At 61.7% G+C, this 52,038-nt stretch carries 74 protein-coding genes and 1 tRNA gene (1 of these 75 only partly in view); 8 read left to right on the top strand and 67 right to left on the bottom strand.

Features of this window, described 5'->3' with window-relative positions; translation table 11 throughout:
• Positions 1-76: 76 nt before the first annotated feature.
• From ABWI03_RS25120 to ABWI03_RS25025, 20 genes are all read right to left on the bottom strand, one after another.
• Positions 77-370, bottom strand: a complete 294-nt coding sequence (locus tag ABWI03_RS25120; protein WP_391527257.1) for a glutaredoxin family protein — start codon at positions 368-370, stop codon at positions 77-79.
• Positions 367-822 (bottom strand): hypothetical protein, encoded by a 456-nt coding sequence (locus ABWI03_RS25115; protein WP_353798958.1) that lies wholly within the window; start codon positions 820-822, stop codon positions 367-369. Before ABWI03_RS25115 ends, ABWI03_RS25120 begins: the two co-directional genes overlap by 4 nt.
• Positions 819-1,133: a hypothetical protein gene (locus ABWI03_RS25110; RefSeq protein WP_351648496.1), complete on the bottom strand. Its 315-nt coding sequence runs from the start codon at positions 1,131-1,133 to the stop codon at positions 819-821. The genes ABWI03_RS25115 and ABWI03_RS25110 overlap by 4 nt, the downstream gene beginning before the upstream one ends.
• Complete coding sequence (locus ABWI03_RS25105; protein WP_351648498.1) at positions 1,130-1,597, bottom strand: hypothetical protein; 468 nt, start codon at positions 1,595-1,597, stop codon at positions 1,130-1,132. Before ABWI03_RS25105 ends, ABWI03_RS25110 begins: the two co-directional genes overlap by 4 nt.
• Positions 1,578-2,486 carry a zinc finger domain-containing protein gene (locus tag ABWI03_RS25100; RefSeq protein WP_353798957.1) on the bottom strand — a complete coding sequence of 303 codons (909 nt, stop codon included), beginning with the start codon at positions 2,484-2,486 and terminating at the stop codon, positions 1,578-1,580. Before ABWI03_RS25100 ends, ABWI03_RS25105 begins: the two co-directional genes overlap by 20 nt.
• Positions 2,473-3,522, bottom strand: a complete 1,050-nt coding sequence (locus tag ABWI03_RS25095) for a hypothetical protein (RefSeq protein ID WP_353798956.1) — start codon at positions 3,520-3,522, stop codon at positions 2,473-2,475. The genes ABWI03_RS25100 and ABWI03_RS25095 overlap by 14 nt, the downstream gene beginning before the upstream one ends.
• On the bottom strand, positions 3,512-3,751 hold the full coding sequence (locus ABWI03_RS25090) for a hypothetical protein (RefSeq protein WP_351648544.1): 240 nt from the start codon (positions 3,749-3,751) through the stop codon (positions 3,512-3,514). Before ABWI03_RS25090 ends, ABWI03_RS25095 begins: the two co-directional genes overlap by 11 nt.
• Before the next feature lie 130 nt (positions 3,752-3,881).
• Entirely contained in the window at positions 3,882-4,328 is a 447-nt protein-coding gene (locus ABWI03_RS25085; RefSeq protein ID WP_353798954.1) for a DUF7171 family protein, read from the bottom strand.
• Between the two features lie 67 nt (positions 4,329-4,395).
• Positions 4,396-5,196, bottom strand: coding sequence for a hypothetical protein (locus tag ABWI03_RS25080; RefSeq protein WP_353798953.1), 801 nt, complete (start codon positions 5,194-5,196; stop codon positions 4,396-4,398).
• On the bottom strand, positions 5,196-5,897 hold the full coding sequence (locus ABWI03_RS25075; protein WP_353798952.1) for a lambda exonuclease family protein: 702 nt from the start codon (positions 5,895-5,897) through the stop codon (positions 5,196-5,198). Before ABWI03_RS25075 ends, ABWI03_RS25080 begins: the two co-directional genes overlap by 1 nt.
• Complete coding sequence (locus ABWI03_RS25070; protein WP_353798951.1) at positions 5,894-6,610, bottom strand: exonuclease domain-containing protein; 717 nt, start codon at positions 6,608-6,610, stop codon at positions 5,894-5,896. The genes ABWI03_RS25075 and ABWI03_RS25070 overlap by 4 nt, the downstream gene beginning before the upstream one ends.
• Positions 6,611-6,707: 97 nt before the next feature.
• Positions 6,708-7,040, bottom strand: a complete 333-nt coding sequence (locus tag ABWI03_RS25065) for a hypothetical protein (RefSeq protein WP_296552580.1) — start codon at positions 7,038-7,040, stop codon at positions 6,708-6,710.
• The gene (locus ABWI03_RS25060) at positions 7,037-7,318 is read right to left on the bottom strand and encodes a hypothetical protein (RefSeq protein WP_054780947.1); all 282 of its coding nucleotides are present in this window, start codon (positions 7,316-7,318) and stop codon (positions 7,037-7,039) included. The genes ABWI03_RS25065 and ABWI03_RS25060 overlap by 4 nt, the downstream gene beginning before the upstream one ends.
• A complete protein-coding gene (locus ABWI03_RS25055; protein ID WP_353798950.1) occupies positions 7,318-7,506 on the bottom strand; it encodes a hypothetical protein in 189 nt (62 codons plus the stop codon). The genes ABWI03_RS25060 and ABWI03_RS25055 overlap by 1 nt, the downstream gene beginning before the upstream one ends.
• On the bottom strand, positions 7,503-7,772 hold the full coding sequence (locus ABWI03_RS25050) for a hypothetical protein (RefSeq protein ID WP_353798949.1): 270 nt from the start codon (positions 7,770-7,772) through the stop codon (positions 7,503-7,505). Before ABWI03_RS25050 ends, ABWI03_RS25055 begins: the two co-directional genes overlap by 4 nt.
• Positions 7,773-8,056: 284 nt before the next feature.
• The gene (locus tag ABWI03_RS25045) at positions 8,057-8,248 is read right to left on the bottom strand and encodes a hypothetical protein (protein WP_296552577.1); all 192 of its coding nucleotides are present in this window, start codon (positions 8,246-8,248) and stop codon (positions 8,057-8,059) included.
• Positions 8,245-8,655, bottom strand: coding sequence for a hypothetical protein (locus ABWI03_RS25040; protein WP_353798948.1), 411 nt, complete (start codon positions 8,653-8,655; stop codon positions 8,245-8,247). Before ABWI03_RS25040 ends, ABWI03_RS25045 begins: the two co-directional genes overlap by 4 nt.
• The gene (locus ABWI03_RS25035; RefSeq protein WP_353798947.1) at positions 8,652-9,932 is read right to left on the bottom strand and encodes an ATP-binding protein; all 1,281 of its coding nucleotides are present in this window, start codon (positions 9,930-9,932) and stop codon (positions 8,652-8,654) included. Before ABWI03_RS25035 ends, ABWI03_RS25040 begins: the two co-directional genes overlap by 4 nt.
• Positions 9,933-9,991: 59 nt before the next feature.
• Positions 9,992-10,171 (bottom strand): hypothetical protein, encoded by a 180-nt coding sequence (locus ABWI03_RS25030; protein ID WP_065899242.1) that lies wholly within the window; start codon positions 10,169-10,171, stop codon positions 9,992-9,994.
• A 57-nt stretch (positions 10,172-10,228) separates the two neighbouring features.
• On the bottom strand, positions 10,229-10,417 hold the full coding sequence (locus ABWI03_RS25025) for a helix-turn-helix domain-containing protein (protein ID WP_353798946.1): 189 nt from the start codon (positions 10,415-10,417) through the stop codon (positions 10,229-10,231).
• 401 nt (positions 10,418-10,818) lie between these two features.
• On the opposite strand from ABWI03_RS25025, the gene ABWI03_RS25020 reads away from it, so the two are divergent.
• The 3 genes from ABWI03_RS25020 to ABWI03_RS25010 are packed head-to-tail and all read left to right on the top strand — an operon-like array spanning position 10,819 to position 13,001.
• Complete coding sequence (locus tag ABWI03_RS25020; protein ID WP_353798945.1) at positions 10,819-11,403, top strand: hypothetical protein; 585 nt, start codon at positions 10,819-10,821, stop codon at positions 11,401-11,403.
• Positions 11,404-11,880, top strand: a complete 477-nt coding sequence (locus tag ABWI03_RS25015) for an ImmA/IrrE family metallo-endopeptidase (RefSeq protein WP_353798944.1) — start codon at positions 11,404-11,406, stop codon at positions 11,878-11,880.
• Positions 11,793-13,001 (top strand): site-specific integrase, encoded by a 1,209-nt coding sequence (locus tag ABWI03_RS25010; protein WP_353798943.1) that lies wholly within the window; start codon positions 11,793-11,795, stop codon positions 12,999-13,001. The genes ABWI03_RS25015 and ABWI03_RS25010 overlap by 88 nt, the downstream gene beginning before the upstream one ends.
• 531 nt (positions 13,002-13,532) lie before the next feature.
• On the opposite strand, the gene ABWI03_RS25005 is transcribed toward ABWI03_RS25010, so the two are convergent.
• The 38 genes from ABWI03_RS25005 to ABWI03_RS24820 form a co-directional block, all read right to left on the bottom strand.
• On the bottom strand, positions 13,533-14,606 hold the full coding sequence (locus ABWI03_RS25005; RefSeq protein WP_353798942.1) for a hypothetical protein: 1,074 nt from the start codon (positions 14,604-14,606) through the stop codon (positions 13,533-13,535).
• Between the two features lies 1 nt (position 14,607).
• Complete coding sequence (locus ABWI03_RS25000; RefSeq protein WP_353798941.1) at positions 14,608-16,200, bottom strand: hypothetical protein; 1,593 nt, start codon at positions 16,198-16,200, stop codon at positions 14,608-14,610.
• Positions 16,197-16,523 (bottom strand): LtfC-like domain-containing protein, encoded by a 327-nt coding sequence (locus ABWI03_RS24995; protein ID WP_351648283.1) that lies wholly within the window; start codon positions 16,521-16,523, stop codon positions 16,197-16,199. Before ABWI03_RS24995 ends, ABWI03_RS25000 begins: the two co-directional genes overlap by 4 nt.
• A complete protein-coding gene (locus ABWI03_RS24990) occupies positions 16,523-17,062 on the bottom strand; it encodes a translation initiation factor IF-2 N-terminal domain-containing protein (RefSeq protein WP_353798940.1) in 540 nt (179 codons plus the stop codon). The genes ABWI03_RS24995 and ABWI03_RS24990 overlap by 1 nt, the downstream gene beginning before the upstream one ends.
• Positions 17,059-17,829: a glycine-rich domain-containing protein gene (locus ABWI03_RS24985; protein WP_353798939.1), complete on the bottom strand. Its 771-nt coding sequence runs from the start codon at positions 17,827-17,829 to the stop codon at positions 17,059-17,061. The genes ABWI03_RS24990 and ABWI03_RS24985 overlap by 4 nt, the downstream gene beginning before the upstream one ends.
• Positions 17,826-18,878 (bottom strand): glycine-rich domain-containing protein, encoded by a 1,053-nt coding sequence (locus ABWI03_RS24980; RefSeq protein ID WP_353798938.1) that lies wholly within the window; start codon positions 18,876-18,878, stop codon positions 17,826-17,828. The genes ABWI03_RS24985 and ABWI03_RS24980 overlap by 4 nt, the downstream gene beginning before the upstream one ends.
• Complete coding sequence (locus ABWI03_RS24975; RefSeq protein ID WP_116103046.1) at positions 18,865-19,176, bottom strand: hypothetical protein; 312 nt, start codon at positions 19,174-19,176, stop codon at positions 18,865-18,867. The genes ABWI03_RS24980 and ABWI03_RS24975 overlap by 14 nt, the downstream gene beginning before the upstream one ends.
• The gene (locus ABWI03_RS24970; RefSeq protein ID WP_147307776.1) at positions 19,173-19,559 is read right to left on the bottom strand and encodes a hypothetical protein; all 387 of its coding nucleotides are present in this window, start codon (positions 19,557-19,559) and stop codon (positions 19,173-19,175) included. Before ABWI03_RS24970 ends, ABWI03_RS24975 begins: the two co-directional genes overlap by 4 nt.
• 5 nt (positions 19,560-19,564) lie before the next feature.
• Entirely contained in the window at positions 19,565-19,831 is a 267-nt protein-coding gene (locus ABWI03_RS24965) for a hypothetical protein (RefSeq protein WP_353798937.1), read from the bottom strand.
• Positions 19,831-20,898: an N-acetylmuramoyl-L-alanine amidase gene (locus tag ABWI03_RS24960; protein ID WP_353798936.1), complete on the bottom strand. Its 1,068-nt coding sequence runs from the start codon at positions 20,896-20,898 to the stop codon at positions 19,831-19,833. The genes ABWI03_RS24965 and ABWI03_RS24960 overlap by 1 nt, the downstream gene beginning before the upstream one ends.
• 9 nt (positions 20,899-20,907) lie before the next feature.
• A complete protein-coding gene (locus ABWI03_RS24955) occupies positions 20,908-21,540 on the bottom strand; it encodes a translation initiation factor IF-2 N-terminal domain-containing protein (protein ID WP_234551538.1) in 633 nt (210 codons plus the stop codon).
• A gap of 15 nt (positions 21,541-21,555) precedes the next feature.
• The gene (locus ABWI03_RS24950) at positions 21,556-22,110 is read right to left on the bottom strand and encodes a Gp37-like protein (protein WP_128636527.1); all 555 of its coding nucleotides are present in this window, start codon (positions 22,108-22,110) and stop codon (positions 21,556-21,558) included.
• A gap of 49 nt (positions 22,111-22,159) precedes the next feature.
• A complete protein-coding gene (locus tag ABWI03_RS24945; RefSeq protein ID WP_353798935.1) occupies positions 22,160-23,293 on the bottom strand; it encodes a Gp37-like protein in 1,134 nt (377 codons plus the stop codon).
• 16 nt (positions 23,294-23,309) lie between these two features.
• Positions 23,310-24,230 (bottom strand): phage tail protein, encoded by a 921-nt coding sequence (locus tag ABWI03_RS24940; protein ID WP_353798934.1) that lies wholly within the window; start codon positions 24,228-24,230, stop codon positions 23,310-23,312.
• Positions 24,231-29,048 carry a transglycosylase SLT domain-containing protein gene (locus tag ABWI03_RS24935; RefSeq protein ID WP_353798933.1) on the bottom strand — a complete coding sequence of 1,606 codons (4,818 nt, stop codon included), beginning with the start codon at positions 29,046-29,048 and terminating at the stop codon, positions 24,231-24,233.
• Positions 29,049-29,063: 15 nt separating this feature from the next.
• Positions 29,064-29,339 (bottom strand): hypothetical protein, encoded by a 276-nt coding sequence (locus ABWI03_RS24930; protein ID WP_147307775.1) that lies wholly within the window; start codon positions 29,337-29,339, stop codon positions 29,064-29,066.
• A gap of 173 nt (positions 29,340-29,512) precedes the next feature.
• A complete protein-coding gene (locus ABWI03_RS24925; protein ID WP_353798932.1) occupies positions 29,513-29,956 on the bottom strand; it encodes a hypothetical protein in 444 nt (147 codons plus the stop codon).
• Between the two features lie 24 nt (positions 29,957-29,980).
• Positions 29,981-30,232 carry a hypothetical protein gene (locus tag ABWI03_RS24920; protein WP_351646468.1) on the bottom strand — a complete coding sequence of 84 codons (252 nt, stop codon included), beginning with the start codon at positions 30,230-30,232 and terminating at the stop codon, positions 29,981-29,983.
• An 80-nt stretch (positions 30,233-30,312) separates the two neighbouring features.
• Entirely contained in the window at positions 30,313-30,960 is a 648-nt protein-coding gene (locus tag ABWI03_RS24915; protein ID WP_021343756.1) for a phage tail tube protein, read from the bottom strand.
• 75 nt (positions 30,961-31,035) lie between these two features.
• Complete coding sequence (locus ABWI03_RS24910) at positions 31,036-31,431, bottom strand: phage tail termination protein (RefSeq protein WP_353798931.1); 396 nt, start codon at positions 31,429-31,431, stop codon at positions 31,036-31,038.
• Entirely contained in the window at positions 31,428-31,742 is a 315-nt protein-coding gene (locus ABWI03_RS24905; RefSeq protein ID WP_234551531.1) for an HK97-gp10 family putative phage morphogenesis protein, read from the bottom strand. Before ABWI03_RS24905 ends, ABWI03_RS24910 begins: the two co-directional genes overlap by 4 nt.
• Positions 31,742-32,065 (bottom strand): hypothetical protein, encoded by a 324-nt coding sequence (locus tag ABWI03_RS24900; RefSeq protein ID WP_116103031.1) that lies wholly within the window; start codon positions 32,063-32,065, stop codon positions 31,742-31,744. The genes ABWI03_RS24905 and ABWI03_RS24900 overlap by 1 nt, the downstream gene beginning before the upstream one ends.
• Positions 32,065-32,487 carry a head-tail connector protein gene (locus ABWI03_RS24895; protein ID WP_287483953.1) on the bottom strand — a complete coding sequence of 141 codons (423 nt, stop codon included), beginning with the start codon at positions 32,485-32,487 and terminating at the stop codon, positions 32,065-32,067. The genes ABWI03_RS24900 and ABWI03_RS24895 overlap by 1 nt, the downstream gene beginning before the upstream one ends.
• 17 nt (positions 32,488-32,504) lie before the next feature.
• Complete coding sequence (locus ABWI03_RS24890; RefSeq protein WP_351646540.1) at positions 32,505-32,975, bottom strand: hypothetical protein; 471 nt, start codon at positions 32,973-32,975, stop codon at positions 32,505-32,507.
• 5 nt (positions 32,976-32,980) lie between these two features.
• Positions 32,981-33,904: a major capsid protein gene (locus ABWI03_RS24885; RefSeq protein ID WP_353798930.1), complete on the bottom strand. Its 924-nt coding sequence runs from the start codon at positions 33,902-33,904 to the stop codon at positions 32,981-32,983.
• A gap of 19 nt (positions 33,905-33,923) precedes the next feature.
• Positions 33,924-34,685 (bottom strand): hypothetical protein, encoded by a 762-nt coding sequence (locus ABWI03_RS24880; protein WP_116103027.1) that lies wholly within the window; start codon positions 34,683-34,685, stop codon positions 33,924-33,926.
• A gap of 146 nt (positions 34,686-34,831) precedes the next feature.
• Positions 34,832-34,903, bottom strand: a tRNA-Arg gene (locus tag ABWI03_RS24875).
• Between the two features lie 61 nt (positions 34,904-34,964).
• Entirely contained in the window at positions 34,965-35,189 is a 225-nt protein-coding gene (locus tag ABWI03_RS24870; protein WP_351645284.1) for a hypothetical protein, read from the bottom strand.
• Positions 35,186-37,021, bottom strand: coding sequence for a phage minor capsid protein (locus ABWI03_RS24865; RefSeq protein WP_353798929.1), 1,836 nt, complete (start codon positions 37,019-37,021; stop codon positions 35,186-35,188). The genes ABWI03_RS24870 and ABWI03_RS24865 overlap by 4 nt, the downstream gene beginning before the upstream one ends.
• 19 nt (positions 37,022-37,040) lie before the next feature.
• Positions 37,041-38,600 (bottom strand): phage portal protein, encoded by a 1,560-nt coding sequence (locus tag ABWI03_RS24860; protein WP_021343769.1) that lies wholly within the window; start codon positions 38,598-38,600, stop codon positions 37,041-37,043.
• Positions 38,587-39,870: a PBSX family phage terminase large subunit gene (locus ABWI03_RS24855; RefSeq protein WP_116103022.1), complete on the bottom strand. Its 1,284-nt coding sequence runs from the start codon at positions 39,868-39,870 to the stop codon at positions 38,587-38,589. The genes ABWI03_RS24860 and ABWI03_RS24855 overlap by 14 nt, the downstream gene beginning before the upstream one ends.
• Complete coding sequence (locus ABWI03_RS24850) at positions 39,854-40,492, bottom strand: helix-turn-helix domain-containing protein (protein ID WP_116103021.1); 639 nt, start codon at positions 40,490-40,492, stop codon at positions 39,854-39,856. Before ABWI03_RS24850 ends, ABWI03_RS24855 begins: the two co-directional genes overlap by 17 nt.
• Before the next feature lie 3 nt (positions 40,493-40,495).
• Positions 40,496-40,846, bottom strand: a complete 351-nt coding sequence (locus ABWI03_RS24845; protein ID WP_353798928.1) for a P27 family phage terminase small subunit — start codon at positions 40,844-40,846, stop codon at positions 40,496-40,498.
• Between the two features lie 100 nt (positions 40,847-40,946).
• On the bottom strand, positions 40,947-41,069 hold the full coding sequence (locus ABWI03_RS24840; protein ID WP_283841896.1) for a hypothetical protein: 123 nt from the start codon (positions 41,067-41,069) through the stop codon (positions 40,947-40,949).
• 129 nt (positions 41,070-41,198) lie between these two features.
• Complete coding sequence (locus ABWI03_RS24835; protein ID WP_021343775.1) at positions 41,199-41,579, bottom strand: hypothetical protein; 381 nt, start codon at positions 41,577-41,579, stop codon at positions 41,199-41,201.
• A complete protein-coding gene (locus tag ABWI03_RS24830; protein ID WP_021343776.1) occupies positions 41,566-42,333 on the bottom strand; it encodes an adenine nucleotide alpha hydrolase family protein in 768 nt (255 codons plus the stop codon). The genes ABWI03_RS24835 and ABWI03_RS24830 overlap by 14 nt, the downstream gene beginning before the upstream one ends.
• Positions 42,330-42,644, bottom strand: coding sequence for a hypothetical protein (locus ABWI03_RS24825; RefSeq protein ID WP_353798927.1), 315 nt, complete (start codon positions 42,642-42,644; stop codon positions 42,330-42,332). Before ABWI03_RS24825 ends, ABWI03_RS24830 begins: the two co-directional genes overlap by 4 nt.
• Complete coding sequence (locus ABWI03_RS24820) at positions 42,641-42,832, bottom strand: hypothetical protein (RefSeq protein WP_351643151.1); 192 nt, start codon at positions 42,830-42,832, stop codon at positions 42,641-42,643. Before ABWI03_RS24820 ends, ABWI03_RS24825 begins: the two co-directional genes overlap by 4 nt.
• Positions 42,833-43,555: 723 nt before the next feature.
• On the opposite strand from ABWI03_RS24820, the gene ABWI03_RS24815 reads away from it, so the two are divergent.
• From ABWI03_RS24815 to ABWI03_RS24795, 5 genes are all read left to right on the top strand, one after another.
• Positions 43,556-44,077 carry a hypothetical protein gene (locus ABWI03_RS24815; protein WP_116103012.1) on the top strand — a complete coding sequence of 174 codons (522 nt, stop codon included), beginning with the start codon at positions 43,556-43,558 and terminating at the stop codon, positions 44,075-44,077.
• Positions 44,078-44,200: 123 nt separating this feature from the next.
• Complete coding sequence (locus tag ABWI03_RS24810; RefSeq protein WP_021343780.1) at positions 44,201-44,953, top strand: DUF2786 domain-containing protein; 753 nt, start codon at positions 44,201-44,203, stop codon at positions 44,951-44,953.
• A 296-nt stretch (positions 44,954-45,249) separates the two neighbouring features.
• Positions 45,250-45,531 carry a hypothetical protein gene (locus ABWI03_RS24805; RefSeq protein WP_021343781.1) on the top strand — a complete coding sequence of 94 codons (282 nt, stop codon included), beginning with the start codon at positions 45,250-45,252 and terminating at the stop codon, positions 45,529-45,531.
• Between the two features lie 59 nt (positions 45,532-45,590).
• The gene (locus tag ABWI03_RS24800; RefSeq protein ID WP_351646090.1) at positions 45,591-45,908 is read left to right on the top strand and encodes a hypothetical protein; all 318 of its coding nucleotides are present in this window, start codon (positions 45,591-45,593) and stop codon (positions 45,906-45,908) included.
• A gap of 34 nt (positions 45,909-45,942) precedes the next feature.
• Positions 45,943-46,479: a hypothetical protein gene (locus ABWI03_RS24795; protein WP_351646093.1), complete on the top strand. Its 537-nt coding sequence runs from the start codon at positions 45,943-45,945 to the stop codon at positions 46,477-46,479.
• 3 nt (positions 46,480-46,482) lie between these two features.
• On the opposite strand, the gene ABWI03_RS24790 is transcribed toward ABWI03_RS24795, so the two are convergent.
• From ABWI03_RS24790 to ABWI03_RS24750, 9 genes are all read right to left on the bottom strand, one after another.
• Positions 46,483-46,710: a hypothetical protein gene (locus ABWI03_RS24790; RefSeq protein ID WP_353798926.1), complete on the bottom strand. Its 228-nt coding sequence runs from the start codon at positions 46,708-46,710 to the stop codon at positions 46,483-46,485.
• Between the two features lie 793 nt (positions 46,711-47,503).
• On the bottom strand, positions 47,504-47,977 hold the full coding sequence (locus tag ABWI03_RS24785) for a hypothetical protein (RefSeq protein WP_351648252.1): 474 nt from the start codon (positions 47,975-47,977) through the stop codon (positions 47,504-47,506).
• A 50-nt stretch (positions 47,978-48,027) separates the two neighbouring features.
• On the bottom strand, positions 48,028-49,383 hold the full coding sequence (locus tag ABWI03_RS24780; RefSeq protein ID WP_353798925.1) for a PIN domain-containing protein: 1,356 nt from the start codon (positions 49,381-49,383) through the stop codon (positions 48,028-48,030).
• Between the two features lie 102 nt (positions 49,384-49,485).
• Positions 49,486-49,728 carry a hypothetical protein gene (locus ABWI03_RS24775; RefSeq protein ID WP_128636530.1) on the bottom strand — a complete coding sequence of 81 codons (243 nt, stop codon included), beginning with the start codon at positions 49,726-49,728 and terminating at the stop codon, positions 49,486-49,488.
• Positions 49,729-50,215: 487 nt separating this feature from the next.
• The gene (locus tag ABWI03_RS24770; RefSeq protein ID WP_353798924.1) at positions 50,216-50,752 is read right to left on the bottom strand and encodes a pyrophosphohydrolase domain-containing protein; all 537 of its coding nucleotides are present in this window, start codon (positions 50,750-50,752) and stop codon (positions 50,216-50,218) included.
• Complete coding sequence (locus tag ABWI03_RS24765) at positions 50,749-51,342, bottom strand: metallophosphoesterase (RefSeq protein WP_351647139.1); 594 nt, start codon at positions 51,340-51,342, stop codon at positions 50,749-50,751. Before ABWI03_RS24765 ends, ABWI03_RS24770 begins: the two co-directional genes overlap by 4 nt.
• Before the next feature lie 148 nt (positions 51,343-51,490).
• On the bottom strand, positions 51,491-51,670 hold the full coding sequence (locus tag ABWI03_RS24760) for a hypothetical protein (protein ID WP_021343792.1): 180 nt from the start codon (positions 51,668-51,670) through the stop codon (positions 51,491-51,493).
• Positions 51,667-51,927, bottom strand: a complete 261-nt coding sequence (locus ABWI03_RS24755; protein WP_021343793.1) for a hypothetical protein — start codon at positions 51,925-51,927, stop codon at positions 51,667-51,669. Before ABWI03_RS24755 ends, ABWI03_RS24760 begins: the two co-directional genes overlap by 4 nt.
• On the bottom strand, positions 51,924-52,038 hold the 3' end of the coding sequence (locus ABWI03_RS24750) for a TetR family transcriptional regulator (protein ID WP_353798923.1). It continues 485 nt past the right edge of the window; only the last 115 of its 600 coding nucleotides appear in the window; its start codon lies beyond the right edge, outside the window; its stop codon occupies positions 51,924-51,926. Before ABWI03_RS24750 ends, ABWI03_RS24755 begins: the two co-directional genes overlap by 4 nt.

Raw genomic sequence — 52,038 nt, 5'->3', positions numbered from 1 at the left:
TCTTCGGTCATGGCGAGGATGAGGGCGAAGAACCAGACGGGTGGGATGCGCGACCGGTTGTCGGGTTCGGGCGTGGTCATGCGGACTGCTCGAGGTATTCGCCGGCGGCCTGCTCGTCGTCTGGTTCTGCGGCAGCGAGGTTGTCTGCGAGCTGTTTGCATTTGTCGGGGCTGTAGCCCTGCCAGTGCATGTCACCGCACTCGACAACAGGAGCACCGAGGTAGCCGAGCGCCTTCAACCGTGCGACGGCCTCCGGTGACTCGGTGACGTCGATGGCGGTGTATCGGACGCCGAGTTTGTCGAGTTTGCGTTTGGTTGCGTTGCAGGGCTCGCACTTCGGCTTCGTGAACACGGTAACGATGATGGTCATGCGGTCGCCTGTCCTGTGCCGGAGCAACCTCGGCATGCGTATGGGGTTCCGGCTTCGTTGCGTGTCCCGTTGCAAAGTTCACAAAACTCTTCAACGGGTTCTTCGACTGACGGCGGCCAGTTCCAGTGTCCGGGTGTGGGTTCCTCCGCATAGGGCAACTGGGTGTTGAAGAACATTCCCGTCGGGTTCAGGACGCACAGACCAACCCTGTACGTCATCGGGATCACCCCGCCGTCGATCCGTCGCGGGACAGCGCCCCCACGGCCGTTGTCCCACCACTGAACTGCGCGGTCCATCGCCTCGCCACTCGGGTACATTCCCGTCAGCTTTTCGGAGTCGTGGACGTATTCGACTTCAGTGACGATCGCTGCGCGCGGCTCCGGCAGATACTCACCACCCGGGGTGCCGTACGACTGGTAGTGGACGACGTCGCCGACGCTCGGTTGCCTCATGCTGCACCGCCAGACACGGCTTCGTATGTGGCTGCGAAGATGTCAGGCTTGCAGGGGTAGAACTCACCCTGAACGCCTCGAATGATCCAGTCGTTCGGGCTCGCGGTGATCGAACCTTCGAGAGTGTTGATGTGGATCCGTTCGTCGTAGCGGTTGTTGAACCGGCTAGCCGAGACGGGGATTCGGTCGTAAGCAGCGGTGCCGCCTTGCGACATGATCCACTCGATGATTGGTTTCGCTAATTCGGCGGTGCCGTCCCACTTCACTGCCTGGATCTCGACGGGCTTCTTCCGAAACTTCTGTGCTGTCATGAATTCTCCTGTGGGTTGGTGGTTTCTTCACCGGAACTGATGCCGGCCTTCCCGAACAATGCTTCGATCTCCGAGTCGATCGCCGTACGCGTGACGACGGTGACTTCGGACTTCGTCGACGCCTGCAAGCCCTGCAGTTTCGCGAGGCTGTCCAGCACACCGCGGGCCGATGCGACGAGCTGCGATTTGCCGACCAACTGGCCTTTCGCTTCCGCCGCGTTGATCGCTTCCCACGACTTCGCCCAGAGCGCCTCGTAGCGGGCTGCGATGACTTCGCGGTAGTCGTCGGCGGTTTCGCCTTCGACGCGCTCGAGGACACGTCTCACGGCGCGGCAGGCGGTGCTCTTGTCCTGGTAGCCCCATGCCTCCGCAACTTCGGCCCAGGTCTTGCCGTCGCGGCGATCTTTCATGGCTCCGAGGGCTCGAACGCGGTCGCTGATGCCGTCAGGTTTGGTGCTCGCCATGTGCCCTCTCCGTGGGTTTGTGTGCCGTCTTTGGGTGTGCCGTTACGTGGGGCACTGTTGAGTGTATCCACCGGTTGTCGGGCCACACGATTTTGGTGAGTGCGAGTTTGTGGCGTTCGAGGACGAGGTAGGGCATGGGGTGTTTGAGGTGTTGGGCGGCGATGGTGGCGAAGCAGAGTGCGTCGGCTTGGTCGTCACCTCGGATGGTGGTGTTGGGCCAGAGTTTGGTGATGGCCATGGCGACGTCGGCTTTGCCTGCGTTGCCTTTGTCGGTGGCCCATTTTGCGCGGGTGGTGGGTGGGCATACGGCGGTGGGGATTCTGAGTGCCGTGAGGGCTTGGTAGAGCATCCACCAGTAGCCGGCGCGGTCGTGGATTCCGGTGCCTTGGGCGGCGTATGCGGGGCCTTCGATGACGCATAGTTCGGTGTTGCGTGGGATGAGTCCCATGGTGGTGTTGCGGAGTTCGGTGAGTCGGTGGGCGCGTTGTTGCCAGGTGTCGTCTCGTTTGCCGCGGCTGGCGATTGTGTGGAGTTGGGGTGTGTTGTTGGTGATGATGGCGAGGCCGGTGCCTGTGAGGCTGGGGTCTATACCTACGACTGGGCCGTGGTTGCTGGGGCTGTGTGCGTCGGTGGCGGCCGGGAGTGTGTCGGTGCTGGGGTCGGTTTGGGTTTGTGGCATTTCGGTGCTCCTGGTGCGTTCTGCGATGAGTCGTTGGATTCGTTGTGCGCGGGTGATTCGTCCGAGGTGTGCGGGGAAGTTGATGAGTTCGTGCGTGCCGCTGTTGTCGGTGGTGGTGCACGGCTTGCCGGTTGGCGCTTGGCAGTAGCGGCAGGAGACGGTGAGCGCGAGTTCGCGGTCTTCGAGTTGCTGGAGGTCAGGGTTTCTCATCGGTCGTCGCCTCGTCTATCGGTTTGCCCGCAAGTACCGCTCGGGCGAGTGCTGCTCCGCGCCGGTTGATTTCGATTCGATCGGGGTTGTGTTCGCAGACAGTTGTCCCGAAGTAGCCGTGTTCGTCGCAGATGTTGCATTCGTCGATTGCTTCAGCGAGGAGTTCGGCTCGCTGTCGCGCTCTGGTCGAGATTGCAAGTTTCGCTTCGTCGGCTTGGTTGCGGTCCCAGGCTTGCCGGTTTCGGCGTGCGTCGCCGCAGGCGTGGCAGTTCGGCGGGTTCGGATCGTCGGTGTGCTGAGGACATTTGGAGGGTGGTGGTTCGTTCGGGTCGCGCTGGTGACCTTCCGTACTTACGTAACCACCTTTGTTGCTTGTTGCATGTTGCTTGTTGCTGTTGCTGGGAATCGGGACCGAATTCGATTGGTAATCCGATTGGTAATCGGGGCTGGTACCCGGATTACCAATCCCATTGGTATTCCCATTGGTAATCCGATTGGTAATCGGGACCTGATCAGGATTGGTAATCGGGACCGCAATCGCATTGGTGTAACCAACCGATGCCAGGTCCGGATACGACAGCAGTTTCGTCAACGATTCACGCGTGTCCTTGTGCTCCCATGACGAGTAAGTGGGGTGCTCGATGCGGTCTCGTTTGAGCTCCGAGATGACGGCCGCTTGAAGGGTTCTAGATGCGATCTCGCGGTATGCCTTGACGACAGACGCTGCCATCTTCGGGTTACGCATCAACTCGTCGGACCGGATGAAGGACCGCACGAGAGCCTCTTCGGTTTCCGGATCAAACAGCACGTAGCGTCGCTCTTCGAGTTCGGCCGCCGCGGAAATCAGCCGGTCCAGTGTCAGATCCTTCGCTTTTCGCGTGAGACGATTCGGTCGCCAGTCGACGACGCCGCTGTATCGGAGACTGGGGTCCGGGATGAGGATCCGAAGGTAGACGAATTGCGCGTCAACGGAGAGGCTTTCGAAGTCTCGGTCGTCGGCGATGTCGATTCGTGTGCGGGCGTACTCACGCGCCACAACGTTCCTCCTGGCTTGCGGGGTCGCCGACTCGTTTGATCATCATCCGAACGGCCGCTTCGGTGATTCCGAGTGCGGCACCGATCGCTTGGTTTGATAGTCCGATCGCGCGTGCGTGGCGAATGCTGGAGATTCGGGCTTTTCGGTCTTCCTCTTGACGTTGGCGAAGCTGTGCAAGGTTGGCGAGGACCGCTTCGGGTGTGTCGAGAGCTGTTGTGGGCTGGTCCACGGTCGTCCCTTCGTTGTGTTCGTGGAAGGCGGGCCGGTCCGGTGATGCGGCTTGGACCGAACCCGCCTTCGATGATGTCACGTTATTCGGTACACACAGTCAACTGTTGGTACCGATATTCTGCTGACGGCTATTCGGCGGAGAAGAGTTTCGGTCCGCCGATGTCGTGGACGTTGTCTGCCTCGTCGGCGCCGGCATCGTTGTCGTCAGGCTCGCCCCCGGTTTCGGCGCCGTCATCTGCAGAGTCGGCGACGGGTTCAGTGTCGGCGGTGCCGTAGTCGCCGTACTCGTTGCTCTCCCCCGACTCGAAGTCAAGGGTCGGCTCGTCGGCGTCGGCGCGCTTTGCCATGGTTCCGATACCTGCGTCGACGACCTTCCATCGAGCGATTGCCCGGTCTCCGTCTTTCACCTGATCGGTACCGGAGAGTGTGCACTCGACCGTGACACTCATGACGCGCTGCTCCCCGACCTTCGGTGTGTGCTCGTACAGCGACGTAGGTGATCCCGAGAAGCTGTACTTGACCATCGAATCCGACTGTCCGTCAGGGGTTCCGTTGAAGTTGTGAACTTTGCTCATGTTGTATTCCTTCTCTTGGTGGGTGTTGCGATGGCTTACTCGGCCTCGGCGAGGCCTGAATCGGCCGCTACTGGTGGGCTTGGTTTTGGGCACCCTCGAGGAACTCGGTGATCTCAAGCGCCTCGGCGTCCGTGAGATCATCGAGAGTCGTGATCGGGCGCTTGAACTCACCCGACAGATACCCCACCTGTTCGGGCTCGTCGGCCTTGCCTTCACTGACCAGTGCCGCGACGAGACGATCCCGAAGAGTCGGGGCCGTGCCCTGATCAGGTTCCGGTTTTGCGTCCAGGTTTGGGGCGGATTCCAGCTCGGACAGTCGCGACTTCCACAGCCCTTGTAGGCGTCCACGATGGTCGGCCAGGTCGAAGGCCTTGAGCTGCGCGCCGATCGCATTGAGCTCCGCGCGGTCGGCTGCCTTTTCGATGGCTGCTGCGATCTCGCCGGCCTCCTCGGCGGAGATGATCTGCAGGCCGCTGGGTAGCGGCTCGACCCGGAAAAGCTCCTTCTTGCCGCGAGTCTTGGTGAGCGGGATCGCCTTCGCTTTGTCGAGGTCCGTCATGTGACTGATTCGGATCCCGCCAACCTTGCTGGGCCCGAACGTAATTTCCGGGTCTCGGTACAGCTTGAGTCTCCGACCGACGTACGTTCCAGACTTCGGCCCCCACACCTCTAGCAGGACGCGGGTCATGCTCTTGCCTGGTCGATACGGACGATCTGGGCCGAACTCAGCGGTGACGATCTCGACGGGCTGCTCGCTGTTGCCCTTACGCACCTCAGTGATGGTGACGATCTGCGGGCCGGCAATGAGGTCGTCGGCGTTGATCTGGTCGGATCGCGGAGCTGCTGCCGCAATCAAATCGACGTCCATTAGTCGAACTCCATTTCTGTGAATACTCGCTCGGTCATCGGGAATCCGACGACCGACTGTTCGTAGAGGCGAATCATCTCGGCGGCGCTCTTCTCGAATCCTTGAACCGCCGCTTCGATGGCGTCGAACCAACGTTGATCCGGGAACACGCGGGTCACCCACAGGTGCATGCCGCCTGAGTAGCTGATGTAGTCGATCCATTCGCGGCCGGAGACGAATAGGCCGCATTGGAGTTGGGCCATGTTCTCGGCCGGCGGTTCGCCGGAAAGAACGGTTTCGACCTGCTTCTTCTGCAGGCGCGACTTGACCTCGATCAACCCGTCGTCGCCGACCAGGCCATCGGGTGAATAGCCGAGCTTGACGCCGCGGGTCTCGCGGATCATGAAACCTACTTGGCGCACTGGCACGTTGTAGTGCTCGGCGTATTTGTCGCGTGCTCTTGGCTCGTCCGCCATGCCGCGCAGCATGTCGTCGCTGATGTAGGTCGGGTCGGTCCAGCCGGTGATGCGTTCAGCCACGAGATGCGCAGTTAAGCTACGTGATTCCGGATTTGCTGCAGCCTTGAGGGTCTTCGATGTGATCAGCTTGCCGACGACAGATGCCGTGATGATTCCTCGACGCTGGTCGTGCCACTCGTCAGTGCCCTGCTCAAGGTCCGGAAGTTCGATCAGGATTGAACCAGTGTCGGTTGGTGCGGTCATGCCGCACCTCGGATGGGCCAGTCCGGGTTGATGTCAGAGACGTCCTGGCCTTTGCTCGCGAAGTGCTCAGCCAGGCTCTCCTGCTGCTCACGCCTCCAGAACTTTTGCATCTCCATCAGTTCATCCACGGTGAGTGTCGCGAGTCCTGTGCCACGTCGCTCGTCAGGGAGATCCGGGTTGCTGTTGCCGAGCACCCACGCGAGCCGGGCTGCCGCGAGGGCATCTGCATCAGCGCTGTGTGCGTTCTCCAGTTTGACTCGGTAGTGCTGGCACATCTGCGTCAGCTGTCGTTTGCCGGGACGCCACTTGTCCACAGCCTTATCCACAACGTAGGGATCAAAAATGGGGCCGTACACCAGCTTCGGATATCCGAGACGCTGTCCCTCCTGATCGATCATCGTGAAATCGAAACTGCCGTTGAACGCTGCGATGATCCGACCCTCGGCCCATACCCGCTCGAGCTCGTCGCGGATCTGCTTGTATCCATCGGCGTACGGTGCGCCCTCTGCCCGCGCCCTCTCAGTGCTGACGCCGTGAATGTTCGTGGCACCTTCAGGGATTTCGATCTCGGGATCGACCAGCCAGTTCTGCGCAGTGACCGACTTGCCGTCGATGCGTGCAAGGCACGCGGTGACGATGCGGTCCTTCGTCGGATTCGGCCCGGTAGTTTCGAGATCGAAGGCGGCCAATGGCAGTTCAGTCCAGCTGGTCACAGGAACACTCCTACGAGTACGGCGCCGATGACGATGGCGCAGGACAGAATGAGGAAGCGCGCGAAACTCAATTGCGCGCCTTGGGGGTATCGAGGGGTCATGCTCTTCTCGCTCTCGATCGGGCCGCCGCGTTACGGCGGTAGGTGTCAACAGTTGATTTGTGGCGGGCCTTGCGGCGGAACTCATCCGCCATCGGGCACGCCGCGAAATGAGAGACATAAGTCGGGAGGCCGGCGGCACGCATGCCCGCGGCCTGCCCGGGACGAATCACCACCGCTTCGGGTAACCCCTCCGACTTCGGGGTGACAGCGAGGTTGCCGTTCGGGTTCGGCTCGAACTCGACAGGCATCCGCTCCGAATTCGATGTGCGGCAGAAGAAGATCGCCGCTCCGCACGCCATGCACTTCGTCGCCTTCGGAGTGAACGTCACACCCTCACTCCCCTGGCGCGCATCACGTGCTCGGCTTTCACTTCCGCGATTCGCTCAACCCGATCCAGCCGGGCCGTGATTCGCTCGTCAGGATTCACCCAGGCCGCCAGCGCCATCAATGCTTGAGCCATCTGCCCGGGCCGTCGAGCGCACTCCACCGTCAATCGGTCATGCAGTGCGCGAGTGTCCGATTCGCGGATGTCCTCGCACACTTGGTGTGCGAAGGTCGCGACATCGTCGACGTCGGACCACAGCCCGGCTTTCTTCGTCGCCGCCATCACGACTCCTCCGGTTCGAGCAGGCCGAGCATTGACAGCAGTAGGCGGGCGTCGTCGGCGTCGTGGGAGTTCGCCGCGACGGTGCGTGCAGCCTTCGCTGACAAGGCCGCATCGGTCGGCGGCACAAACCCGAGATCAGCGTCCGAGTTGTAGTCGAACTGCCGCTCGCTGGTTCCGTTGATCTTCACAGGTCGACTCCAATCTGGTGATCTTTGACTTCGTCGTATGCGCGGTCGACTGCGCCGTCGTCGGGGTCGGACTCGATGGGGTAGGCAACCAGGTATGTCATCGATGCGTCTCGCCCGTTCGCGGAGGTGATCTCGAAATATGCTGTCGCCCAACCGCGGCTGTTCGCGCCGTTGTATCGGTCGTAGTCGACTTCTGTCCACACTCCGAATCCGTCCAACTCGTCGAGGTTCTCGACCAGGACGCCGGCCAATTCGTCAGCGTCCACGTCCGATCACCTCCACTGGCATCTCCAGATCCGACACTGCACACGGCGTCGAACCAAGCCACAGCCGACCAGGCCGGGTCTTGTCCACAACGAATACCCGGCCGCCCTTCCCGACTTCACGAATCTTTGTGCCAGCGGCGAGATGCCATATCATCCGATCGTCGTACACAACAACAGGTTCCATCAGTTCGCCCCATTCGGGATGCTGTAGTAGACGGCGACCGTGACGATCGCCGCGCACGCGTACAAGCTCAGGTATCCGAGCACTGTCATCGCTCGGCGCTTCATCGGATGGACCGCCGGAAGTCCTGCGATGCGATCTCGTCCATGAACGTCAACGACTCGAGCGAATACGTGGTGTGCGCGAATGTCGGAGCCCGAACTACTTCTCCCGCGATTTCGATCGTGATCCGCACGCGCCCATCAGGTTCGACAGTGTGAATCAACTTCACGTCGCCATCTGCGAGCATCATCATGGCCCGGTCACCTCAGCCTGCGTCTTCGGTGCAGCGTCATAAGCTGTCCCGAAATCGCAGAGATTCTCGACCATCTCGCGGAGATCTTTCACTGTGTTCGAGGCATCGAACAACGCGTCGGCGGCTTCCGCTGTCAATCCGAGTTCGCGACGCGCGAATTCAGATACATGGAACAACTCACCCGACGCCGAGCGAACAACACTGCCCGCGAACCACATCTCTCCATCGATCGGGCCGACCTGGGTCTGATCGAGGCTGTCCGCGATCCACTCAGCGCCAGCAAGATCGGCTGTCCAACCCGCGAAGCAGCGAGTAGTCCCGCACCGCCACGTCGACATATCCAGCAGGTTCGGCCACAACTCGATGTGCCCCATTACCGACCGCAACATTTCCTCGTTGACGCTCATGCTTTGACCTCGCCGTCTTCGATGACGACCCCGACCGCGCCGGACTCGTCGACCCGCTCGATCCACACCTGGAAACCGTTGGCGCCTGCCATCTCCTCGATGAGCGCCAGATTCTCCGAGTCAAGCAGCGACCCGTCAGTGATGCGGATGATCCGAACCTTCGGATTCAGTGCCATCGCCATCGCCACCGACACCCGCAGCTGCTCCGCCGCCGACGCCTGCGCGAACGGCACACCATCGAGAGTCACACCGTCTTCATCGAAACCCAGCCCAGGAACCGGGAACTCAGCCGCAGCGAGACCGGCCTCCCGCGTGTTGTCGAGATCGGCGATCCGCGTAGTGAGCGCGTCCTGCTTCTCCCGCCAATCTTCCAGCTGGTCGAGGACTTGCTGCCGCTCTTGCTTCCGACGAACACCGACATTGATCGTCTCCGCGTTGTCGATCCGCGAGCGGATGGGCTCGAGGTCTATGCGATCAGGAAGAGCAGCCAGGCGAGCCTTGGTCTCCTCGAGCTTTGCCAGCCAACGGTTCTCCTTATCGCGGAGCTCGGATATTGCGCGGTCAGTCTCGGCCAAGATGTTCCTCGCGGTGGCAATCTCATCGTTTGCGACCTCGATAGATACCTCCAGTTCACGAGCTGTATCCAGCTCGGCGACCAGCGCGGCGACAGATACCAGCTCGTCAGGCACGTCGTCACCGATCTCAGGGAACCCGTCGAGCTGACCTTTGAGCTGCTTCACCGTCCGGCCGACATCGGTGCGCTCATCGAAGGCTGACTTCCGCTGCCCTGCAAGGACAGCCGGATCGAACGGCAACTCCACCAGACCGAGCAACTCCGACTGCTGATCCTTCGCCGGCAACGAAGCAAACGCCAACGGATCGAACGACAACCGGCCGACCATCTCATCCAACATCCGCTGGGGTGAGCTGTACTTGGCGCCGTCCTTCGACTCCACCTTCAACGCGGTCTTCTCCCCCGACCACGTACGCGTCACCACAATGTCACCGAGATCCACAGTGACCCGCGCCGAGTTCTCCCCATCACGAATCGGGCGAGTCGTCGACGTACCCTTCGCCGCCGCGGCACCCGACAACGCAGCCCAGATCGCATCGATCACTGAACTCTTACCCTGCGCATTGCGGCCAGCGATCGTCACCGTTGACGAGTTCGGATCCGGGGTGATCTCCACGGCGCGAATGCGTTTGAATCGCTCGACTTCCAGCTTCACGACACGCAACCCTGTGTCGGTCCTGGTCGGTGCAGTATTCTCAGACATGTTCATTCCTTTGGGTAGGTGAATGGAGGCCGTCACGGTTGCCCCCGTGGCGGCTTCGCTTACTTCTGGTTGTCGATCCGGCGGAGACCGGGGCCGAGGATCCGAGCCAAACGCTTTAAGCCCTGCTCTGACGGCAGTCCGTACTTGACGCCGGCAGCCTCATCAAGTTCGCGGCGGGCCTCAACGCGCTCCGCAAGCGACATCGAATCCCGATTGTCAGCAAGCTCCCGCTCAGTCATCAGATTCCTTAGGGTTCTGGCCTGCTGCCGAGTCGTTCGGCATGGCCTGGCGAATCTTCATGCGGTGGGCGCAAACTGCTCGTGTTCCTCGATGTAGCGCGAGATTTCGGCATCAGAGACCTTGCGACCGCGCCCGATGTGCACGCACTTAAGCTCGCCTTCGCGCCACATCTGTCGGACTGTGGTCTCATCAACTCCGAGCAGTTCACCTGCTTGAACAGCAGTGAGTAGACGTGTCGGCTTCATGCCGGCACCTGCTGACGAAGTGTCGGACCCGTAAGCGAGGATGGCTCATCCCAGATCAGGATCTTGCTGCTCCGAGCGCCGAGTGCACCGAGTGCGTCCAGGACCTGGGGCGTCGGCCGACGCGACTTGAAGGCCGTCCTCCATGTCCGCTCAGATACGTGTGTCCGCTCCTCCATAGCGACGAAGCTTCGGAGTGCGTGAACACGCTTCACCCGCTCCATCTCATCCAGACTCAGTAGAAACATTCCGGTTTCCTCCGCTGTTTGTAAGTTACATGGAAGATATTTACCGGTTTAGTGAACGAAGTCAACAAGAATTACCGTCGATGGCGACCAAATTGACCGTAACTGCACGTCAAACTAGGGTTGACCGGAAGAAAGTTACCGGTTAGCCTCAGGATCATGAGCGAGCAGAAGACAGTTCTCGAACACTTGGCGGGCAGGCGTCTGACAGCGGTCGAGATCGGCGAGATACTCGACGTAACCGAGAAAACTGCACGTAAGCGTCTGGCCGACGGTCTCAACGCCAGCGACGTCATCTCGATTTGCCGTGCGGTAGAGGTCAACCCTGTTGACGCACTAGTTGAGCTGGGGTTCGTAACAGTCGAGGAGACAATGAATTTCGTTGACTCCGACGGGCAACTGCTCGCGACCGCCGATCAAGAAGCCCTCATCCTCGAGCTAGTCGATCGTTCACTGACGACACCACAACTCGCAGATCTTCTCGCTGCGCGATCACGACGCCCCAACGTGACAATCAGTCTCACCGAAGGAATGTCTCGAGCCGAGGTCGAAAAGCAACTCGCAAAAGCCCAAGCTCTCGGACTAATTCCCGAAGCCGACAACGTCTATCCGTTGACTTCGCTAGGTCAAGCCCACAGGGTTGCCGATGTCGATGTGCAGGCCCTGATCGAAAGCGACGAACCCTACGCTGCAAACACCAGTTCCGAGCCCCTTCCGGAAGATGACCACGGTTGGGACGCGTAATTGAAAGAACTCGAAGACCTGGCAGGCGCTAACGGCATCGCGATAGTTGAAGGCAACCTGCCAGGCAAGGAACGTGGCCGCTGGTATGCGGAACCGCGAATCATCGTCCTGCAAGCAGGAATGCCGCTCGACTACACACGCACCACCCTTGGGCATGAACTCGGACATGCGACACATAACCACGACATGTCGACACCCGACGCCCGGATTCACTACTTCCAAGAACGCCAAGCTGACGAGTACGCGGCACGACTTCTCATCTCCGAGGAGTCCTACCGGAAAGCAGAACGAATGCACGGTGCGCACTTTGCCGGCATCGCACACGAACTGAAAGTGACCGTGGAACTCATCCACGTGTGGCGAGACCTCTGGCACAGAAAGGACAAAAAATGGCACGACAACAACTGCCTCCGCAGATCAAAAAGATCGAACTCGCGAAAAAAGAACGCGGCAAGAACGCAATCAGATACCAGCTGACGGTCGACACCGGGGTCGATCCGATCACCGGCCGCCGAAAACAGTTAAGAAAGAGATTCGCCACCGAAGCTGACGCGCGTGACGAACTCGCAAGAATTCAAAACGAAGTGCAGCGTGGAACATTCGTTCACTCAATCGATCTCACAGTCGAGCAAGCCTGCGCGAACTGGCTCCTATCGCGACATGGAATTAAGCCGACGACGAAGGTCGGATACGAAGACGTCCTAAAGCCGGTCCGATCAGAACTAGGCGACGTCTCCGTTCAGAAGCTGACCCGCCTAGACATCGACAAACTCATCAAAGAACTGAGAGAGGGAAAGCTCACCCGATCGACAGGACACTCCAGAAAGAAATGGGGCCCACGAACGTGCAACCTCATGGTTGGCACCTTGTCTCAAGTTCTTGAGCAGCTCGTGAAGGAAGGCCAACTCGTCCGAAACGTAGCCGCGCTCGTCGACCACGTTCCGCAGACACGAAAACAACTCCAGACGCTGACCGCCGACGAAGTTCAAGTCGTTCTCGGCGCGATCAAGAACGATCGCCTGCGGCACGTGTGGCACCTCGCGCTATCAGGGCTTAGACGCGGCGAACTCGGAGGACTGAGATGGGCCGATGTGGACCTGGAGAATAGAACGCTCAGGATCGGACCCACTCGAGTGTCGGCCGGTGGCGAAGCCATCGACCAAGAGGACGCCAAGTCAACCGCATCGGGCCGAACCTTGCCTCTGCCTCAACCACTCGCCGACGAACTCAAAGCCGCGAAACGACAACAAGCGGCCGAAAAGCTAGCCTTCGGAGAAGGGTACGGCGACGGCGGATATGTCGCCTGCAACGAAGCCGGACAACCTCTGCACCCCGACACCCTCACCAAGCGATGGAAAGCGATCCTCGCAGATCTGGACGTCGCTCAGGTTCGGCTCCACGACGCCCGACACACTTGCGGAACCCTCATGCACCTCCAGGGAGTCCCGATCGCGGTCATCGCAGCGTGGCTTGGTCACGCCGATAGTTCGTTCACAATGCGCACCTACACGCACTCTCAGACCGACGCTCTCGCTGCGGCTGCGACGAGTTTGGGATCGCTTGTGACAATCCGTGACAACGAACCGAAATCTTCCTAGAAACGAAAAAATCCCCGACCCGCATTTCTGCAGATCAGGGACTCTTTCCAACGCTCCCCCGGCTGGACTCGAACCAGCAACCGTCCGTTAAGAAGTCGTTTTGACATAGCCGCAGGTAGATGCGTTGTCAAAACGTCACTCGGCCTGCCGTGTCTAATTCTTCGCTAGACACTAGATGACCGTCACGAGACTTCAATTCGGGGGGTAAACGGGGGTTTGGGGGGCTTTCGCGGCGCGGTTCGCCCACCGGTCGGTCTGGGGTTCAGAGCCGCTACAGGGTGGCGTCCGGATCGTTGCCCCACACTCTCGACAGTAGTGCGTCCGATGCCCGCCGTTGTGGGCAGTAACGCAACCGCAGACTTCCCAGCCGACGAGCGTTCGGTTCGGTGCGAGCAGGTGACCATTGGGACACTGCCGCGGCGCTCGCTCAATCTTCGACATATCGCAAGATTCGCACACATGTTCGAAGAATGGTAGCGTCGGTCAGGCGGGGTCGGGAGGGTAAGGGAAGACCAGCTCGGCCCCGCGTTCCTAGATCGGTGTGATCTGCAAGTACGACGTCGGTTGCATCTTCGACGATCCACCCGCATTGGCGGTATTCGTTGTCACGGACAGCACCTGGCCGTTCTTGACGTAGAAGTTCAATCCGGCCGGGAGGGTCGCGGAGTAGCTACCGAAGTCCACGCGCGTGATCTCCACCCCGTCGAGCTTGAAAATCGCAGTACCGGCACCGCTCCAGTACTCGCGGTCGATCTTGGCGGTCAGATTCACCGGACCGTCTCCCCTGACGACGAGACCGGCCGACGACGCCGTGCTGTTCGCGTCCCGGGGGGTCCACCCGACCAGGTCGGTATCTACAGTGGGGACGTTCTGCTGCGAGGCTGTCAGAGTGACCTGCTGGAGAGCTGCGATCGTGCGCCCCATTTTCGGCACCACTTCCAGCGACATCGATGCATAGCGAGACGTCGGATTGATCGTGTGGTTGTATAGCGGCTCCAGCTCCGGAATCGGGACGTTCTTGTATGCCATGGCCAGGGTCGTGAAAAAGCTCGTGTTGGAGTGCACTTCGGGCATGGGGGTCATGTCGACGCCGTAGGTCGGCGACGGCGTCAACGGCGTACCGCTGGTTCGGTACAGCGACATCATGCGGAAGAACAGCGAGCCCGGCATCGTCACACTAAGGGTGGGGGTCGGGATGAGGCTCACCGACGACGTCGAGAAGGTGCTCGACTGGTTGACGATCTTGTCGGCGCCAGGGATGACCAGGACGCGCGCGGCGATCGCGCAAGCCGAGTTAGCTGGACCCCAGGTGACCGTTGCCGCCTCGGTGCCATCCTTGACGCGTTGGTAGACATAGATGCTCGCGCGGTTGGTCGTGAATGCCGAATTGCTTGCGACCAGTTCCCAACCCGCCGGGACGCCGCTCCAGTAGTAGAGGTTCGTCTCCACGACCATGACCATGAGGTCGCCATTGGCAGCCTGTGACGAGCCCGGCACGGTGACTGCCAGCGTTGTCGCGGAGGCACCGTTAAGGTACGAGTCGACATAAGTGGACACTTGCAAGCGAGAACCGCCGGCATCGGCATTGAACCAATACATCGACATATCAGGCCCTCGTCATCGACAGAATTATCGACGCTCGCTTACCGGGCGTCGTTCCGACAGCGGTCTGCCCGAACGTCAGGACATCCCCCGCCGCGAACGCGAACGCTCCTGTCACCGAACCAGTGCGCGCTCCGGCCGCGACACTGACGCTCGCGCCGGCGACGTCGACCGCGTTTTTCTGCATCTGAATGACGGTGGCAGTACCGCCCGCTGCGTCAGCGGTTCCGAGTTGCACTTTCCAGCCTGTCACCACAACCGGGTAGGTGAACTCCCATCCGTCGGGTGCGAATCCATCGCCGATGCCGACCTTTCGAGTGTCAGACCAGAGTCCGTATCGGAGAGTGTCTTGCTTCGCAGCCGATGCCATCGTCGCGATTGTCACCGATCCAGGTGTTGGGCTACGCGTGTCGGAAGGCGCGTCAACGCCAAGTGCAAGTCGGCCGGCACCGGCATCGGCTGCTTTCATCACTGCGCGTCCGACGGCGGTCGAGTCGGTGATGTCCACGGCCTGGGTCGTGACCGCACCCTGGCGACCATTGACCGAAGAAACTGGTGACGCCGGGTAGGTGTTCTCGCGCCAACTCGCAAGCTGCGTCGGGTTCGTGCCGATAATTTGGAAGTCGCTACCGCGGTCCGTGCGCGTGCACCAGTCGCCCTTTTGACCATCGAGCTCGAGCATCGCTGCTTGTGATGCCACAGCGCCGAGGAAGTCCCGGATCGCGACGGCCGGGATCTGCGACTGAACCAGTACCCCGTTGCTATCGAGGTCAGCCTTGGTTGCGAGTTTCGCGGTTAGACCGGTGACGTCGGATTCGGGGTGACTATGGGCGGTTGGAGTGCGGGCGTTGGTCAGTCGCGAATCGCCCTCCTGCACTGATGTGTCCGCTCTTGCGAGGGAAGCCTGCACACCGGTGGAGGTCTTTCCCTTCGTCACTGCTTCGTCAGCTAGCTTCGGTGTTGTGACGGCGTTGTCAAGAACCGAGCCCGCGACTATGTCGTCGGCCGCGGCTTCTGCGCGCTGTGCCTGCAGTGTCGCATCGGTTACCGCCTGCTGCGACAGCTCCCTCTCGATTACGAACTGTGCGCCGTACTGCTCCAGTGTCTGGTCAACGAGGCCAGCTGTGTTCTCGATGCTGACCTTGACCTGCACGAGTTCGGTCTTGATCTGCTCGACATCGCCCTTCGCCGTGACGACGACGCCGCGCGCGTCAGATACGGTCTGACGGTCGGTCGCGACTGCGGATGCTGCGGACTCCACAGCCAGCCGATCCTCCGCAACCTGAGCCGCATCGGACGCAACATCTTGGATCCCCGCAGCGGTCTGGACTGCCGCGTCGGCGGCGTCCTCGGCTCGCCCTGCTGCCTCGTTCGCTTCGGTGATCGCGGGGACAGCGACGGTGATGTCTGCGCCCTGCGACATGTCGAAGACCAGGTTGTCCCCGGAGAGGGTGATGCCGTCGACGTTTCTACCCGGCGGACCCGGAACGGTCGAATCCTTGCCCGGAGGACCCTCAAGCGGAACGAGGACTCCCCCGCTGGGAGTCGATTCCGTTCCAAGATCGATGCGTTCACCGTCACTGCCTACGAGAATCACTGCGCATTCACCTTCTTCACCTGCCCGGTCTGGAGTTCCTGCTCGGTGGTGGGCGTGGTTGTTGTGTCCTTGAGCATGAGCCAGTACTTTGTGCGCGGTTTGACGGTCGCCACAATCTCGGACTCGATCTTCAAATGTGCGACGTGCCCGGTGATCTCGAATCCCCATCGGATTTGCGCTGGACCGGGATCACCGATCAGGAAATACAGCTCAAGACCTGCGGGGAACTCTGAGTCGTCGTCGAATCGGTACCAGTAGACGAAGTCGCCGACAGTCGGCAGGTTCAGAGCTCCGGTGGGAGTTGGCCGTCGGATATCCGGCATCAGTTCACCTCCGGAATCATTGCGTAGAAGTCTCGAATGATCTGAGCTGTATCGGGATCGATGTTTGCGGATGCGCTCGTGATCGGAATCTCCAGATCAGCGAGTCGCTGAAGAATCTCGGCCGACGTGACGCCGAGTTCCTGCGCAAGCGCATAGACCCGAATCGGCGTCGACTGCGGCGAATCCTGTTCTGGAACGTCCTGTGTCGCCACGGTTTCTGGCTCCGGTTCAGGCTCGATGATCTCCGGCGGAACGATCTCGTAGCCCCCGGCTGTAGTCAGAGCCCACATGCATGCGTCGTCGAGAGATACGGCATGTTGAAGGATGCAAGAACCCGGAAGCGGATTCATCAGGAGCGCGGTACCGTGCTCGGTTCCTCCAAAGACCTCAATACGTGGGCCACCGAACTCGGTGAAACAAACGATCACATGGTCGAAGGTTCGGCCGTTCGAGGGATCACGAAGTGGCGGCGTCACACGGAATGCTCTTGCAGGACCGGCGAATCCGCCGCAATCAATAACTGGTGTCGCTGTGTTCACGCTGTCTCCTTCAAGTATTCGACGACGACGATCCGTCCGTCTGCGCCGGAACCGCCTGCGGCTCCGACCGCGGATTGGTATCCACCGCCACCCCCGCCACTCGGGTATCCGCCGTTCTTTCCGGCCGGGCTCGCCGCCGTTCCGCCGCCGCCGCCGGTGCCAGACGCGAGATAGGACCACCACGCCGTCACGACGTTCGCGTTGCGACCAACTGCACCGGCCGCAACACCGGGGTTGTTCCAGCCGGAACCACCGCCCGCCTGGTTCCCCGAGCCGCCACCACCACCGCCCGAGATTTGGCGTACCGGTGTCGAATCGGACAACTCCCCTGGGCCTCCGTTACTGCCACCGTTGCCGCCGCGACTGCCAGGAGAGATCGACCCCGAGCCGCCGACGCGGTTCCCTGAGAGAAGACCTCCGCCGCCGCCACCTGGCACGGTTGCGATGTCGCCGAACTGAGTGACCCCGCCGTCCTCCCCTGGGTTGAACGAACCGTTGGCCGACGCCGCCTGCGCGGCGCCTTGTCCACCGATCCCGATCGTCACCACCACGTGGTCATCGACTTTCTTGCGCTGCTGAGAGAGGAGTTGGATCACCGAGCCGCCTCCGCCCCCAGGACCGGGGATTCGGCTACTGGCAGAGGTGTGTGATGTTCCCGAACCGCCTCCGCCACCGGCTGCAAACATGTAGAGGTCGAATGCGAAGGTGTCCGGGTGCCAGGTGTGCACACCGGAAGTCGTGTAAACGGTTTCGATGCACTTGGTCATGAGGCGTGCTCGATGATCCAGATGCAGCCGTTGCCGCCGTTGCCGCCGCGGCCCCATGATTCGGCACCGTTGCCGCCGCAACCGCCGCCACCGCCGCCGGCGGGGAAGCCTCCGTGACCAGCGGTGCCGCCCCAGTTGCCGTTCTGCCCCCAGCCGCCCCCGCCCCCGGTGGCAAGAAGCTCCGAAGGGTTGGAGCCGTTGGGGCTTCCTTGCCGGCCTCCTGGGGATACGCCGCCGTTGCCGCCATTGGTACCGACGGAATATTGGTTGTTCCCTTTGTCTCCGCCAGCGCCGCCGCCTCCACCCCCGCCGTGCATGTCGTATGGCGAGACACTGCCGCCGCCCGGAGTTTGTGGGTAAGTAACCGAGCTGCTTTCTCCAGTGGATTCAATCCGATACGTCCGGCCACCGTCGCCGCCGGGAATCATCCCGAAACCACCAGGAGGTGGGATCGTGCTCTGGGCGTAACTTCCGCCGTTGCCGCCTCCGACGACGATGTCGAGGATTTGGGTGTTTCCGCCGCCTTGTCCGGCGCCCCGAGTCTCTTGTGCGCCAGTTCCTCCGGCGCCGATGATGATCGGGATTGCCTTGGCGTTGCCTTGACTGTCGAAGAGGACGCTGCCAGGAATGACGAAGTGGTTTTCGCCGCCGCCGCCACCACCGGAAGCACCACCTGCGCCGAGGATGAGGTCCCAGCGTCCGGCTCCTCCCCCTGCGCCAGCGCCGAGCATGATGACTTCAGCGCGGATGGTGCCTGGACTCGCGTAATAGGTGTTGTTGGAGGTGAATACGCGACTGTTACCCCAGATGGTTAGCTGGCCGAGTTCAGCCCTGAGTTCTTCGATCTGCTGGGTGTGGTCATTCACGATCGCCAATTGCTCGGACAAGGAGCGCCCGGAGGTCTTGAACTTGTTCTGCGCGTTGTTGAACGAAGTTCGCACTCCGCCCGACATTTGAGCTTTAGCGTCGGCTTCGGTCATCAACTGCCACGAACGGAACTGACCGATTCCGATCGCACCTTCGGGTTGCGCCCGATCAGGACTGGTCATCGTCGATCACCCTGGGCGCGATTTCCAGATCCGCTGGTGGCCGAGGGGATTCGATACCGCGGTCGGCAAGGGCGTTTCGGAGTTGAGCGATGTACGTTCGAGCCGCCAACTGCCACCGGTCCATGTGATCGATGACGGCATTGCGTTCCTCGACCTTTCTTTCGAGTGCGGCGACGCGAGCCGCCAAGGTGGCAATGTTGTCTTGGGGTGCGCGCTTCCACGCCGTCACGGCGCCCGCGACTGCGGTGCCGAATGCGACGATCAGCGCGAGGATGACACCCAAGGACTCTGCGCTCACTCACCCACCTCCTGGTGCACTCGAGTCATTCCGAAGTGGATTGCAGCGACGCCGATTCCGATGAGCCCGGTGACGATCGGTGCTGGTGGTTCTGATTGCAGAGAGCCGAGGAGGATCAGGACGCCGTAGAACATCCAGCCGAAGATGCCAATGACGTGGGCGTGAACTGCGTAGCGTCCGAGAACCGCGGCGCAGACAAGCGCTGCACCTGTGACGACGAAGATGATCGGCCAGACCGGGCCGAAGCCCTCCACCACCTGGACCAGTGATGTCTGGTTCGGTGGTAGAGGGCGACGAACCCACTCTGTTGGTCCCCAGTAGACGATTCCGACGAGGATCGCCACCAGGCCCATGATCAGTGACACGATTCGTGCCCCTGACATGCCGGTCACCGCTCTTTCGGCGTTGTCGCCAACGGTGGGAAGTACTGCTTGAGAAGTGCATCGATTTCGGGTCGCGCGAGAAATCTGGTGATGGCCATGATGATCGGGAGGGCTGCGATTGCAGCACCGCCTTGTGCCTCTGCGGAGGCGTCCGATAGCGCCGCTGCGACATACGGAAGAATCGCGATGAGGAACGCGACAACGGTGCGGAGAGTCGCACGCCAGGGGTAGCGGGACTGTGTAGACAGTTCGGGTGCTGAGTGCTGTCCCATCAGGCGCTCCTCACGATCTTGATCGCTCCGGACGGATGCCAGACCAAGGAGCCGTGCTCGAAGTCCTGACGCCGGCCACCTTCATGGTCGTATTCGTCCGATGTCGGCCATCCGAGTTGTGTGGGCTGGCCGTTGACGTCGCGGACGCCGCCTTCTTCGATCCATCGGCGGCCGATGACGCCGTGGCAGACGTAGCCGGGGGTGCCGTAGCGGCGGGCGATCGTGCCACCCTGGAAGCTCTGCAGGTCGCCTTCGTTCTCGTATACGACGTGGAACCGCTGTGGGTAGCCCAGGAATTCGATCTCCCAACCTCGCGCTGCCCATACCTCGTAGACCAGCTTCGGCACCGGTACCGCACCGGTGTCGGGGTGCCAGTAGATCGAGCCGTTCTCGAAGTCCGCGTATCGGCCGACTCCGTCCTTGCACTTGCGTTCTCCGTCGTGGAGGCGATTGCCGAGCCAGTCGGAAAAGAACCGGACACGGTCGATCTGGTTTTCGATGACCGGCACGTCAGGCTTGACGCCGTTCAGTTCCGCGATCACGTTGCCGACGTCCGCGCGGAACTTATCCATGTCCATCCCGCCCGGATCCCACTTGCCTTGGACCTTCGCCCATTCCTTGTGACCGATCGTGCGAGACGACGGATGCCCGAGCTTGCGGAGAATCGCCGCATTGATGCGGACGTACGCCCAATACTGTTCGGATGACCAGCCTTCGGTACCACTATTCTCGGCCTCGATGCCGATCGTGACCTGGTTTGCTGCGTTCTGGGTGATGCCGGGCCAGGAACCCGCTCCTGCGTGGTAGGCGATGCCGACACCGCAGATGGTTGCGATGCCCTTGCGGGACAAATGAATCTGGGATGCGAGGCCGAGGGTGGGGTGTTTCGCGATTGCGCCGGGGCCGGGGTTACTTCCGACTGGTGCGCCGGTGTGATGGTCGACGATCCCCCAGATTTTGTAGAAATCGCCCTGCCCTCGATCAAGGGCGCCGGGATAGAGGCTGACACTCACTCCCGCATCCCGAATGACCTGTTCGAGAAATACGGGATCGCCCGTCCATTCCATGGCTGTCTCCTAACGTGGTTGGGCCAGAAGGCCGTACAACTTGAATGCGGTACTGCGATCGATCGCCGCGTTGACGGATTTGACGTCGCTCCCGATTTCCTTGAGGGCTTTGAGCGCGGTCTTGTTCGACACCCCGCACTGCTTCGCGACTTCACGGACGCGGATACGGAGGTCCTCGGCGGGCACAGACTTCGGGTCGGACTTCGATTCCGCCTTCGGTTTCTCCGGCGCGTTCGGACCGCGAAGGATGTCGGGGATGTCCTGTCCGACAGTGGGGTCGATCCCGGGGATCTCACCGGACGCGATGAGCTGCCGAACGAGCTCTTTTCGGATGGAGTCGGGAAGTCTGGAGATGTCGACGTCGATCGGTGGTTCTTTCGCGGTGCCGACCGGCTTCCACGTGCCTGCCGAGAACATCGAGTTGACGTCGCCGGTTCGTGGCGGGTGGTACTCGATGGTGGGGTCTGCGACCAGGCGCGCGCCGCCGTCGTAAAGGCGGCGCGACACCTGACGCAGATACGACACCGGGAATGGGAGTGGCGCACCCTTCATCCCGGGCAGTCCGACGAGGAGATGCAAGAACATCTCTTCCGGATCGTCCAGATTTGAGTTGTCCCGCAACGGGAACTCGTCGACTGACATGTGAGTCTCCTTGGTTCAGAAATTGACGCCGAGGTCGTGTATTGCCGCCTTGATGTCTTCGATCAGTTCCATGGCGCGCTGCCCTGGGTCCTGCAGCGCACGGTTGTCGCCGATGACCGGCATCCATTCGGGATTCGCGTCGCGGTCCCAGGCCAGCGAGAGCCTGCACACCCGATCGACGTACACCTCCCCGGTGAAGTCACCAGGGATCGTTGCCCCGATTCGATCACCGAGGAAGAAGTGACCGAGTCCGTTGTCCCCGACGAGGAACGGAGCCGCATCAGAGATGGCCAGTTCGTGCGTGAACCACGTCTTGGTCGCGTAGAAGCCGGCACGGAGCACCAGGAGCGAGCTGAGTGTGTACGCCTTGTCAGCGCCGTCCTGGAAGTACTCGAAGTACCGTGACCACCCCGAATTGTTTTTGCGCTGAGGTGAATCGACGGACATCCACGCCAAGATGGTGTCCGTGTAGAGCGGTTTGAGCACCGCGTCAGCAGCACCGCCGAGAGGCGGCACGCCGGGGATCATCGCTGTGAGATCCCCGAGCATCTGGATAGTCGCGGAAAGCAATTCGTTGACGATTGAGATCGTCTAGCCCCACCCGAATCAACGAGTGGGGCTAGACGACCCCCGGCATCGAGTGTCCGCCCGCGTTTACCTGAACCGCTGTAGAAGGTGAGTACGTGAAAGTCGACGAGCGTATGCCGGTCTCTTCGCCCTCGCGGTAAATCACGTAGGGCATCGACACGTGTGTCGACTTGTAGCCGGGCATGAAGTAGTCGCCGGGCACGTCGGCATCGACGATCAGGTCGAGTGTCGAGTCGATGAAGTCGTCGGCGAACTTCGCGACTGCGCGCGTGAGACCGGAGTAGAGGTTGCCGCCGTTGGACGTTCCGGTGTAGTAACCGGACTTGTCGACGATGTCGATGACGAGTGCACCATGGCGGAGGTTCGCTCCTGGCCAAGGCAGCGGGTCGCCTTCGAGGTATCGACGCACGACGACGGTCAGTTCGGCGTCCTCGAGGGGGCGCTTCGCCATGTCGTGCCAGGTCTTCCACCGCGACGAGACGATCGCCCACAAGGTGCCTGCGTTGAGGTCGTCCATGAAGCTGGTGGGTTTGACGACGACATTCCAGTTGGACATGTCGAGCCCGGAACCCCACGAGGCGATATTCAAGGGATCGTCGGAAAGTGCCCACGCTGAACGATTTTCACGCTTGATCTGAAGGAACAGACTGAGCTTCAGCGCCCAAATCGCAGGCCCGGCAAGCATAAATACACGCGGAAACTGCAGTGCGGCAGGCAGATTCGGATTCGACCAAACCTGATACCACTTGAGGTTCTCGTAGTCGTGCATCCACCGCACGACAAGGACGACGGTACCGTCCTCGCGTTTCTGGACCGAGAAGTCCTGCATGCGGCCGGACCAGCGCGCACCGTCCTTGTCGACGGTGATGTGGATGTTTCGCTTCTCGCCGCGCGCCATCCGCGCTTTGACGTCCCAGATCCACATTGCTGCTTCGGAGTCGAACGGGATCTCGGTGGATCCGGTTCCCGAGTCGTTGTTGATCCACTCGAAGTTCGCCGAGTACTCGCATGCGACGACGTGCTGGAGTTTGTAGTCGCCGTCCCAGAGCCGCAGCAGTGGCGGTTCGAGGCGACATTGCGTCTCTTCCCGTTCCTGTTCCGTTGTCGCGGCCCAGATCGCGTTGCACTGTGCGAGAAGGTCCTCGTCGATCAGGGGAGCTGTCATCGGCGCACCTCCTGGCTCATTCGAGGCCCCATGGTCGAGACCAGTGGCGGGGTTGACGAAGGACCACTCCCGCCCCGGGTGTCGCGCCGGTCACTGAGACCGGAAGCAGCGTCTCGGGTGTGTAGGGCGGGATCTTGTGCAGAAAGAACCTGCCGCCCATCCGGCCGAGCAGGTTCGTGTTGTTGACGTCTCGGACCATCAACTTCATCGGGTCGAGATCGACCGTCGCGCCACCTTCCGACGCCGACAGGGCGGGAAGTTTGACTGTCCGAGTCGGATACTTCCCACCCGGCACGCGTTCGTATTTGCGGCCGACCCAGGAGAAATCAGGAAGTGTCCACGTCCCCGGCGCCGTCACGATCCATTTGATGAGCATCGGCTGGTCGGTCGGGTTCGAGATAGTGACAGTCCCGGACCCCGACGTGCCGCCCTCCAGCTTCCACCCGTCGAGCTCGTCGTCCTGGAACCACATCGGTTGCCCGGCGATCGCGGTCATCGGTACGGTGCCGTGACCGGTCAGGCGCGGATCTTTGTCTGACGCGAAGTCCGGGTTCTCGGACAGCTGGAGCAGCAGATCCCGTGAGCCGGACCGTTCGGTGGTGATCCGCATCCGAGTCTGAGATCCGTTGGGGTCCCACGGATCGATTTCGTAGTCCCAAGCCTTGCGCCATCGGGAGTCGTTCTCCTCCCATTCCTCGGACGAGTCTCCGAGAATTTCGACGCCGAACACGACTTCGCGTTGGTTAATGCGTTTACCTCGGTAGCTGCCGCCGATCTGGAAGGCCGAAGACTTCCAGATCGTCGACACCGGTGCGTCGTAAATGCCTCGCGGGTTGGTGGACAGGTACACCCCTTCGGCGCCCTGACCCTCACCCGCGAGGCAGAAGTACGACCCGTCGCAACCGAAGATTTCCACCTTCGCTGTCGAATCGAACAACTAACTCCACCTCGCCCCGTGCTGCAGGGCCAGCTGCGCCGCATAGGTTTTCGCTTTCGCGAATGCCTCTTCGACAGACTGGACCTGAATGTTGATGGTTGTGGACTGGTCGACCGGGGCAGCGCCGTCGCCGGCGTAAATCTGGTCCGGTCGATTGGTGGTGCCGACGTTGTACTGCGACCCGGCGGTGAGACCGGGAGCAGCACCCGCCGACGGCACTGTGGCCTTCGACGCCTGCTCAAAGGCCTGTCGGTAGTAGCTGTTCGGATCGATGGGAGTGCCCTTGAGCCCGAAGATTTCGAGCAGAGCGTCCTGACCGATCTTGCCGACGTCCTTGCCGTATTTATCCAGGCGTGTGTTCATGTACGCCTGCGGATCGAACGCCGCCGCACCCGGAACTGGTGCTGCCGGATCACCTGCGAGAGCAGGTGCTACCGACGGCGATTCGGGTGTGGTCAGCGGTTGACCTGTCACGGCCGGGATGTACTGCTGCAGCAACCGCCACTGATCGTCCGTGAACACGACTTCGGGCTTTCCGGAGAGGTTGAAACCGAAGGTCTTGTCCTTGAAGACCCCGCCCTGGTCGTAGCCGGCACCGGTCAACGCTGCGACACCTTGCCCACCGAACTTCGGGTCACGAAGCAGGTAGTTCAGCGACGCACGGAGATTCGATTCCGGATCCCAGATGTCGTCGAACCCTGGGTCCTTGTACGACTGGAACGTCGGGTCGATGACCTGAGCGAGACCTTTCGATGGGACACCGTTCTGCGCGTTGACGTCCCAGTCGTTGATCGCGTTCGGGTTACCACCGGATTCCCGTTGGATCTGATACAGGTACTTGTCGACCAATGACCGGTCGATACCCTTTTCGTCGAACAGCTTCTCCACGAGGGGTCGCCACTGTTCCGCACCAGAGTTCTTGTCGTACGGGACATCTCCACCACCGGAAGTGGCTGACTTGCCACGGACGATCGTCAAAGCCGCGTCCGTCAACTTGTCGTAGACGGCGAGCGGAATCTGCCCGAACATGCCCAATTCCGAGAACTCCGGAATCATCTTCCGCAGCCCCTTGACCGGAAGCTCGAACAGGTTCGCGGTCTGATTGCGGACCATGTTGAACGCCCCGCTGATCGCTCCCGTGAACCGTTCGAACAGCGACTTCTTTTCCTCGTCGCTCATTTCGGCCTGCGGGAAATCGTTCGCCCAGTGCACGTGATCCCAGTGACCAGGCAAGTCACCGGCGTACACCTGATTCGAGAGCTGGCCCTGGTCGGTGATCATGTTTCCGCCGACGTTGTAGAGCAACGGTCCAGGACCCCAAATCAGCTGCGCTGATTGCGGATACGCCTGGAAAATCCAGTCCGCGTAGGCCTGCTTGTTCGGACCGTCGATGTCGACGGCGCCGCCCTTGCCGTGATAGCCGGAATGGCCGGGGCGAAGAGCGGACGTGATCGTCACTTCCGGGAACGCGTCCTGGATGACCTGCGCCATCCAAGTGTCGGTGTCGGAACCGAAGATCACACCACCACCGAGCGCGAACTGCGCCGGTCCCTTGTTCTGGACCCGACCCCCGTCTCGGTAGTTGCTGGCCAAGGTCTCGCGGCGCATCCGCTCGACCTCGCCGTGACCGCCTGCAGCCATGACTTCTGCTGCTGTCCAGACGTGCTCGCCGTTCGAGAGCCAGGCGGGAATCTTGTCGTCACGCGGGCCACCTGCACCGAACACCGCGCCACCGTCGCGACGATGAATCATCTGGTCTGCGATGTTTCCGCCGGACTTGCCGCCGACTTCACCGATCGGATCGATCGTCGGCCACGGTTCCAGATCGAGCAGTCCCGCGACTGCGTTCCACGCTTTGCCGAGCCCGTTGTTGAGCACGGTGTCGATGACAAAGTTGATCGGCCCTGCCAGACGCTCCCTCAATCCGTCCCAGATGTCGCCGATCGCAGAGACGATGCCGCCGAAGAAGTTTCGCAGTTCGTCGAGCGCGCCCCGGAATCCTGGGAAGTGCTTTTCGACGATGTCCGCGATACCGGAACCGATGGCGGATGGAAGGTTCTTCCAGTCCGTGACGGCTCCGTTGGTGATCTTCGAGAGGAAATCGTTGGCGAGTCCACCGAGGCCTTCGTTGCGTAGGGTGTCCCACGCCGGCCGGATGGTGTTATTCCAACCGTCGGAGACCCGTGAGCACAGTTCGTCCCACTTGGCCTTCGCCCCGTCTCGTAGACCGGTGATCGCCGATGATCCGATTTCACCGATCCGGGAGCTGACGTCACCGAACCACTTCTTGGTGTCCTCGACCTTGTCGCCGACAGAGCCGGTGAATCCGTCCCAGGCGTCCTTGGCCGCATTGATCGACTTCTCCCACAACGCTGCGGCGGGAGACTGCCCTTCTTCCGCGCCGATCCAGTCCCACGCGCCGCCGCTGACGAAGTCGCCGACGCCGCTGAGTCCGCGGTTGATCGCCCCGCCCCAGCCGCCGTGGTCCTTGTTCCACAGGCCACCGTCGTATTCGTCTTTTTCGTTGTTGTAGCCGAAGAACGAGTTGACGCCTCGCGAGGTTTTGCCCCACCAGCCACCGTCGTTGTCGGCTCCGTCCCACACTTGCCGCAGTGCGCCTGCGCGTTGCGCCTGACCAGGTTCGAGCTGTTCGGGAACCTTGCCGGGTGCGTCGCCTTGTTCACCGTCGTCGCTGCTCCGGGCGGGCCGGAACGTCCCCAACAGCCCTGCGGCCGTGGAGATTATGCCCATGATCGATTCGACGATCGACTTGACGTCCTCGAAGAACTTCTTGATTTCTTCGCGACCTTCGGGCGTTCCGAGGAATTCGTTCCAGCGGTCGAGGGTGGACTCGATCGAGTCGAGCCAGGACTCCCCCACCTCATCCGAACCAGCGAACATGTTGCCCGCGAGTTCGCCGATTCCCTTGATGATGCGCCAGATTTGGGCGAACGTGTCGATCGCTTCCTGCATGAAATTGTGCAGTTGCGACTTACCGTTTTCGTCGATGGTGGTGCGCATCGAGTGAATCATTTCGGCGAAATTGCCGGTCCCCTCCTCGAAAGCACCGGTGATGGACGGGAGGAAATCCGATCCGACGGCAGAGAGGTCCAGCAGCGCTGAACCGAGATTGCCGAGACCATCCAGCAACGGCCCCAACGCTTCTGCCGTGTTGGTGAGAATTTGCGAGATGTCGTCCTTGACACCATCTGTCATCAGCCAATCCATGGCCGATTTCAGTTTGGTGTTCAACACGTCCGCCAGCGCCGTCAGACCGTCCGTCAGAATCGGCATGTAGGTGCCGCCGAGCTCCGAGAACTTCTGCCCCATCCCGTCGAACAGCGCGTCCTGTACCGAGAACCGGAGTTCCTTCCAGGCGTCGGACATTCCGCGTGTCATCTCGACGAACTGCCGTGCATTCGGCGAGAGGTTCGCGAGCGCCTCGTTGTACTTCTCGAGGGACGGCGATCCTGCTGCCATGGTGTCGTTCAGGTTCTGCTGAGCGACCGCCACGTTGTCGAGTGCCCGCTCAATCCCCCTCTGCGACTCAGCGACTCGATCCTGCGCATCGACAATCGCTTGCTTCGAGTCGACGACACGGTCATCGGCGTCCACCACTGCCTGTTGAGCAGCGACGACCTGGTCCGCACCTTCGACGCCCTTGGCGTTGACGTCAGCGACCTCGGCCCGGAGATCCTGGTTCGCCTCGCGAACTTCCGTCAGACGCTGGATCTGCTGGCGGTAGGCGAGATCGGCCCTGCGTAGCTGGGTCGGGGTCGTGTCGCCGGAGCTTCGGGCTTCGACCAGTCGTTCCCAGGACTCCTGAACCCCGAGTAGCGCGTCCTCTTCGTCGAGGGAACTGCGCTTGAGGGCGAGGTTCATGTCCTCGATCTGCTCGGTTGCGGCCTTGCGCGCCTGCGTGAGCGACTTCTGTGCGAGTTCCGCATCCGCCACCGCGCGGCGGTTGTTCTTCTCCGCAGACTCGACCTCACGCAGTGCTCGTGTGTGGCCCTTCTCTGCCTGCTCCACCGCGTCGATCGCGTCGGCAAGAGAGCGCTGAGCGGCCTCGGTCTGCTTCGCTGCGGCTGCCGACTCCTTCGCGGAGTTCTTGGCCGCTTCCTTGCCTGCCTCGAAGGCGTCCTTGATGCCGGTGGCTCCGACTGCGATCGTTGCGAAGGTCGCGGCGGCTGCAGCACCCATCGCGGGGAGTAGTGCAACGACCCCTGCTGCCTGGACGAGTTGGCCGATGAGCGGTACCAACGACACTGCACCCAACGCGACCAAAGCGATCTTCGCCAGACCTGCACCGGAAGCAATGCCACTGAGAGCTGCTCCGGCACCGCCGCCGGCGCCGCCACCTCCACCACCGGCAGGGATCGGCGGCATGCCACGAATCAGCGCCTCAAGCGCCAGTACCTGTGCGGTCAGAGCTGCGACCTGAGTCATCGCCGCACCTGTGTCGATGTCCAGGTTCATGTGGACGTCTCTGATCGATGCCCGGAACGCCTGCATTTGCGCATGTGCCCTGGTCAGGTCCAGATCGGCGCGAACGGTGACGTCGGCTTCCATCCCCTGCAACTGGGTACGTACGCGATTACGCAGCCCCGTGAGATTCGGGGTGATGTCGACCTCGACTGCCGGCATGTTCCGGGTGCCGTTCCGCACCCGCTGGTGGAATCCGGCAAGGTTGGGCTCGACCTGAACAGTTGCGTCGACGCGGCGCGAATTGACGAGGAATCGCAGTCGCTCGTGGAAGTTCGCCGATAGCTCTGGTTCGACAATCAGCCGTGCGGATCCCGCGTTGTAACTGTCGGCCACAGGTCACCTCGCTATTTAGTTGTTGAGCCCCAATTTCGCGAGAACGCGATCGACGGATTTCGTGTCGCGTTCGCGTTCGAGGAGTTCGAGGGCGGTACGTGGCCGTTCGAGAGGCAGGGGCGGCGATCCCTTGTTTCCATGGACCCGCCGAAGGGTGTAGTCGAGTCCTTGGATGGCTTCGACCGTCGCCATTTGCAGGTAGACCTCGCGGGACATTCCCAGAGGTGTCATCAGCGGTGCGGGCGCGTCGCCCCCAGCGCTGGAGTCTTGGTCGAGGAGGTATTCAGCCAACTCGAAATCCATTGCGCGAGCGGCTTTGTAGTGGGTGTGCTCTGGAAGTCGGTAGAGGAGCCGATACAGCTTCGGCCACGGGTGTTTGTGACGAAAGAAGTCGAGGAGATCGAGTCCGAACTCGCGTTGAAGGTCGAACTCGATCTCTTCCCCGTAGGCGTCGATGAGCTGGATCAGCCCTGCGATCCCCCCGGGACATCACTCGCCCCGTTGCTCCCCTGCGGCCGTTGCCCGTAGAAGTGCGTCTGCACATCCTGGAGGAACGCAGCGGTGACCTTGAAGTGTTTGCCTCGCAACAGTTCCGACCACACTCGCTCGTACGCTTCACCGCATACCGCCATCAGCAGCGGCTGAAAGTCTTGGGGAGACAGATTCTTGATCCCGTGCTCGAGGAGCATGGTCATCGCGACGATCCGTTCGGTCTCGACCGGCTCGGTGATTACGATGTCGGGCACGATGCCGTCTTCTTCACCGATGACGTACGGGTCGAGGGGCACGAAGTCCTTGGTGGCTTCGTTGGCGAGGGCGGTGAAGCGGCCGACGGCCTTCTTCTCCGGTTCCTGCACGGGCGCGATGCGGCGGGGCTTGGGGGCGGTGGCCTTGCGGGGGGTAGCCATGGGGTGTCTCTTTTCGTTCGAGGGTCAGGAGGCCGAGCGGGAGCGCGGCTTGGCGGGCTTGGACGGCTGGGCGTCCTCGGATGAGATGGCCTCGCCGGTCTCAGCGGGTGTCGACGCGTCGTTGGTTGCGGTGCTGTCGTCGGCCAGGTCGGGATCTGGTGCTGCGGCACGGAAACCGCGGCCCAGCAGGTTGTGGTAGGCGGTTGCGCTGTGAACGGTGACCTTCTCCTCGCCCTTTTCCAAGACGCGGGGAAGGCCGTACGGGTTGTCGGACATGTTCTCTCCCAAAGGTGTTCAGGTTGTGGACGAAACGCCCGCCACACCAGAGAGCTGGTGCGGCGGGCGTGTTGGATCGATCAGGCGAAGCCGTGCTTGCCGGCGAGGGCCTTCCAGCCCGGACCACCGAAGAACAGTCGCGAGGAGTACCCGAGGGTCGAGTCGACCTTCGCCTTGAGGGTCATCGGGTAGGACAGCGCCTTGTCCGTTCCCCAGTCCTGCGCTGCGACTTCGGAAACCGTTGCGCGGGGCAGGATGCGGCCGAAGTAGATTTCTTCGCCTTCCGCGCCGTCGATGCCGAGGAAGATCGTCCGGTAGTACCGCGTTGCAGGGGAGGTGGGTTCGGAGAACTGAACTTCACCGGTTGTCGGGTCGGGCGCCACCTGAGACAGGTCGACGTTGTGGTACATCTCGAGGACCCTGCGGCTGGTCTCGATCGGGGTGTATCCGACGGCGAGTGTGCGCTTGATGACGTCCTCGCGGACTTCTTCGAGCACGCCCCACGCTTCGATGGTCGTGGTCTGGACGTCCGGGGTGAAGCTCGGTGGCGCGTCCTTGGCGATGTGGCCGACGGACGAGAAGCCGGTGAAGTCCACGAGGTCGGCGGTTGCACCGGTCGTGAACTTGACCGGGATCGCCGCAGTCATTGGCGCGATGAGAACCGCGCCCTTGTTGGGCTTGCGGACCAGTTCTGCCTTGAGGTCGAGCAGGGCATCGTCAAATGCCATGGGAGGTCTCCTTACGTGGGGTTACGAGTGAGCGACCGCTGCCCCACCGGGAGCGGAAGCGGCGGCGAGTCGTGGTCAGAGCCGCGTACGGCGGAAGCTGAGCTGGTACGTGGCTTGGACCATCCGGTTCAGGGGGTCGATGTCCGGGAGTTGCGTTACACCGGTGACCTCGCGAGCGGCGTCGACGAGTGCGCCCGCGATCTTGCGGTTGACCGAGTTCAGGACCGCTTCGCGGCACTGTTCGGCGATGCCGGTCGATGTTGATCGTTTCCGGGCGAAGACGGCGACCTGCAGGATCGGGCGGTCGGTGATCTCGTCGCGGCTGCCGCCGTTCCGGGTGATCCAGATGACCGGCATCTTCGTGACGTCGAAGTCGCCTTTTTGGTCGACTGGTAGATAGGTGCATGCGTGTCCGAATGGTGCGAGCAGGTCGACGAGCACCTGTTCAGCGTCGGGAAATGGCCCCATCATGTGGACTCGATCACTGAAATGGCTTGCGCAAGAACCCGTTCTGGCCTGTTGTATCGGGTGCCGTGTTCACGGAACCGCGCGTAGTGGCCGAACGCGTAGATCACGCCGACCTGTTTCGTGCCGTTGAGGCCTCCGCGAGTCAGCAGTGTGGTCACGGATTGTGAGTTGTAGCCGGTTCGCTTGCGAGAGTTCGCCGTCCAGAACGCCGCACCGATCTCACACTTGGTGTGAAGGACCTTCGCGAGGTCATCGGATTCACTCAGGTACACATCCAGGTTGTTTCCAGCGGAACTCGTTCTCAGGGAACCCATCACGTCACCTCCGTGAGAGTGAACCGGATGAACGGTGTCCATCCTGTGAACGGGTTGGTCTGGGGTTCGACGTCCGATGTGATCGACGCGATCGTCCCGTCCGGGAGTTTGATTCGGTCGCTCTTACGAACGTCTGATCCGACCGGAGCGGACACCGGAATCGTGTTGGTGTCGCGATCCTGTCGGTTCCCCTGGTGACCGCCTGCCATGCGGGGGCTGTCGCACGGGCCGATCGACCCGACTTCCTCGTAGTCACCATCTCCGTGCACGTCGACATCAGGTGCACGGAGAACGGTGAGCATCGATCCTGCTGGGAACTCCATTACAGGTACCTCGGCGCGCGTGTGCCGAGCCCGGCATTCGTCAGCACGTCGAACGCGAGTTCCGAAAGCTGAGTTGCCGCTTTCGCGCGCTGTTCGACCGTCGCCTGCCCGGCATAGGTCACCGAACCGCCTGGCACCGACTGCGATCCGATCTGAAGGTCTTGCCCGAAGGCACCTTTGTTCGGATCCACCTTCGCCGCGCTCCACTCGGTGACCTGCTGGCACGTCGCATCGCGAAACGCTTCGGCAACCGTCGGGTCGGACGGCGCTCCTGCCGGTGTTGTGTCGTATCGGTCATGCCTGGTCGCTTTGCTGACCAGAATGCTCGCAGACCGCAGTAGCGACGCCGCCCCGACGGGGACTGACTCGAACCAGTCCCCGTCGACGAGATCGTCAGGCGTTGCATGAACCAGAATGCCCATCGGTCACCGCCTTTCGATCACTTGGCCGGCAGGAACCAAGCCGCGATCTTCTTGGTCGACACGCCCTTGACGTCGTCCTCGGTCTTGCCGTGCGCGAGGGCGTAGGCAACCCAGTCGGATCGTTCTGCGTCGGCTGCCGGGAGTGTGTCCGCGAGTTCGCCGCTGAGTTCCTGGACCTGTGCGGTGGCGTCCTCGTGGGCTTCCTCGAGTGCCGTCTGTGCGTCCTCGGCTGCGTCGGTCGCGTCGGCGACCTTCGTTTCGGCCGATTCGATGGCCGCTTCGGCCGATTCGAGGCCATCGTTGGTTGTCGGTTCGACGGTGTGACCGCCGACTTCCGAAGTGACATCACTCGACGGGGTGTGCGTCAATTCGGCTGGGGCGCTGAGCCCCTCCTCGATGCGTTCCCAGCGGGCCAGGTCGGACAGGTGCGACGGATCGTCGTCTACCTGCACAACCTGGCCGCTGTTGCGATTACGGAAGGTGGGCATCAGGCTCAGGCCTTGTCGGCGCCCTTGATCAGCACCGCACGGTTCTTGTCGATCGTCTTCACGCCGTACAGCGTGTCGAGCGAGATGACCGACACCTTCTTGTTGATGTCGTAGTCCGAAGCGATGCGGATGCTGATGCCCTTGTAGGTTGCGACCTCGGCGTTGCTGCCGGGTGCAATCTCCAGAGGTGCGCTGACGAAGGCGAACGCGGTCGGGTGGAATCCGACGCCGACCTCGGTGGTGGGGTCGCCGGCTGCCTGCGCGCCGGGAGCCTTCGGCTGACCGACGTTCTGCGTCTGGTAGACGTCGAAGCCGAACACGTCGCGGCCGAGAGAGCCGCGGCGCAGTGCCTCGGTGCTGCCCGACTTGTCAGCGTGCTTGATGATGTCGGCGTTGAGCCACTGGGCCTTGGTCGTGGGGCCGATGACTGCGTGCCGCAGCGTCTCCGGGAGCTTGTTGATGTCGAGGACGCGCCCAACCTCGATCAGCGCCTCGGGCTTGTTCCACTCGAATCCTGCCTGCGCAGGCAGACCGGCTTCCTGGGTTACGTCGTCCCGCAGGGAAAGGATGGCGCGGTCGATCTTCTGCGCAATCGCCTCCATGGCCGGGGTGAGAAGCTGCTCGTCGAAGTCCTCGATATCGAGCGTGAGCTCTTCCGAGGTCACCTCGAACGAGACGTCTGCGATGCGATCGAGGACCACCGGGATCTGGCCTTCGGTGGCGGACTGGATCTCGATGCCGGTTGCTCGGTTGAAATCCTTGGCCTCGAAGACAGCGGGCTTGCGGACGTTGACCGTGTTGCCGACCTTCTGCGCGGTGAACTCGCGAGAGTGGTCGGTGTGCACGAGTGGCACCATGACCAGCGATTCGTAGAGCGTCGCGAGGGCCTGGCGTGCGATGACGTCGGGGGTGAGGAAGTTGTTTGCCACGGTGTGGGCTCCTTACGGGTCAGCGGGCATCGCGCCGCTTGCGGCGCGAAACTCGGAGGGAATCGATGTCGGTGGCCTTGGGCTCACCGGCGGTGGGGTCGCCGTTGCCGGCGGAGAGGTCGGCACCCGAACGTGCGGGGCCGTCCTTCTTCGGCTTGCGCAGGCGTGGGTGCTCGGCGATCGCGTTCTCGATCGCGGTCTTCAGCTGGTCCTCGAGATCCGTTGCGTCCGGGTCGATCGCAGCGATGGTGGTTCGGAACGTGAGGGAGTCGAGCAGTGCGACAGCATCGGCGTCGGTGTCGTCTGCAGCGCGGTAGAGGGCGAGGTCGCGTCGGGCTTCGGCGGCTGCCTTGGTCTGCGCTGTCGCGCGTGCTTCGGCGTCGTCTGCCTTGGCCTTCGCCTGGGCAACGACTTCGGCGGGGTCGACTTCGGTCTTGTCCTCTGCGGGGAGAATTCCGAGTTCTTTGCCGAGTCGTTCGGTGAACTCCCGCTGCTGCTGTTCGGCTGCTGCGCGGGCTTCTTCGCGTGCCTTGTCGGCGGCTTCTTCGGCGGCCTTGGCGATCGCTTCCTGGTTCGCCTGTCGGAGCTGCTGGTTTTCGCGGCGGAGTTTGCGCGCCTCGGAAACCTTGATGACGGGATCGTCGTCGTCGGTGGTCGTTGCGCCGCCTTCGTTACCCGTGGTGGGTTCGGTGGTGGTGGTCTCCTCGACGGTGGTGTCGTTGTCGGTGGGATCACCTGCGGGGCTGTCGGTTTCGACGACTGTGCTGGTGCTGTCGGACATGAGGTGGCCCTTCTTGCCGCGCCGGGCGGCGGGTAGGCAGACGGCACGACGCCAGGTCGGTACCGCGGGAAATGTGAAAGGAGCCCCGACGCCAGGTCAGAGGCTTGAAGGTCCCGGTTCTGCCGCCAGGGCAGGTACGGGGGACGTTGATGCGGCAGGGGTCGAACCTGCGACTCGCCGGTCAGGAACCGGTTGCTCTCCGGGTGAGCTACGCACCATGAACGGCGACAAGCCCGCTACACCGGTGTGGTGTGCGGGCTTGTCGGCTGTTCGGTTGGGTTAGGCGCCTTGGGGGTGTTCGGCGTGGAACTGCGTCCAGGCCGCGGCGATCGCGGCAGGTCTGTCAGACGGTGTGGCGGTGATGATGGCTGCGAGTGCGTCGTCGTGCCATTGCCCGAACGGGCTGCAAGAGTTGACTTCTCCCTCATCGATCGCGAGGTTGATGTCGTACTCGAATAGTGTTCGCCATTCGGAGTAGCCGGTCGGGGTGCCGTTGGTTCTCATTGCTTTCTAGCCTCCGGAACCTGTGCGAGCAGCATCTCGTGCAGTGCGCGCGAGACTTCCGTTGCGTCGTCGCCGTTGAGTTCGACGTCGAGGAACGCTTCGCCGAGAACTTCGACCGGATCGACGATCATGGGGTTGTCGTGGCGGAACGAGTACCCCGACATCTGACTCTGCAGCCAGCGGGTTTGAGTGTCGTTGTCGCCTTTCACCACCTCAGGATGCCGTGACATGACCTCTGTGACCGTCCGAAGCACTTTCCGGCGCGCCGTGTGATTGCCGAGGTGGTCGATGACGTGCCCGAATTCGTGGACGATGACCGACCACATCCCTCTGCGGGCTGAGTTGCGTGGGTGGAAACCGCCTTGCTCGTCCTGTTCGAGTGAAGCCAGCAGGGCTGACCGGTCGCGGAGCACTGTCTCCGAAACCGAGAGCCTGCCGACGATCCATCCTCCGGGGTTGTCGGGATCCGGATTGCCGCCCGCGTTCGCCAGGTGCCGCTCGGGGAGGTCTCGTGTTCGCAAGCGGGGCGCCCGCGCCCACGGATACCGGTGGTGCATGTCGACGACTGCGTCCACCAGTTCTCCGAATGTGTCCAGGTCTGCGACCTCGAATCCGGTCGCTGCGACGTCGATGTCGGTGAGCCGTTGCAGTTGGCGTTGGTATCCGTCGCCGCCATGTGATCGAGGCGAGTCAGGAGTGGGTGGACCTGGGTTGCCGGTCACCATCGCCGGGCGCTCGAGCCGTGTGCGGTATCCGAGGTCGATCTGTTCTCGGCGCGGCAAGCGTGGCACGCCGGTCTCGTCGACCAGTTCTCGGATTTGCTTCTGTGCTGCGCGTACGCGAGTGTTCGCCGTTGCTATTGCAGCGGGGGTGATCGCTGCCGCGCGCATCCGCTTGCTGGCCCGCACCTCTCGTTCGAGGGCTCGCAACTGTTGCGTGGCCACGTATCCAGCGGGATCAACCGGTGGCACGTTCGGGAGATCGTCGCCGGGCACCCACAGTCGCAAACCGTGGCGGCAGCCCGGGTGGTGCAGTCCGCGTGCGCGTGCCTCGGATAATGACGCCACCACCGGGACTGATCGGCCGGCGTGGATCGCACCGCGTGTGGCGCCAGTCAGGGACAGGAGTCGACCCTGGAACGGTGCGCATTGTGGTGAGCAATTCGCCACGGTGCTTACACGCACCAGGTCGTAGCCGTTCTCGGACAGCAGTGCCGTGTGCGTATCCATCGCAGCCCGCGCGCATGCTGTGCGGGTTGCCATTTCGACGTAGTTGACCAGGTTGATCCTGCGACCGCGCCGATCGACGAAGCCGGTGATTCCGCGTGCGGCGAACCGGTCGAGCATCTGCTGCGCGAGCGCCACCCGACCGGCTTCCCCCTGGATCCGGGAGGATAGGACTCCTGCCATGACCTGCCGGTAGATGCCCTCGGTTGAGGCCAGGATGTGCGGATGCATCCTCGACAACGACGGCAACAACCCCGCAGGTGCGCGAACCAGCGTTGCGGCTGATGTGCGTGGCACGTGCGGTGCTGACTCCCGAAGCCATCCCGGCGGGAGCTCTTTCATCGCCGCACGCCTGCCGCGATCCGCGGACTCGGCCAGCGCCCGTATCGCCTCTCTGCGTCCACGGACGTAGGCACCGGCCATCAACTCCCGCGCCGCGCTGCGGAATTCGTTCATGCGGCTCCACCGACGCACGCCGGACCGCGGTTGGCGGGCATCCTCGGCTACGGCCGCGGCGACACGGCCGATCAGCACTTGCTCGGCTGAGGCGTACACCGCCGACGACGCCCGGATGAGAGCTTCGATCTGCTCGGGGCCTAACGACATCAGCCGTCACCCCCGAAGATCAGTACTCGCTGTCCGGAACGTCGGGTTCGGCGACGTACGCCAGCTTCGCCTTGCGCTCGACGTCCTTCCAGATCCGGTCGACCTCGTCGTTGACGTCGTCACTCGACCAGTTCGGGTGCTGTTGGCGAACCATCTGCTCGACCGAGACGCCATTCGCCGCCGACAATGTTCCGAGCGTCTGGGCCAACTCGACCGGGCTTTGCTGCGGCCGAATCGGAAACCGGATCTCCGGCATGTCCTTCAGCTCGAGACCCGTCCCGAATTGGATGTTGTCGAGTTCGAACCCAGCCCGCGCGAACGGGCGAAGACCAGCCTTGTAGTAGTTGATCTTCTTGTCCCGAGTACGTTCCGACAAACGGTCACGGGAGTTGACCTCAGTTGCCGTCGCGGCACCGGTAGAGGCTGTGAGGGAATTGTCCGAGAACGATCCCGCCGACAGGCCAGCGCCCCGCAGGATCGCATTCAGAAGTTCCGCGCACGTGTTGGCGTGCTCCTGCCACCGGATCGTGAATTGGTTCGCCTGAACTGGCGCGTTGCCGTTCTGCATCGAACCGAGCCCGGATGCCATCGGTGTGAAGATCGATTGCTCACCGTCCCAGGCTGATCCCTTACCGGGACCGAGTGGCTTGAGCATCGATTCATCGACGAACAGCCGCGCCTTACCGAGGTCGATGTCGCGCATCCACGAGCTGTACGACTCGTCGAGCGCGTCGAAGAGCGGCTCCAACCCGTCGAAGTCGGACCGGCCGAGCGGGGAGAGCCCGTGGATCGGTCGCCACTTCCGGTTGGGACGCACATTCGGGATGTACGTTGCCGTGAGCGCGTCGATGCCAGTTTCGATGGCACCTTCACTGTCGACTAGGTCAGCTGCCCATGACGTCGACGAGTGCTCGGTCAGTGGAACGGCTCTGCCCAGACGGCCCCGGTCACCTTCGTAGAGCCCGTGCAGGATTCGTCCCGGCTCATGACGCTCGAGGTGTCGGTAGACCGTGTCGTTGTCGTCGTTCACGACGGTCCAGAACGTCACCCCGGCCAGTTGGTCGTACTTCCATGTTGGGACCGCTGCGTCGGCGGCGACTGCCCCGAGCTTGACCTTGTCAGCGACTTCCTTGTCCCACCACCAGCGCAGGTACGTGCCACCCAGCGCGGACGCCACTTCAGCGGACTCCGCCAGTGTCGCGGCGGCGTCGTCTTCACCGAAGAGTTTCTGCAGACGGTCCTGCGTTGCCTGATGATCACCGCGCGCGTCGTCCTCTCCGACTACGAACATCGGTGGTTGCGCGAACAGCAGGTCTGCCGAAGCTCGGGCGAGGTCGGACGCTGCGGGTACGTGAAGTCGGTGCGACTGCTGGGGGTTTGGCCGGCCCCAAAAGAATCGAGCCAACTTCCCGACGACTCCCCCGGCGTACTGAGATGGGCGCTGCCGGTTATTTTCCCGGTAGATTTCTTCGAGCACCTCGACGTTGCCGGTGTACCAGGCATTCCAGGTGCGCATTTCCTTCTGCGCGCGGTCGAACGGTTTCGGCGGCCATTCGGTGGACTTCTCAGGAAGCGGCATACTCGCCTCCGTTCACATCGACGTAGCGTCGCCACCGCTTTTCGGTGGTGACGATGGCGTAGCGGGCAGCGTCGAGCGCGTGATCCGCAGACTTGATGGGCTGGTCGTAGCCCTCGGATGTTGCTTGCGTGTCCCACGAGTAGCCGGCGACCTCGGTCATGAAGGTCTTGCAGCGATCGGTGACCTTCAGCTTTCCGGTCGAGAGCAATGTTGCGATGGTCCGAATTCCGTACAGCACATCGTTTTCGGCCGCGTACGTCGGAAGTTCGTCTTGCAGGAGCTGTACCCGGAATGACGCCGCTGCGGGGTCGACGATGACCGGTCCGGGAGGCATTCGCGTCGGGTATGGCAGGTGCCCTTCGGCGAGCCAGTCACGCAGGCCGCGGGAGAGTTGAGCGTCGGTCCAGCGGGTGGCGTCCGATCGTGGCGTGTACGACCATTCGTCGATCAGGTAGAGCACGCCGTCGGCGCCTACGCCGAGCAACAGCGCCACGGTGGGATTCGTGGTGCCGTAGTCGACTCCGACGCCGAACAGTTCCACCATCTGCGGTAGGTCCTGCCACCGCACGACGTGCTTGGACGGCTCCCACATGTCGTAGACGGCGCCGTCGGCTGCGACCCAGTGGCCGAGGATGAAGCGGCGGTACCAGAGGCCTGTGTACTCGCGCTTGATCGAGTTCTTGTAGTCCTCGGACAATGCAGGGTTGTCGTCGAGCGTGAAATGCCAACTGCGCCAGTCTGGAAGCTCGTGCAGTCGGTCGAGGTATTCGGCCTTGAGCCAGTGCATCGGGTTGTCGGGGTTCGTCGTTCCGAACAACTTCGCGCCGGTGACAGACATACGACCGAGTAGCTGATGGAAGAAGTCCGACCGAATAACGGTGATTTCATCGGCGTAGGCACCGGCAACGGTGAGCCCTCGAAGGGACTTCTCCGCCTTCGCGTCCGATGCACCGAGCATGTAGACGCGGCGCCCGAGGATCGTCGCAGACGGCGCGCCTGTGACGTAGTGGACGGTGTCGGCGAATTCCCCGAAGATGTCGGGATCCTGCATCGGAGAGATGACGTTGCGAGCGAGGGATTCGCGGGTACGCCCGACCATGACGAACTGCCCGCCCCCTGGCGGGTTCGACAGGAACATCAGCCACCGCATCATCGAGCCGAAGGTCTTTCCGGAACGGATTGCGCCTTCCCAGATGTTGATGCGGGCTTCGGCCTCAGCTATCGAGTAGAGCTGTTTCCGCGACAGTGGCAGGTCATTGAACGTCGTCACCCGCCACCTCCTTCTGCTCTGCAGCGGTACCGGCTTCGTCGTTGACGGGCACTGATGTGTCCGGCGGCGGCGCACCGTTCTTCTTGTCCTCGTCAACGACCGTCTTGATGCGATCGATGAGATTGGCGAGCACGGACCGCTTGTCCTCGACCGACGAATCGGTAGAGCCCGCAATGAGATCCATGTGGCCTTTGAGCGCGATCTGCAGTGCGGCGTAGCCGTCGCGGGCGTCGCGAAGTGGCGGCAGCGGCAAGGTCACCGGGATCATGGCGTCCTGACCGCGTTCGTAGTAGTTGTGTGGGGACCACAGGCGCTCACGGAGCTTGACGACGTCGTCGAGAAGTTGCTCGGCGAGGTCGACTCGGCGTGCCTTCATCTTCGCGACGCGAGCGGCCGTCGCTTCGACCGTCGCAGCCTCGTCGAATGAAAGCCCGAGTTCCTTGGCGACCTTGGTTACCGAGTACGCAGACCGGCCGATTTCGCGCGCTATCTCGTTGCGTCCCTTGCCCTGTGCATGCAACGCGGCGATCTTGTCGCGTTCAGCCTGTGTGAGGTCCGGCTTCTTCGTGCCCTTCTTCGGGCGAGTTGTCCGCGATCGCGACGCGGGTGGAAGCGGAGCCATGTATCACGCGCCTCGGAAGCGGCCGGCCCAGAATGCGAGTTTGCGGTCCGCTCGATCACGAACGGCCTGAATCGGGTTCGGAATCGGCATGCCCGATGCAGGGTCGATGATGAGCAGTCCAGCTTCGGCGATGATGACGGTCGATTCCTGATATTCGGCGATCGCCTCGCAGTAGGCGGCGAATTCGTCGATGTCCGCAGGGGTGAGATTGAACAAGGGGGCCAACCGTGCCCACGTCTGTTTGCCGATGTCGGTCAGCCACTCGGGTGTCTCCGGTGGTAAGTCCGATGAAGTGGGCTCAGGTGGTTTGTGGTTGGGGCGCAGGGAAACTACGGAAAGCTCCGGGCTGCTCATGTTGGCCCTCCCGTCAGAGTCGGCTCGATTGTTCAGTTGTGGGGACGGGTTGTGACGTCGGTCGGTGCACATTTCAAGCACGCGACCAACGTCTGACCTCTTAGGTCGAACCGCTGAGAGAACCGGCTGCCGGGCTTGCGGCGGTGCGGTTGCGGTTACGGCCAGTGATTCGGTTGAAGACACCGGAGATGCGCTGGCCGAGACGACGGGCTGCGTTACGCATGGTCACCCCTCCTTTCCTGTGATCCGGGCAGCAGAAAGCCCCGAGACACTTCGGCGACTCGGGGCTTTCAGCTGCTGGTGGGCTTGTGGTCAACCCGCAACCCGGTCGCCCGGGTGGGGAAGTCGGTGACTACCGGCCCTCGAATTCGATTCCGAGGATCTCTGCGGCTTTGTGACCGTCGAGGTACTTGTCCCCTAATTCGAGGACGCCGGCGCTGGCGAGGAAGGCATCTTTCGCTGCACGGTTCTTGAAGCACAGTGTGACCCAGTACTCGGAGTCGTTCATCTGGCCGAACTGCTCAGCCCACTCTTTCGACGCTCCGGACAAGCCTTTGCCGAGCGCGTTGAGTTCGGCCTTCGTGTCGTGCTCGATGTCGTCGGTGTATTCGACGTCGGCGAGAGGGTCGGGGTGGGGTTTCGCTTTCAATGCGGAGACGACGTCTGCGCGGGAGAACTTCGCGCGGTTGCCTCCGGCTTTGAGCTTTGCTTTCACTTCGTCAGACAGAGCCATTGATCATGTCCATTCTCATCAGTTCGAGTTCAGCCAGCGGGAACCAGTGCAGGATGCGCTGGTAGTCGTCGGGGGCGTGGTCGTGGATCGGCTTGAGGAAGTCGTATCGAATTCCGTCGAAGGACCGACCGTTGCCGTCGAGCCCGCCTTTGTGTCTGGGGTTCACTTTTCCGGCGAGGTATTTGCCGAACCACTCGTAGTCGGGGCCGAGTGTGATGCCGCGGTCCTTGATCGCCCGTCGCACGTCTGCGATGCCCCAGTCCCAGATGACGGACTGGCGTCGGGTGCGGTGTTTGATCGGGCCGTGGCGCATGATCGCCATTCGCCTTTGGGCGGAGTCTGTTGCCCGCACGCCGTCGAGGATCCAGGTGTCGTCCTCGGCGAAGTTGTCGCGCATGAGCATGTCCCACTCTTCGCGTGTCGGCGACGGGAATCCTGCAGCTTCGATGATCGCGCAGCGTTCGGGCGGCTGGAAGGTGAGGTTGTTGAGCATGCGGTAGAACGCATCTGCCGGCAGGTCGACGATATGTGTTTGAAAATAGTCTTCGTAGCGTTTGAGATCGTCCTCGACGAACTTCAGTCCCGGCACGATCGACTTGTGGATCGGAATGACCTGCATGTTTCGTCGTTCGAGTTCGATCCAGACGGCGACCGAGTCTTTGCCGCGGGAGAAGTTGAGGATGACGGGTCGACCTTCCGCTGCGAGGTCGTCGAGCATCTGCTTCGACGGGGTGATTCCGTCGAGTTCGATCATGTGGTGCTCCGTTCAGTCACAGTCGCGTCGGAATCGCAACCGATGATTCTGGTGTTCGCGGCGTCCTGTGCGTCGAGGGTCAGCAGTCGCCATGCGTACCAAATCGTTTCTCCGCCACCGAAGTCGACGGTGAAACTTCCGTTCTTGTGGTCGCCGGTGCAGGTGAGAGATTCGTTGGTGAACAGGTATCTGCCGGCGTTCGCACGGATGCTCGGTAGTTCGATGTCAGCCCAGACTCCGTCGTCGAAGTATCTGACTTCACCGTGGTGATCGGTGTATTCGATGACGGCGACTGTCGTTTGGTCGCTCATAGCTCGGTCACGTCAGTTACGGTGCGTTCGAGTCCCAGGAATCCGTCGCCGCGCTCGTCTACGAGGCTGGCGAGCGCGTTGCTGAGGTCGTATCCTTCTTCGTGTTGTTCGACTGCGAAGTCGTCCGGAACGTCGAACTCCTGCTGGTGTGTGCTGTGCTCTTCCCAGATGACTCTGATCTTTTTCATCGCACTCCCCCGTCTCGCTGGGGGAAGTGTGGGGCCGGCTGGGCTGTGGTGGCATTTGGGTGGTGTTCTCCCATGGGTGACCTCACTGGTTTGGGATGTTCCCCTGGGGCACTTGCCCCCTGGGCCAGCTTGACTAGCTGGTGTGTCCCTGACATTAGGTCACTATGCACCAATAGTGCAAGCTATGTGTCAACTATTGGTTTTAATGGGCCTGAGGGTGGCCCTGGGCAATCCTGGGGCCATTCTGGGCACTATGTACCCATAGTGCCTCATAGGCCCTGAGAATTGATCTCAGGGCCAGGATCACCCTTCCTGGGGTTGGCCAGTGGTGCAGTGCAGCCCTAGGGGCAGTTCACAACCCTGGGAGGTCTATCAGGTCCACAGAAATGCCCCTAAAAATGCACCCCTACCTGCAGAGTTGACAGACTATGCCCCCATAGTGCAAACTATGTATCAGCAAGCCAGTAAGGGCCAGCAACACAGGCCAGCTGGCAAGCAATCTGGATACCAGCTCAGAGTCTGGAAAACCTCAGTGTTGGTCTGTCCCAACAACTTCATATCGTCACAAGCCTGAATGCCGGCTCTTGGGAACCCTGAATAGGCCAGGGAAGAAACCCTCGAGCACATGATCTTTGAGAACTCAATAGCGTGAGACACCCACAACCACAAGGCAGCAATGCCCAATGGTGTTGCTGCCGATGATCCCTCGGAAAGGGGACCATTATGTCCAGCAAGTCCACCGAAGCGTATGTCCCGGTTTTCAAGACCGAGACCCTTCCGGACGACTTCACGAACGTGCTCGGAGCGATGCTCCTCATGGGCTGGAGTTACACCGTCGAACACAGCGTGGTCAACGAGGTGGTTGCGCGGATCACCGTCCGCGCACACAAGGTCAAAGCCGACGGATCTCCTGAAGGTAAGGCCCGTGAAATCCAACTCGTATGGGAACACGTCGGTGGTGAATGGTTCTGCATCGCAGAACAAACCGGGTACCTCAAGAAGAAGATCGGCGCCGACGGCGCAGCGATCGACTTCAAGAGTTCTGATCTGCTGATCAACTACCTGGGCAATCACACCGCTGAATGGATGTTCAATCCGATCGAGGCCCCAAAGCCGAAGCGTAAGAGCCGGCAGAAGGCAATCGGTGACGGAAAGAACGCCGGCCAGCAGACCATCGACCTCGACGATGACGGCGATGACGCTCCCCAATCGGGAGTCACCGCAGAAGAAGTCATCGAAGAGTGACCATCGTTCGGCAGTGGGCTCCGGCGAGCTGGCACTCGCCGGAGCAAGGGTGGGCACCCGTCCCCGGTGCCCACCCTGACGTTCGGAATTCACCCTCAGTCTCGAAAGGTTAGGACACGCACAATGGTTGACAACAAGATGCTCAACAGGATCAAGGGTCTGTTCGCAAAGGCGGATTCGGTCGAAGGTACACCCGAGGCTGATACGTTGCGCGAGAAGGCATTCGAGCTCCTGGCGAAGTACGGCATCGACGAAGCAATGGCCCGTGGTTCTGCCGGTTCCGGCAACGTGGATGGCGACACAATGAAGGCGGTAACGTTCACCTACACCGGTGACCGGTTCGGCTACGAGAAGATGTATCTGGTCAATCGCGTATCCAAGTCCCTGCATTGCGACGCCGTTCAACTGCATGGTGAGCATGTGTTGCAGATTTTCGGGCTGTCCCGTCATCTCGAGCGCGTGAAGTTCTTGATCCAACTCCTGATGCCGCAGCTGCTTTCGTCTGCAACGCAGGCAATTCCAGCGAATCCGTTCGCGGGGCGGGATCCGAAGGATTCAGCCCGTATCACGGCAGAACACCGCGCGGAGTTCATGATCGGGTTCGCGGACCGCATCGGTTCTCGTATCCAAGAGAGCGAGGACAATGCGGCGTCGACGTACGACCGTGAGAACGGCGGCACCGGAGCGTCTCTGATGCTCAAGAGCGACTTCGATCGAGCGCAGGCAGCAATGTACAAGAAGTACGCCGGAATGATCGGCCAGGGTCGCGGGCGCTCCGTCGGCCGCGGCGAAGGTTACCGAGCCGGCCATGCAGCAGGTGACCGTGCCGACGTAGGGAACACCCGCGTCGGCGCCGGAAGGCAGGCCATCGGGTAAGTCGATCAGGCCCCACACCGGCGAGGTGTGCGGGCCTTTTCGGCTACCCTCACGAAGCTGTTGAATGATGCAAGCATCATGCAGCATATCCGCAGGTCAAACCCTTAGAATGCGCTCTCGAGGTGTCGCCGCGGCGAAGGACCCCAAGTCCGAAGGGTCGGATTTTTCGGTGTCGGCGGCAGGTGGTCTAATTCCACCGGGAGAGACACCTGTGGTTCAGGCCACACCTTCCCTGGGTGCCCGACCTGATGTCCCCTCAAACAAACGAACACGCGCGATCACGGAGTACCCAACCCATGCGAAACGACACGCATCTGCCCGCAGTTCCGAGCCATCCCCCGTCGGAGGAGGCTCCTGTCACCGTCCTGAGCACACTCGGGTGTGAAGTGACCGTCACCTCGGATTGCATCGACGAAGCCCCGCTGGTGACCTTGGCAGCGACCATGCCTCACGGGCTCGTCGACCTGTCCCCCAAAGCCGCGCGCACACTCGCGTCAGCTCTCACACGTCATGCCGACCACTCGGAGCGACTCGTTTCGAAGTCCGCTCCGACCGTACGAATATCGACGATCCCATGAGATCATCCACAGCTGCCGCGACTATGGCCCCATCACGAAGATTGCGGCCCCGAAGGATCGTGACTACGATCCCGGACATGGTATCGAGGAAGAACATCGACGCATTGACCGCTCTCGGCGAACGCCGGCGGGAGCTGCGTGCGGAACTCGAGGTAGTCGAAGAGAGCATCAACAAGAGCCTGAAAAAGGTGTACCCGGAAGGGTGGACCTGGGATGAGATCACCGAAGCATCCAGCCTGTCGCTCTACACTCTGAGACTGCGCTTGAACAAGCTCGGCCTTATCAATTCCGATAAGGCCTCTCCTCGGCCCCGTACCAAAGAGGTCGCACAGGAACGCAAGTCACAGGCGCGGAAGAACCGCATAGAAAAGGGCTGATCACCGGCCCTCTGGACGAGTGAAGGTTGTGACGATGACTCAGCCCCCGCCGAACGGTGGCTATCCCCATCCAGGAGCAGATCCGCGTCAACCCGGTGTCAACCCGCCGGTAGGGGCAGATCCGCACGCGCCGTACGGGTACGGACAGCCTTCGGGCGCGTATCCGCAGCAGCCGCAGCAAAACTGGTCGGGACAGCCTGCCGGTTATCCGGTGCCCCAGCCTCCGAAGAAGAGGAAGCGGTGGCCGTGGATTCTCGGCGGGGTCGTCGTCTTGTTCGTGGCGCTCGTCGTGATCTTCTCGCTGACGTCTCCGACACGCACGAGTCGGGTCGAGAACGCCGTTCAGGCTTGCCAGGACACTGTTTCTGATCGGTTGTCGGCGCCGGCCTCGGCGAAGTTCACGGCAGATCCGGCAGTGCGCGAGGATCCGACAGACACGTGGACGATTTCCGGTGGTGTCGACAGTCAGAACGCCCTCGGTGCAGTGTTGCGCGCGAACTTCGAGTGCAACGTGCAGTTCATGGGCGACTCGAAGTACAGCGTTGAGATCACGTCTATGACTCAGCAGTAGTCGTCAGCCCGGGCCGAGCGGGTTTTTCCCTTTCCGTTCCCCGACCCACATGCCGAACACCACGCGGTAGTACTTGGAGGCAAGGCCTTTCGCGTGGCGTTCGGACATGTGTTTGCGCAGGTGGGCGACCAATCGGGTCCATGCGCCGTCTGGCGTGGAGGCCCACTTTGCGAGGCCTTCTGCGCTGCTGGTCCAGTACTGCAGGAACGGGTCACGACGTGGTGATTGCATCGTCTCCCCCGTTTCCTTCTTCGGTTGGTTGGCCGGGCAGCAACACCTCACCCATTGAACGGTGGGCATGTCGTGGGTGCGCTTCGCTCCCGGCCCTGGCTGACTCGTGCCAGGGCCGGGTGACGTTGACAAGCCGATCCTCGAGGTCGAGGGGTTCGGCATCCGGCCAAGTCTGTGCCTTCGCGTGTGTTCGGTCCGCGAGGAGTGAGTCGATTCTGCGACTGAGTATTTGGTGAAATCGTCGGTCGGGCGCTCGTCGTCGGAGTTCGACTACTCGGCTGAGAAGCCTGTCGATGTCACCGATGGTTCGGGCGGTCATTGTTCCGCGCCAGGTACTGTCGCATCTGTTCGGCCTGACCAGGCTGCCGACCGAAGGTCAGGATAGGGACTTTCGGCACATTAGGCACATGTCCATAGTCCCGATTCTGAGGTCCCGTTGGTACTGGGTCGAGTCGATAGGCGATGCGTCGCAACCAATTCGAGAGTCTTCGCTTCATGCCCACCTCGTCTCGTTTGTGTGCCCCGACCGCATCCCGAGGTAGCGGAAACGTGCGGTCGGGGCGAAGCCCTCGGCGCTGCTGGCTGGCTGCATCCTGAGGGAGTCTGGGTGCGGCAATGCCCGGACGCCGACCGTGAGTGGCGTCCGGGCATTGCCCGCTATTCGGTTGTGCCCCGGTCTGCATCTACGTTCCGGAGAGCGTGGCTACAGTGACCCGAATGGTCTGGGGAGTACCGGAGAATTTGGGACTGGATTTTTCGACACGTGTCCCGCGAGAGACAGAGTAGACGCTGTCTACGCGGGTTGTCTAGTTCGCGCTGGGATGAGTTTGCTGATTCGCGTGACGGCGATGCCTGCCCGCTTGATCACGCCAGGTCGAGCGAACTCCCCCGCTTCGATCAGCGATTCGATTCTCGACCACGGAACGATCTTCCGGAATGCGGCGCATTGGGAGGAGTAGTTCGGTCCCGCCGACTTGATCGCATCGATTCCCCGCTCGAGCACAGCGCGCTCCTCACCGAGCGCCTCGGCGAGCCACAGTAGACCTGGGGCGCAGCGTAAATGGTTGTAGGCGAACTTCGCGTCGCGGTCTGTGTGCTTCCGGTTGTAGGCGCCGGGGGTGTTGTACTCGCCCCAGAAGCCGAGCAAGTGCTCCTTCTGCGAGGAATACCAGACCGCGCTGTCTCGGCTGCGCGGCTCGAAGGCATCCGTTACCGGCTGTGCGGCTTGCAAAGAATCAATCACAGTCACCAGCTGTGCGAGTTCCATTTTCACCTCCAACCAATCGACAAGCAAGCATGAAGCTACGTTGCTTGGGGCTAGTCATCACCGTCCAAGGCCGCTTCTCCGGACCCTAATTCGAACGGTTCGAGCGGTCGTCCGTGAAGGGTCGCGTTGCGCATATGCTTTGCCTGTTTCAAGAGGCTCGTAATCGTATCCTCCGAAACGCCAGATTCGCGCAAACTAGTTTCGAGCGCAGCAAAGTCAAGGTCCGCTAGCTGCGGGTTATTCAGGCCGGCGATAGCCATAAGCAGTATGTCAGCAAGGACCCTCCGGCGAGAATCTCGATCTCCAAGACCGCTATCCGAATGCCGATCCGCTGCATGACGAGCTGCATGCTTGAAATTTGCCAACGCCTCGCGAAGCAATGCGGAACTCACCTCAATCGAGGATAGAGAAACCGAGGTAATTGACCCATCTCGAGTCAGGCTCGCAACTCCGGAAATATTGAAATCGCGTTCTGGGGTAACCGAGTGCAGTCCGTCCTCATCCGGAATCACTGCCTTGATCCCAGCGTGCACGATCGAGTTGAAACGCGCTACATATCCGCCATCCCCGTCTCCTGCCAAGCTCTCCCACTCGATGTCCCGCAAATTCGTCATGAATACGATCTCCGCTGACCGCGTGGCCTTTGGCAGGCCAATGGCCGCACCCTCAAGCTTCCAACCCACTAGCTCTGAGGACACGTATCCGAAGAGTTCTTTCTCGGATATCTTTTCGACGAACTCCTGCTTGTCTCCAGCCGCGACGGGTGCAGTGCGCTCAGCGATGGCGGACAGGAGTGAGGCAATGTCGTGTGCCCAATTCACCCGATCGATGAGCCCCTTCGATTGAAGCTCCTCGTGGATGTCGTGGTGCCACTTCGTAGGATTGTCGTCGTCATCGTTGGCGCCGAAGTCCTTGGAATTTTGCGAGACCCACCAGACCTCGTGTCCTGCATTCGACTCGGCAATATCGATGACGGTCAGCCAATTGAGTGTGTCTCGGTAACCATCTTTCCGCTCGTCACCGTCCCAGGGCTTGCGAAACGTCACCGCACGAGCGACCAGCTCAAGGTGATCAATCGCTGCGGGTGGAACGAACGTCGCACCGACAGACGACAGGTGCCCGCGCAATTCTCGCTCAAATGCCGTAGTTTTCGCATCAATTGCGGCGCCAATCGCATCACAGATGGAGTCGACACCGAATCGCTTTTCCCGCTGAGCTGCTTCGATCAATTTCCTCGACAACCCGGCCAGGGTTCGCCTTTGATTGGCGACCGCCTCGATCACGACTACTTCCGGGACCACGATTCGCGCAGTATTTCGCTTGGCTGTTTCCTTGAGCGTATTCCACCACGCTGCCCGCAGCTGCGGGTCCGAAAGCACAACTGTCGTGTCAAGAATGATGATCATGGGGAGATTGTCGCTTATCGCAGACCGCTTCGGATGTTTAGGGTCGCATTGACACATGATGGCTAATCTGACCCGCAAGTTCCCTCGCCCATTGACCATTGATCAGTCCTTGGTTCGGCGGTAGCGGTACTCGTGGAGGTACGCGGATTTGACGGCGCGGCACGGGGCGCATCGGCATCCGAAAACTTGGTAGGCACTGACTTTCCCGTGCGGTGCGGCCTGGTGATACGGGCGTCCGTCCCGGAGGACGCGTTCTCGGTGCCGACGCAACATTCTCAGCCGATTGCGGATTTGCGGGGTGTACGGCAGCGGCAGCGCCTCGAGGCGTGCAAGTTCCGGTGTCATTTTGCTGCTGTCGAAGCACAACTCGCAGAGACCGTTTCGGCCGGCGAGGGTGAATGCGCGTCCGAAGGGGATTACGATTCGCGGTTCGCCGCATTCGTCGCACGGGGTTGGGGTGAACTGGTCCGCTGGTCCGACTGGTCGCGGGTTCACTGGCGCGGGACGAGGGGTCCTCTTCTTCTGCGGTTTGCGCGCGGCCGTCCGTTTCCGCTTCGGCGGCTTGGGTTCCGAGGTGGATACGCGAGGTCGGGGCGGTGGGGTGTATCCGGCGGGTTCAGCGAGAATCCGGCGCGCGGGTTCCGACAATACGGAAGGCGCGGTCGGTGTTGGCCGCTGGGAGATTCTGTCCTCCCGTCGGCATGCCGGGCACAGGCCACACAAGCAGGCATCGTTCATCTGTTGTCGAATCCTTCGGTGAGCACCACCCACGCGATGTAGACGAGGGCGGCGAATGTGACGGCGGCTGCCGCGAGTGCCGCGATCATCTGCTTCATGCGGCATCAACTTCGGCGAGGATGCGAGCGATGTCAGGGGCGAAGTAGTTCGGGCCTTTGAGGATCTTGCCGTCGGCGCGGTAGATCGGCTTACCGTCGAGGCCGAGTTTGCTCATGTTCGATGCGTGAACTTCGGTGAACACGGCAGCGAACGGGATGCCCGCTGTGTCGGCGTGGGTCCGGACCTGGACCTGGATGACGGAGAGCGCGAGGTGTGCCTCGATGAGTGTGCGTGCGTTGCGGTACTTTTCGACTGCGTCGTCGAGAGTTCCGTCGAAGGTTTTGTTCGCCCAGTACGGCAGACCGTGCACCCACATGGTGCCGTGTGCGATGTACGCGATGTCGGCGAGCGCGTCTGCGATTTCGATGCGGTCGTTTGCGGCCTCGGCTGCTCGTAGTTCGTCGTATTCCTCGAGGAGCAACCGGATGCGGAGTTCGCGGGTTTTCTGGTCGCGCCAGGTCGGCATCAACGCGACGGGGTGGCCGAAGGCGCGGTGGAACTCGGCGACGAGGAGATGTTGGTCGGCGCTCATGCTGTTGCTCTTTCTACGATCATGTCGACGACGGTTTCGATGTTGACCGGCGTGAGGTTCCAGGCGTCGAGTCCGACGTGCAGGGAGCGGGGGCCGGTCCACTGCTCGGTGCAGTGCAGATGGCCGTGTGCGAGGAAGTCGATGCCGTTATCGTGCAGTCGCACTTCCGGGAACCGTTCGATCTGGCCGCGATCGCCGTCTCCGAAGTATGGAAAGTGGGACAGCCAGAGTCGGTGCCCGGCCGCGCGTCGGTAGGCGAACGGCTGGATCGACGCGAACACTTCTCCGAAGATCCCTTGCCGCGTGTAGGCCTTCCGGTGCATCGGGTGCACGGAATCGTGGTTCCCTGCAACGAGATGCATTGTGAAGAACGGGGTGAACTGTTGCAGTTGGTCGAGTGCTGACCGTTCGGACCCGGAGCCGCCGCTGGAGAGGTCACCGCAAATCCACAGGTGATCGTTTCGGTTGAGTGTGTTGGCGATGTTCGACAGGATTGTTCGGTCGTGCTCGTCGATGCTGTCGAAGCCGCGGAGTTTCGCGACCTTCGGATGTGCGAGGTGCAGGTCTGCGGTGAGCCAGATGTTGCTCATCGATAGGTGCTCCTTTACCGGTAGTGGGTGTGTTGGTCAGTCCCACCAGTCGGCGGGGTCGATGTGTCCGAACCATTCAGCGGTCACTACTCGGCGAAGGGTTCGGCGGATGCGACCCCGCCACTGGCTCAACGTGTACCGGAGTCGGTCACGCGTCGGCATCCTGGTTGCTTTCGGGTCCGAGCGCGGTCAGCCAACCGATGAGGATGTTGAACAGTCGAGGGTTCGGGAGGACTGTCGAGACGACGAATACGATGGCGAACACTGCCAGGATCGAGTTGCAGACCGATGCGGCGATGATGAAGAGATCGAAGAGTATCCCGATCATTCGGCTTCCGGCCTCACTCGCGCTTCGATATTCACCTTGCGAACGAACAAAGTGAGCGTCACTTTCGCGACATCATGTCCGGGTACTTCAACGGAATCGACGGTGATGGACTGATCCACCGGGATCCGAAGGTGGCGGCCGTTGAGCAGGACCGTATTCGGCTTGACGATGCCGAGCGCGTTGACGGCGTCGAGTTCGTCCTGGTCGCGGACATATTCAATCAACTCGAGGTCGACGGTGCCGTATTGAGTACTCATGATGCTTCTTTCGAGGGTCGGAGTCCGGCGAGGATCGCGTTGACTATTTCTGCGAAACGGTCAGTGAAGGTGAAGCCGCTGCCTGGGGCGACGAGGAACCCGATCAGCGCC

Origin of the sequence: Rhodococcus baikonurensis (assembly GCF_040489275.1) — a bacterium.
Classification (GTDB): Bacteria; Actinomycetota; Actinomycetes; order Mycobacteriales; family Mycobacteriaceae; genus Rhodococcus_F; species Rhodococcus_F baikonurensis.
This window is presented reverse-complemented; position numbering and strand designations above follow the sequence as displayed.

What these genes read in the sequence shown, in the direction of transcription:
- ABWI03_RS25120 (WP_391527257.1), bottom strand. Translation starts at nt 370, where the DNA reads ATGACCATCATCGTTACCGTGTTCACGAAGCCGAAGTGCGAGCCCTGC.
- ABWI03_RS25115 (WP_353798958.1), bottom strand. Translation starts at nt 822, where the DNA reads ATGAGGCAACCGAGCGTCGGCGACGTCGTCCACTACCAGTCGTACGGC.
- ABWI03_RS25110 (WP_351648496.1), bottom strand. Translation starts at nt 1,133, where the DNA reads ATGACAGCACAGAAGTTTCGGAAGAAGCCCGTCGAGATCCAGGCAGTG.
- ABWI03_RS25105 (WP_351648498.1), bottom strand. Translation starts at nt 1,597, where the DNA reads ATGGCGAGCACCAAACCTGACGGCATCAGCGACCGCGTTCGAGCCCTC.
- ABWI03_RS25100 (WP_353798957.1), bottom strand. Translation starts at nt 2,486, where the DNA reads ATGAGAAACCCTGACCTCCAGCAACTCGAAGACCGCGAACTCGCGCTC.
- ABWI03_RS25085 (WP_353798954.1), bottom strand. Translation starts at nt 4,328, where the DNA reads ATGAGCAAAGTTCACAACTTCAACGGAACCCCTGACGGACAGTCGGAT.
- ABWI03_RS25080 (WP_353798953.1), bottom strand. Translation starts at nt 5,196, where the DNA reads ATGGACGTCGATTTGATTGCGGCAGCAGCTCCGCGATCCGACCAGATC.
- ABWI03_RS25075 (WP_353798952.1), bottom strand. Translation starts at nt 5,897, where the DNA reads ATGACCGCACCAACCGACACTGGTTCAATCCTGATCGAACTTCCGGAC.
- ABWI03_RS25060 (WP_054780947.1), bottom strand. Translation starts at nt 7,318, where the DNA reads ATGGCGGCGACGAAGAAAGCCGGGCTGTGGTCCGACGTCGACGATGTC.
- ABWI03_RS25045 (WP_296552577.1), bottom strand. Translation starts at nt 8,248, where the DNA reads ATGATGATGCTCGCAGATGGCGACGTGAAGTTGATTCACACTGTCGAA.
- ABWI03_RS25040 (WP_353798948.1), bottom strand. Translation starts at nt 8,655, where the DNA reads ATGAGCGTCAACGAGGAAATGTTGCGGTCGGTAATGGGGCACATCGAG.
- ABWI03_RS25035 (WP_353798947.1), bottom strand. Translation starts at nt 9,932, where the DNA reads ATGTCTGAGAATACTGCACCGACCAGGACCGACACAGGGTTGCGTGTC.
- ABWI03_RS25030 (WP_065899242.1), bottom strand. Translation starts at nt 10,171, where the DNA reads ATGACTGAGCGGGAGCTTGCTGACAATCGGGATTCGATGTCGCTTGCG.
- ABWI03_RS25025 (WP_353798946.1), bottom strand. Translation starts at nt 10,417, where the DNA reads ATGAAGCCGACACGTCTACTCACTGCTGTTCAAGCAGGTGAACTGCTC.
- ABWI03_RS25020 (WP_353798945.1), top strand. Translation starts at nt 10,819, where the DNA reads ATGAGCGAGCAGAAGACAGTTCTCGAACACTTGGCGGGCAGGCGTCTG.
- ABWI03_RS25010 (WP_353798943.1), top strand. Translation starts at nt 11,793, where the DNA reads ATGGCACGACAACAACTGCCTCCGCAGATCAAAAAGATCGAACTCGCG.
- ABWI03_RS25005 (WP_353798942.1), bottom strand. Translation starts at nt 14,606, where the DNA reads ATGTCGATGTATTGGTTCAATGCCGATGCCGGCGGTTCTCGCTTGCAA.
- ABWI03_RS24995 (WP_351648283.1), bottom strand. Translation starts at nt 16,523, where the DNA reads ATGCCGGATATCCGACGGCCAACTCCCACCGGAGCTCTGAACCTGCCG.
- ABWI03_RS24985 (WP_353798939.1), bottom strand. Translation starts at nt 17,829, where the DNA reads ATGACCAAGTGCATCGAAACCGTTTACACGACTTCCGGTGTGCACACC.
- ABWI03_RS24980 (WP_353798938.1), bottom strand. Translation starts at nt 18,878, where the DNA reads ATGACCAGTCCTGATCGGGCGCAACCCGAAGGTGCGATCGGAATCGGT.
- ABWI03_RS24970 (WP_147307776.1), bottom strand. Translation starts at nt 19,559, where the DNA reads ATGTCAGGGGCACGAATCGTGTCACTGATCATGGGCCTGGTGGCGATC.
- ABWI03_RS24965 (WP_353798937.1), bottom strand. Translation starts at nt 19,831, where the DNA reads ATGGGACAGCACTCAGCACCCGAACTGTCTACACAGTCCCGCTACCCC.
- ABWI03_RS24960 (WP_353798936.1), bottom strand. Translation starts at nt 20,898, where the DNA reads ATGGAATGGACGGGCGATCCCGTATTTCTCGAACAGGTCATTCGGGAT.
- ABWI03_RS24955 (WP_234551538.1), bottom strand. Translation starts at nt 21,540, where the DNA reads ATGTCAGTCGACGAGTTCCCGTTGCGGGACAACTCAAATCTGGACGAT.
- ABWI03_RS24945 (WP_353798935.1), bottom strand. Translation starts at nt 23,293, where the DNA reads ATGACAGCTCCCCTGATCGACGAGGACCTTCTCGCACAGTGCAACGCG.
- ABWI03_RS24925 (WP_353798932.1), bottom strand. Translation starts at nt 29,956, where the DNA reads ATGGCTACCCCCCGCAAGGCCACCGCCCCCAAGCCCCGCCGCATCGCG.
- ABWI03_RS24920 (WP_351646468.1), bottom strand. Translation starts at nt 30,232, where the DNA reads ATGTCCGACAACCCGTACGGCCTTCCCCGCGTCTTGGAAAAGGGCGAG.
- ABWI03_RS24915 (WP_021343756.1), bottom strand. Translation starts at nt 30,960, where the DNA reads ATGGCATTTGACGATGCCCTGCTCGACCTCAAGGCAGAACTGGTCCGC.
- ABWI03_RS24910 (WP_353798931.1), bottom strand. Translation starts at nt 31,431, where the DNA reads ATGATGGGGCCATTTCCCGACGCTGAACAGGTGCTCGTCGACCTGCTC.
- ABWI03_RS24905 (WP_234551531.1), bottom strand. Translation starts at nt 31,742, where the DNA reads ATGGGTTCCCTGAGAACGAGTTCCGCTGGAAACAACCTGGATGTGTAC.
- ABWI03_RS24900 (WP_116103031.1), bottom strand. Translation starts at nt 32,065, where the DNA reads ATGGAGTTCCCAGCAGGATCGATGCTCACCGTTCTCCGTGCACCTGAT.
- ABWI03_RS24895 (WP_287483953.1), bottom strand. Translation starts at nt 32,487, where the DNA reads ATGGGCATTCTGGTTCATGCAACGCCTGACGATCTCGTCGACGGGGAC.
- ABWI03_RS24890 (WP_351646540.1), bottom strand. Translation starts at nt 32,975, where the DNA reads ATGCCCACCTTCCGTAATCGCAACAGCGGCCAGGTTGTGCAGGTAGAC.
- ABWI03_RS24880 (WP_116103027.1), bottom strand. Translation starts at nt 34,685, where the DNA reads ATGTCCGACAGCACCAGCACAGTCGTCGAAACCGACAGCCCCGCAGGT.
- ABWI03_RS24870 (WP_351645284.1), bottom strand. Translation starts at nt 35,189, where the DNA reads ATGAGAACCAACGGCACCCCGACCGGCTACTCCGAATGGCGAACACTA.
- ABWI03_RS24865 (WP_353798929.1), bottom strand. Translation starts at nt 37,021, where the DNA reads ATGTCGTTAGGCCCCGAGCAGATCGAAGCTCTCATCCGGGCGTCGTCG.
- ABWI03_RS24860 (WP_021343769.1), bottom strand. Translation starts at nt 38,600, where the DNA reads ATGCCGCTTCCTGAGAAGTCCACCGAATGGCCGCCGAAACCGTTCGAC.
- ABWI03_RS24850 (WP_116103021.1), bottom strand. Translation starts at nt 40,492, where the DNA reads ATGGCTCCGCTTCCACCCGCGTCGCGATCGCGGACAACTCGCCCGAAG.
- ABWI03_RS24845 (WP_353798928.1), bottom strand. Translation starts at nt 40,846, where the DNA reads ATGAGCAGCCCGGAGCTTTCCGTAGTTTCCCTGCGCCCCAACCACAAA.
- ABWI03_RS24840 (WP_283841896.1), bottom strand. Translation starts at nt 41,069, where the DNA reads ATGCGTAACGCAGCCCGTCGTCTCGGCCAGCGCATCTCCGGTGTCTTC.
- ABWI03_RS24835 (WP_021343775.1), bottom strand. Translation starts at nt 41,579, where the DNA reads ATGGCTCTGTCTGACGAAGTGAAAGCAAAGCTCAAAGCCGGAGGCAAC.
- ABWI03_RS24830 (WP_021343776.1), bottom strand. Translation starts at nt 42,333, where the DNA reads ATGATCGAACTCGACGGAATCACCCCGTCGAAGCAGATGCTCGACGAC.
- ABWI03_RS24825 (WP_353798927.1), bottom strand. Translation starts at nt 42,644, where the DNA reads ATGAGCGACCAAACGACAGTCGCCGTCATCGAATACACCGATCACCAC.
- ABWI03_RS24820 (WP_351643151.1), bottom strand. Translation starts at nt 42,832, where the DNA reads ATGAAAAAGATCAGAGTCATCTGGGAAGAGCACAGCACACACCAGCAG.
- ABWI03_RS24815 (WP_116103012.1), top strand. Translation starts at nt 43,556, where the DNA reads ATGTCCAGCAAGTCCACCGAAGCGTATGTCCCGGTTTTCAAGACCGAG.
- ABWI03_RS24810 (WP_021343780.1), top strand. Translation starts at nt 44,201, where the DNA reads ATGGTTGACAACAAGATGCTCAACAGGATCAAGGGTCTGTTCGCAAAG.
- ABWI03_RS24805 (WP_021343781.1), top strand. Translation starts at nt 45,250, where the DNA reads ATGCGAAACGACACGCATCTGCCCGCAGTTCCGAGCCATCCCCCGTCG.
- ABWI03_RS24795 (WP_351646093.1), top strand. Translation starts at nt 45,943, where the DNA reads ATGACTCAGCCCCCGCCGAACGGTGGCTATCCCCATCCAGGAGCAGAT.
- ABWI03_RS24790 (WP_353798926.1), bottom strand. Translation starts at nt 46,710, where the DNA reads ATGCAATCACCACGTCGTGACCCGTTCCTGCAGTACTGGACCAGCAGC.
- ABWI03_RS24785 (WP_351648252.1), bottom strand. Translation starts at nt 47,977, where the DNA reads ATGGAACTCGCACAGCTGGTGACTGTGATTGATTCTTTGCAAGCCGCA.
- ABWI03_RS24780 (WP_353798925.1), bottom strand. Translation starts at nt 49,383, where the DNA reads ATGATCATCATTCTTGACACGACAGTTGTGCTTTCGGACCCGCAGCTG.
- ABWI03_RS24775 (WP_128636530.1), bottom strand. Translation starts at nt 49,728, where the DNA reads ATGACACCGGAACTTGCACGCCTCGAGGCGCTGCCGCTGCCGTACACC.
- ABWI03_RS24770 (WP_353798924.1), bottom strand. Translation starts at nt 50,752, where the DNA reads ATGAGCGCCGACCAACATCTCCTCGTCGCCGAGTTCCACCGCGCCTTC.
- ABWI03_RS24765 (WP_351647139.1), bottom strand. Translation starts at nt 51,342, where the DNA reads ATGAGCAACATCTGGCTCACCGCAGACCTGCACCTCGCACATCCGAAG.
- ABWI03_RS24760 (WP_021343792.1), bottom strand. Translation starts at nt 51,670, where the DNA reads ATGATCGGGATACTCTTCGATCTCTTCATCATCGCCGCATCGGTCTGC.
- ABWI03_RS24755 (WP_021343793.1), bottom strand. Translation starts at nt 51,927, where the DNA reads ATGAGTACTCAATACGGCACCGTCGACCTCGAGTTGATTGAATATGTC.